This window comes from Sulfurospirillum barnesii SES-3, from assembly GCF_000265295.1.
Lineage (GTDB): Bacteria > Campylobacterota > Campylobacteria > Campylobacterales > Sulfurospirillaceae > Sulfurospirillum > Sulfurospirillum barnesii.
The window spans coordinates 1,037,248-1,094,918 of the sequence record NC_018002.1 but is presented as its reverse complement, the minus strand read 5'-3'; the positions used below and the strand labels follow the sequence as shown (position 1 = coordinate 1,094,918).

Annotated in this window: 60 protein-coding genes and 1 other RNA gene (2 of these 61 only partly in view); 21 read left to right on the top strand and 40 right to left on the bottom strand. The window is 39.3% G+C overall.

What is annotated here, in order from left to right:
• From SULBA_RS05600 to SULBA_RS05525, 16 genes are all read right to left on the bottom strand, one after another.
• A protein-coding gene (locus tag SULBA_RS05600) for an NAD(P)H-dependent glycerol-3-phosphate dehydrogenase (protein ID WP_014769306.1) crosses the window boundary here: on the bottom strand, positions 1–466 show its 5' portion. 464 nt of this gene lie to the left of the window's left edge; the window shows 466 of its 930 coding nt (coding positions 1–466); it begins with the start codon at positions 464–466; its stop codon lies off the left edge, out of view.
• A complete protein-coding gene (gene gatB, locus SULBA_RS05595; protein WP_014769305.1) occupies positions 435–1,865 on the bottom strand; it encodes an Asp-tRNA(Asn)/Glu-tRNA(Gln) amidotransferase subunit GatB in 1,431 nt (476 codons plus the stop codon). The genes SULBA_RS05600 and gatB overlap by 32 nt, the downstream gene beginning before the upstream one ends.
• 15 nt (positions 1,866–1,880) lie before the next feature.
• Entirely contained in the window at positions 1,881–2,438 is a 558-nt protein-coding gene (locus tag SULBA_RS05590) for a thiamine phosphate synthase (RefSeq protein ID WP_014769304.1), read from the bottom strand.
• A complete protein-coding gene (locus SULBA_RS05585) occupies positions 2,413–2,688 on the bottom strand; it encodes a hypothetical protein (RefSeq protein ID WP_014769303.1) in 276 nt (91 codons plus the stop codon). The genes SULBA_RS05590 and SULBA_RS05585 overlap by 26 nt, the downstream gene beginning before the upstream one ends.
• A 23-nt stretch (positions 2,689–2,711) precedes the next feature.
• Positions 2,712–3,389 carry a F0F1 ATP synthase subunit A gene (locus SULBA_RS05580; RefSeq protein WP_014769302.1) on the bottom strand — a complete coding sequence of 226 codons (678 nt, stop codon included), beginning with the start codon at positions 3,387–3,389 and terminating at the stop codon, positions 2,712–2,714.
• 61 nt (positions 3,390–3,450) lie between these two features.
• On the bottom strand, positions 3,451–3,657 hold the full coding sequence (locus SULBA_RS05575) for a tautomerase family protein (protein WP_014769301.1): 207 nt from the start codon (positions 3,655–3,657) through the stop codon (positions 3,451–3,453).
• On the bottom strand, positions 3,638–5,356 hold the full coding sequence (locus SULBA_RS05570; protein WP_014769300.1) for a SulP family inorganic anion transporter: 1,719 nt from the start codon (positions 5,354–5,356) through the stop codon (positions 3,638–3,640). The genes SULBA_RS05575 and SULBA_RS05570 overlap by 20 nt, the downstream gene beginning before the upstream one ends.
• A gap of 9 nt (positions 5,357–5,365) precedes the next feature.
• Positions 5,366–6,121: a TIGR02757 family protein gene (locus SULBA_RS05565; RefSeq protein WP_014769299.1), complete on the bottom strand. Its 756-nt coding sequence runs from the start codon at positions 6,119–6,121 to the stop codon at positions 5,366–5,368.
• Positions 6,111–6,923 carry an ABC transporter permease gene (locus tag SULBA_RS05560; protein WP_014769298.1) on the bottom strand — a complete coding sequence of 271 codons (813 nt, stop codon included), beginning with the start codon at positions 6,921–6,923 and terminating at the stop codon, positions 6,111–6,113. Before SULBA_RS05560 ends, SULBA_RS05565 begins: the two co-directional genes overlap by 11 nt.
• A complete protein-coding gene (flgK, locus tag SULBA_RS05555) occupies positions 6,923–8,767 on the bottom strand; it encodes a flagellar hook-associated protein FlgK (RefSeq protein ID WP_014769297.1) in 1,845 nt (614 codons plus the stop codon). Before flgK ends, SULBA_RS05560 begins: the two co-directional genes overlap by 1 nt.
• Positions 8,768–8,769: 2 nt before the next feature.
• On the bottom strand, positions 8,770–9,198 hold the full coding sequence (locus tag SULBA_RS05550) for a hypothetical protein (protein WP_014769296.1): 429 nt from the start codon (positions 9,196–9,198) through the stop codon (positions 8,770–8,772).
• Positions 9,199–9,223: 25 nt separating this feature from the next.
• Positions 9,224–9,424 (bottom strand): flagellar biosynthesis anti-sigma factor FlgM, encoded by a 201-nt coding sequence (locus tag SULBA_RS05545; RefSeq protein ID WP_014769295.1) that lies wholly within the window; start codon positions 9,422–9,424, stop codon positions 9,224–9,226.
• Between the two features lie 58 nt (positions 9,425–9,482).
• Positions 9,483–9,779, bottom strand: coding sequence for a rod-binding protein (locus tag SULBA_RS05540; protein ID WP_014769294.1), 297 nt, complete (start codon positions 9,777–9,779; stop codon positions 9,483–9,485).
• Positions 9,779–10,831: a flagellar basal body P-ring protein FlgI gene (locus SULBA_RS05535; protein WP_014769293.1), complete on the bottom strand. Its 1,053-nt coding sequence runs from the start codon at positions 10,829–10,831 to the stop codon at positions 9,779–9,781. The genes SULBA_RS05540 and SULBA_RS05535 overlap by 1 nt, the downstream gene beginning before the upstream one ends.
• 58 nt (positions 10,832–10,889) lie before the next feature.
• On the bottom strand, positions 10,890–11,465 hold the full coding sequence (gene rsmD, locus SULBA_RS05530) for a 16S rRNA (guanine(966)-N(2))-methyltransferase RsmD (protein ID WP_014769292.1): 576 nt from the start codon (positions 11,463–11,465) through the stop codon (positions 10,890–10,892).
• Positions 11,455–11,817: a hypothetical protein gene (locus SULBA_RS05525; RefSeq protein WP_014769291.1), complete on the bottom strand. Its 363-nt coding sequence runs from the start codon at positions 11,815–11,817 to the stop codon at positions 11,455–11,457. Before SULBA_RS05525 ends, rsmD begins: the two co-directional genes overlap by 11 nt.
• Positions 11,818–11,976: 159 nt before the next feature.
• Between SULBA_RS05525 and SULBA_RS05520 the strand changes: the two genes are divergently transcribed.
• The 8 genes from SULBA_RS05520 (at position 11,977) to SULBA_RS05485 (ending at position 18,951) form a co-directional block, all read left to right on the top strand.
• On the top strand, positions 11,977–12,333 hold the full coding sequence (locus SULBA_RS05520) for a flagellar protein FlaG (RefSeq protein WP_014769290.1): 357 nt from the start codon (positions 11,977–11,979) through the stop codon (positions 12,331–12,333).
• A 3-nt stretch (positions 12,334–12,336) separates the two neighbouring features.
• Positions 12,337–14,016: a flagellar filament capping protein FliD gene (gene fliD, locus SULBA_RS05515; RefSeq protein WP_014769289.1), complete on the top strand. Its 1,680-nt coding sequence runs from the start codon at positions 12,337–12,339 to the stop codon at positions 14,014–14,016.
• Positions 14,017–14,033: 17 nt separating this feature from the next.
• Positions 14,034–14,411: a flagellar export chaperone FliS gene (gene fliS, locus SULBA_RS05510; RefSeq protein WP_014769288.1), complete on the top strand. Its 378-nt coding sequence runs from the start codon at positions 14,034–14,036 to the stop codon at positions 14,409–14,411.
• A complete protein-coding gene (locus tag SULBA_RS05505) occupies positions 14,395–14,649 on the top strand; it encodes a hypothetical protein (protein WP_014769287.1) in 255 nt (84 codons plus the stop codon). The genes fliS and SULBA_RS05505 overlap by 17 nt, the downstream gene beginning before the upstream one ends.
• A gap of 132 nt (positions 14,650–14,781) precedes the next feature.
• On the top strand, positions 14,782–15,729 hold the full coding sequence (locus tag SULBA_RS05500; RefSeq protein ID WP_014769286.1) for a YbgA family protein: 948 nt from the start codon (positions 14,782–14,784) through the stop codon (positions 15,727–15,729).
• A 2-nt stretch (positions 15,730–15,731) separates the two neighbouring features.
• Complete coding sequence (locus SULBA_RS05495; protein WP_014769285.1) at positions 15,732–17,090, top strand: cryptochrome/photolyase family protein; 1,359 nt, start codon at positions 15,732–15,734, stop codon at positions 17,088–17,090.
• A 62-nt stretch (positions 17,091–17,152) separates the two neighbouring features.
• On the top strand, positions 17,153–17,416 hold the full coding sequence (locus SULBA_RS05490; protein ID WP_014769284.1) for a hypothetical protein: 264 nt from the start codon (positions 17,153–17,155) through the stop codon (positions 17,414–17,416).
• Positions 17,413–18,951 carry an ABC1 kinase family protein gene (locus SULBA_RS05485; protein WP_014769283.1) on the top strand — a complete coding sequence of 513 codons (1,539 nt, stop codon included), beginning with the start codon at positions 17,413–17,415 and terminating at the stop codon, positions 18,949–18,951. The genes SULBA_RS05490 and SULBA_RS05485 overlap by 4 nt, the downstream gene beginning before the upstream one ends.
• A gap of 117 nt (positions 18,952–19,068) precedes the next feature.
• Here the strand turns inward: SULBA_RS05485 and SULBA_RS05480 are convergent, their stop codons facing one another.
• Complete coding sequence (locus tag SULBA_RS05480) at positions 19,069–19,695, bottom strand: NAD(P)H-dependent oxidoreductase (RefSeq protein WP_014769282.1); 627 nt, start codon at positions 19,693–19,695, stop codon at positions 19,069–19,071.
• A gap of 128 nt (positions 19,696–19,823) precedes the next feature.
• On the opposite strand from SULBA_RS05480, the gene SULBA_RS05475 reads away from it, so the two are divergent.
• The 3 genes from SULBA_RS05475 to SULBA_RS05465 all read left to right on the top strand — a co-directional run bounded on the left by SULBA_RS05475 (position 19,824) and on the right by SULBA_RS05465 (position 23,049).
• The gene (locus SULBA_RS05475; protein WP_014769281.1) at positions 19,824–21,056 is read left to right on the top strand and encodes a putative DNA modification/repair radical SAM protein; all 1,233 of its coding nucleotides are present in this window, start codon (positions 19,824–19,826) and stop codon (positions 21,054–21,056) included.
• Entirely contained in the window at positions 21,056–21,787 is a 732-nt protein-coding gene (locus SULBA_RS05470; protein WP_014769280.1) for a TIGR03915 family putative DNA repair protein, read from the top strand. Before SULBA_RS05475 ends, SULBA_RS05470 begins: the two co-directional genes overlap by 1 nt.
• Before the next feature lie 113 nt (positions 21,788–21,900).
• A complete protein-coding gene (locus SULBA_RS05465) occupies positions 21,901–23,049 on the top strand; it encodes an iron-containing alcohol dehydrogenase (protein ID WP_014769279.1) in 1,149 nt (382 codons plus the stop codon).
• A 66-nt stretch (positions 23,050–23,115) separates the two neighbouring features.
• Here SULBA_RS05465 and SULBA_RS05460 read toward each other — a convergent pair whose 3' ends face one another.
• The 5 genes from SULBA_RS05460 to SULBA_RS05440 all read right to left on the bottom strand — a co-directional run bounded on the left by SULBA_RS05460 (position 23,116) and on the right by SULBA_RS05440 (position 30,645).
• Positions 23,116–24,018 (bottom strand): AraC family transcriptional regulator, encoded by a 903-nt coding sequence (locus SULBA_RS05460; protein WP_014769278.1) that lies wholly within the window; start codon positions 24,016–24,018, stop codon positions 23,116–23,118.
• 161 nt (positions 24,019–24,179) lie between these two features.
• Positions 24,180–25,604: an efflux transporter outer membrane subunit gene (locus tag SULBA_RS05455; RefSeq protein WP_014769277.1), complete on the bottom strand. Its 1,425-nt coding sequence runs from the start codon at positions 25,602–25,604 to the stop codon at positions 24,180–24,182.
• The gene (locus tag SULBA_RS05450) at positions 25,594–28,722 is read right to left on the bottom strand and encodes an efflux RND transporter permease subunit (RefSeq protein ID WP_014769276.1); all 3,129 of its coding nucleotides are present in this window, start codon (positions 28,720–28,722) and stop codon (positions 25,594–25,596) included. The genes SULBA_RS05455 and SULBA_RS05450 overlap by 11 nt, the downstream gene beginning before the upstream one ends.
• A 3-nt stretch (positions 28,723–28,725) precedes the next feature.
• On the bottom strand, positions 28,726–29,883 hold the full coding sequence (locus tag SULBA_RS05445; RefSeq protein WP_014769275.1) for an efflux RND transporter periplasmic adaptor subunit: 1,158 nt from the start codon (positions 29,881–29,883) through the stop codon (positions 28,726–28,728).
• A 105-nt stretch (positions 29,884–29,988) separates the two neighbouring features.
• The gene (locus SULBA_RS05440; protein WP_014769274.1) at positions 29,989–30,645 is read right to left on the bottom strand and encodes a TetR/AcrR family transcriptional regulator; all 657 of its coding nucleotides are present in this window, start codon (positions 30,643–30,645) and stop codon (positions 29,989–29,991) included.
• A 176-nt stretch (positions 30,646–30,821) separates the two neighbouring features.
• On the opposite strand from SULBA_RS05440, the gene motA reads away from it, so the two are divergent.
• The 5 genes from motA (at position 30,822) to msrA (ending at position 35,263) form a co-directional block, all read left to right on the top strand.
• Positions 30,822–31,598, top strand: a complete 777-nt coding sequence (gene motA / locus SULBA_RS05435; protein ID WP_014769273.1) for a flagellar motor stator protein MotA — start codon at positions 30,822–30,824, stop codon at positions 31,596–31,598.
• Between the two features lie 9 nt (positions 31,599–31,607).
• Positions 31,608–32,408 carry a flagellar motor protein MotB gene (motB, locus tag SULBA_RS05430; protein ID WP_014769272.1) on the top strand — a complete coding sequence of 267 codons (801 nt, stop codon included), beginning with the start codon at positions 31,608–31,610 and terminating at the stop codon, positions 32,406–32,408.
• A gap of 57 nt (positions 32,409–32,465) precedes the next feature.
• Positions 32,466–34,292: an ABC-F family ATP-binding cassette domain-containing protein gene (locus SULBA_RS05425; protein ID WP_014769271.1), complete on the top strand. Its 1,827-nt coding sequence runs from the start codon at positions 32,466–32,468 to the stop codon at positions 34,290–34,292.
• A 37-nt stretch (positions 34,293–34,329) separates the two neighbouring features.
• Positions 34,330–34,632 (top strand): hypothetical protein, encoded by a 303-nt coding sequence (locus SULBA_RS05420; protein ID WP_014769270.1) that lies wholly within the window; start codon positions 34,330–34,332, stop codon positions 34,630–34,632.
• A gap of 103 nt (positions 34,633–34,735) precedes the next feature.
• Positions 34,736–35,263, top strand: coding sequence for a peptide-methionine (S)-S-oxide reductase MsrA (gene msrA / locus SULBA_RS05415; protein ID WP_014769269.1), 528 nt, complete (start codon positions 34,736–34,738; stop codon positions 35,261–35,263).
• Here msrA and SULBA_RS05410 read toward each other — a convergent pair whose 3' ends face one another.
• The 13 genes from SULBA_RS05410 to SULBA_RS05355 all read right to left on the bottom strand — a co-directional run bounded on the left by SULBA_RS05410 (position 35,264) and on the right by SULBA_RS05355 (position 49,058).
• Positions 35,264–36,004, bottom strand: coding sequence for an MBL fold metallo-hydrolase (locus tag SULBA_RS05410; protein ID WP_014769268.1), 741 nt, complete (start codon positions 36,002–36,004; stop codon positions 35,264–35,266).
• Positions 36,005–36,025: 21 nt separating this feature from the next.
• Positions 36,026–36,868 carry a zinc transporter ZupT gene (gene zupT / locus SULBA_RS05405; protein ID WP_041671937.1) on the bottom strand — a complete coding sequence of 281 codons (843 nt, stop codon included), beginning with the start codon at positions 36,866–36,868 and terminating at the stop codon, positions 36,026–36,028.
• A gap of 6 nt (positions 36,869–36,874) precedes the next feature.
• Positions 36,875–37,678, bottom strand: a complete 804-nt coding sequence (thiM, locus tag SULBA_RS05400; RefSeq protein ID WP_014769266.1) for a hydroxyethylthiazole kinase — start codon at positions 37,676–37,678, stop codon at positions 36,875–36,877.
• Positions 37,679–37,682: 4 nt separating this feature from the next.
• On the bottom strand, positions 37,683–38,486 hold the full coding sequence (thiD, locus tag SULBA_RS05395; protein WP_014769265.1) for a bifunctional hydroxymethylpyrimidine kinase/phosphomethylpyrimidine kinase: 804 nt from the start codon (positions 38,484–38,486) through the stop codon (positions 37,683–37,685).
• 41 nt (positions 38,487–38,527) lie between these two features.
• Entirely contained in the window at positions 38,528–40,528 is a 2,001-nt protein-coding gene (locus SULBA_RS05390; RefSeq protein ID WP_014769264.1) for an EAL domain-containing protein, read from the bottom strand.
• A 12-nt stretch (positions 40,529–40,540) separates the two neighbouring features.
• Complete coding sequence (locus SULBA_RS05385; protein ID WP_014769263.1) at positions 40,541–42,010, bottom strand: sensor histidine kinase; 1,470 nt, start codon at positions 42,008–42,010, stop codon at positions 40,541–40,543.
• Positions 42,000–42,413, bottom strand: coding sequence for a hypothetical protein (locus tag SULBA_RS05380; protein ID WP_014769262.1), 414 nt, complete (start codon positions 42,411–42,413; stop codon positions 42,000–42,002). The genes SULBA_RS05385 and SULBA_RS05380 overlap by 11 nt, the downstream gene beginning before the upstream one ends.
• Positions 42,401–44,287, bottom strand: coding sequence for a porin family protein (locus SULBA_RS05375; protein WP_041671812.1), 1,887 nt, complete (start codon positions 44,285–44,287; stop codon positions 42,401–42,403). Before SULBA_RS05375 ends, SULBA_RS05380 begins: the two co-directional genes overlap by 13 nt.
• A 10-nt stretch (positions 44,288–44,297) precedes the next feature.
• On the bottom strand, positions 44,298–45,479 hold the full coding sequence (locus tag SULBA_RS05370; protein ID WP_014769260.1) for a cation:proton antiporter: 1,182 nt from the start codon (positions 45,477–45,479) through the stop codon (positions 44,298–44,300).
• A gap of 25 nt (positions 45,480–45,504) precedes the next feature.
• Positions 45,505–45,910, bottom strand: an RNA gene (gene rnpB / locus SULBA_RS12840) — RNase P RNA component class A.
• A 279-nt stretch (positions 45,911–46,189) separates the two neighbouring features.
• Positions 46,190–47,098: a sel1 repeat family protein gene (locus SULBA_RS05365; protein ID WP_014769259.1), complete on the bottom strand. Its 909-nt coding sequence runs from the start codon at positions 47,096–47,098 to the stop codon at positions 46,190–46,192.
• Positions 47,099–47,124: 26 nt separating this feature from the next.
• Positions 47,125–48,216: a tRNA pseudouridine(13) synthase TruD gene (gene truD / locus SULBA_RS05360; RefSeq protein WP_014769258.1), complete on the bottom strand. Its 1,092-nt coding sequence runs from the start codon at positions 48,214–48,216 to the stop codon at positions 47,125–47,127.
• A gap of 17 nt (positions 48,217–48,233) precedes the next feature.
• Positions 48,234–49,058, bottom strand: a complete 825-nt coding sequence (locus SULBA_RS05355; RefSeq protein WP_014769257.1) for a thiamine-phosphate kinase — start codon at positions 49,056–49,058, stop codon at positions 48,234–48,236.
• A 177-nt stretch (positions 49,059–49,235) separates the two neighbouring features.
• On the opposite strand from SULBA_RS05355, the gene SULBA_RS05350 reads away from it, so the two are divergent.
• The 3 genes from SULBA_RS05350 (at position 49,236) to SULBA_RS05340 (ending at position 51,289) form a co-directional block, all read left to right on the top strand.
• Positions 49,236–49,913, top strand: coding sequence for a DUF5644 domain-containing protein (locus tag SULBA_RS05350; protein ID WP_014769256.1), 678 nt, complete (start codon positions 49,236–49,238; stop codon positions 49,911–49,913).
• Between the two features lie 11 nt (positions 49,914–49,924).
• Complete coding sequence (locus SULBA_RS05345; RefSeq protein ID WP_014769255.1) at positions 49,925–50,770, top strand: HdrB C-terminal domain-containing protein; 846 nt, start codon at positions 49,925–49,927, stop codon at positions 50,768–50,770.
• Between the two features lie 126 nt (positions 50,771–50,896).
• A complete protein-coding gene (locus tag SULBA_RS05340; RefSeq protein WP_014769254.1) occupies positions 50,897–51,289 on the top strand; it encodes a class II SORL domain-containing protein in 393 nt (130 codons plus the stop codon).
• 11 nt (positions 51,290–51,300) lie between these two features.
• Here the strand turns inward: SULBA_RS05340 and SULBA_RS05335 are convergent, their stop codons facing one another.
• From SULBA_RS05335 to SULBA_RS05315, 5 genes are all read right to left on the bottom strand, one after another.
• Positions 51,301–52,131, bottom strand: a complete 831-nt coding sequence (locus SULBA_RS05335; protein ID WP_014769253.1) for an SIR2 family protein — start codon at positions 52,129–52,131, stop codon at positions 51,301–51,303.
• Positions 52,118–53,515 carry a sigma 54-interacting transcriptional regulator gene (locus SULBA_RS05330; RefSeq protein WP_014769252.1) on the bottom strand — a complete coding sequence of 466 codons (1,398 nt, stop codon included), beginning with the start codon at positions 53,513–53,515 and terminating at the stop codon, positions 52,118–52,120. Before SULBA_RS05330 ends, SULBA_RS05335 begins: the two co-directional genes overlap by 14 nt.
• A gap of 77 nt (positions 53,516–53,592) precedes the next feature.
• A complete protein-coding gene (nifT, locus tag SULBA_RS05325) occupies positions 53,593–53,802 on the bottom strand; it encodes a putative nitrogen fixation protein NifT (protein ID WP_014769251.1) in 210 nt (69 codons plus the stop codon).
• Between the two features lie 9 nt (positions 53,803–53,811).
• Positions 53,812–55,449, bottom strand: coding sequence for an L-aspartate oxidase (locus SULBA_RS05320; RefSeq protein WP_014769250.1), 1,638 nt, complete (start codon positions 55,447–55,449; stop codon positions 53,812–53,814).
• Positions 55,446–56,570: an aldo/keto reductase gene (locus tag SULBA_RS05315; protein ID WP_014769249.1), complete on the bottom strand. Its 1,125-nt coding sequence runs from the start codon at positions 56,568–56,570 to the stop codon at positions 55,446–55,448. The genes SULBA_RS05320 and SULBA_RS05315 overlap by 4 nt, the downstream gene beginning before the upstream one ends.
• A 142-nt stretch (positions 56,571–56,712) precedes the next feature.
• Between SULBA_RS05315 and SULBA_RS05310 the strand changes: the two genes are divergently transcribed.
• Positions 56,713–56,955 carry a helix-turn-helix domain-containing protein gene (locus SULBA_RS05310; RefSeq protein ID WP_014769248.1) on the top strand — a complete coding sequence of 81 codons (243 nt, stop codon included), beginning with the start codon at positions 56,713–56,715 and terminating at the stop codon, positions 56,953–56,955.
• Positions 56,945–57,671, top strand: partial view of a type II toxin-antitoxin system HipA family toxin gene (locus SULBA_RS05305; protein ID WP_014769247.1) — the 5' portion only. Its footprint extends 437 nt past the window's final position; 727 of the gene's 1,164 nt are visible here — the first part of the coding sequence; the start codon lies at positions 56,945–56,947; its stop codon lies off the right edge, out of view. The genes SULBA_RS05310 and SULBA_RS05305 overlap by 11 nt, the downstream gene beginning before the upstream one ends.

Here is a 57,671-nt window from a genome sequence, read left to right as displayed (position 1 = left end):
ACGAAGGGAAAAAAGAAGCAAACTCTTTGGAAAGAATTTCATTGCTTGAGTTAATGACAACAGCTGTTGGCAATCCTTGCATCACTTCACTGGCAAAGGAAGGGCCTGATAAAAAACTCAAATGTTCTTTAGGTACATAGTGCGCAAATATCTCATTCAAAAACGCACCACTGCCCTGTTCTATTCCTTTAGCCGCAACCAAAATCTTTTGCCCATGAAACGTAAAATGCGCTTCCAACCAACCACGCACCACTTGTGCGGGAAGTGCAAAAATAAGATACTCACAGTTTAACGCTTCTTCAACACTCACAAAATGTTCAATAGGTTTAGTGTGGCGTGAAGTAATCTTACATGTAACATTACGAGAAAGTGCAAATTGAAGCGCTTGTCCCCATTTGCCAGCGCCAATAACTGCTATACTCACGTCAGCCAACTTACACATCAAGTCTGGATTTAAGTAATTCATTCACTTTTGTAGGATTGGCAGCCCCTTTACTCTCTTTCATAGTCTGCCCCACAAAGAAACCAAAGAGTTTATCTTTACCACTTCGATATTCTGTAACTTTGTCTGCATTGCTACTGATAATTGCATCAATAATGGCTAAAATAGCACCATCATCACTCACTTGTTTGAGTCCTAATGTTTCAATGGCTTCATCAACACTGATTTCATGTTCCATTAAATAATCCAACACCTCTTTAGCTGCCTTACCACTAATCGTTCCATCTTCAATGCGTTTGACCAATTGCGCAAGTTTTACGGCATCAATGGGTGAAGTGCTAAGTGTTAGTCCATGGTTTAGACGAGCCAGCAATTCAACCGTTAACCACGTCACTGAATTTTTCGCACCTGCACCCTCACGAATCATTGTTTCATAAAAATGCGCCATTTCAACACTAGAGGTAATGACGTTCGCATCGTATTCTTTAATACCATATTCACAAACCAAACGATCTCGTTTTTGATCAGGAAGTTCTGGGATTTGGATACACTCAGCCAACATCGCATCAGGAATCAGCACAGGCAACAAATCAGGATCTGGAAAATAACGGTATTCCGCACTATCCTCTTTGCCTCTCATGCTTCTGGTTTCATTTTTTTCGGTATCGTACAGTCTGGTTTCTTGAACCACTTCTCGCTCATACACACCATCTTCCCACGCCTCACTTTGACGTGCAACTTCATACTCAATGGCTTTTTGAATAAATTTAAAAGAGTTTAGATTTTTAATCTCCGCTCTGGTATACAGTTTTGTATCGCCTTTGGGACGGATAGAAACGTTTGCATCACAGCGAAAACTTCCCTCTTGCATATTGGCATCACTGATGTCAAGATAACGCAAAATGGCATGAAGTTTTTTGAGATATAAAACAGCCTCTTCCGCACTTCGCATATCAGGCTCACTTACAATTTCAAGAAGCGGTGTTCCTGCACGGTTTAAATCGACGTGAGAGACACTGCCGTGGTGAATATTCTTTCCTGCATCTTCTTCAAGGTGCGCACGTGTTACACCAATACGTTTTTTGCTTCCATCTTCAAAATCAATCACAATTTCACCATTTTCAACAATAGGAATTTCAAACTGACTAATCTGATACCCTTTAGGAAGGTCTGGGTAAAAATAGTTTTTACGGTTAAAAATGGATTTTTGATTGATGGTCGCATTGATGGCTGTACCTAAAGCAATCGCTTTTTTAACAACTTCTTTATTTAAAACAGGTAATGCCCCAGGAAGCCCTAAACATACTTCACATACATTGGTATTGGGTTCATCTCCAAAACTGGTTGGACAACTGCAAAAAATTTTTGTTTTTGTATTTAATTGAGCATGAACTTCAAGTCCAATCACAACTTCAAATTGCATAAATAGCCTTTGAGATTAATCTATAAAAAAGCGAATTGAGGCAAAACCATACACACCAACGCTCTCACAAGCCTTCACGTGCTCTTCATTTATAATGCCACCAAGCGCAAAACATTTGACTCCGATTTTATCATTTATTTCTTTCAACTTCTCTAAACCTAGAGGTTTGCCTTTATTGGGTGTCTCAAAAATAGGACTAAACGTAATCGCATCTGCACCTTTTTTTTCTGCTTCATTTATCTCTTCTAAGGTATGAGTACTTACAATCACCTCTAAGCCCAATGCTTTAGCTTTTTCAATCATGTTCAGTGCACTTGAGGGCAAATGCACACCATCACATCCTAGCTCGTACGCAAGCATAAAATCTGTATGCAAATAGAGTTTTGTATGCGTATCTTGTATACCTGCTTCTACGACTGCTTTAGCAAGTGCTGTATACTCGACATTTTGTTTATCCCGTAAGCAAATGTAATGGGGCTGATGTTTATGCTTTACATGTAAGAGTTTTTGGAGAAATACTTGAGTCTTTGAAGTATAAAAAAGAGGATCAGTGATGAGATAGCTTTTGATCATTTAAAGAAAACTTTTCTAGAAGATGGGTTTGTTTTTTGAGTTCATTAACTTTGTCAATTTGCAGGTGCGCCATCTCAAATACAATGAAAAAAAATGAACCTACAAGAAAGAAAAGAAGTCCAACAATAAAAGCAGTCAAAAAGCCAAAAGGAAGAAAAGCTAAAAACATATACATCCCTCCAGCAATTGCAAAGGCTAAAGAAGCACCTTGCAAAAAACTGAGGAATTTTTCAAAACGTACGTTTTGCATAAAGACGTCTATCTCTTTACAAATTAGTGTTCTTCACTGATTAAAACAGCACCTGCAAGATACACATACGTCAAAATCATAAAAATGAACGCTTGTAATAAACCCGCAAAAGTTAATAAAACGTATGCAGGAAGCGGTGCAATCCATGGTGCAAGCATTAAAACAACCGCCAAGAAAAGATCATCACCCTTGATGTTACCAAAAAGACGAAAAGACAAAGAGACCAGACGAGAACAGTGTGAAACAATCTCAATAGGGAACATTAAAGGAGCTAATAATTTTACAGGACCCATAAAATGTGCAAAATAGTGAATCACACCATTGGCTCTAATACCCTCAAAGTGGTAATACACAAATACAATAATAGCAAGCGTTAATGTAACATTTAAATTGCTTGTTGGCGCTTCAAATCCTGGGATAATACCAATCATATTGGAAATACCTACGATAAAACCAAGTGTTGCAACCAATGGCAAATATTTACGAGCTAACTCATCGCCCACAATACCTTTACCCATGTTGTTCACCGCTAGCAAATACGCTTCCATCACATTTTGAACACCGCTTGGCACGAGTTGCATTTTTGATGTTGCCATCTTCGCCAATCCAAGACTTATCAAGGCGACCAACACAACGTGGGAGGCAATAATAAAGTCGTGAGAGTGGTTAATAAGACCTAAAAATGTAAAAATTTCACCCATTACACTTTTCCTTAAGTTAATAATTTTGCAAGATTGTATCTATAAATCATTTAATAGTTTATTAAGACTTCGATTTTTTGCGCAATTCACTCACTTGAACACCGCCAATTCCCCAATTGTCCATATCAACCTCATCAATGGTGACAACCGTAGTCGCTGGGTTTTTACCTAAAACATCAACTAAAAGTTGCGTGACTCCAAAAATAAGCTTTTCCTTTTGTTCTTTACTCGCACCTTCTTTAGTAATTTTAATGTTCACGTAGGGCATTGTATGGCTCCTTTTTTAAAAGTTCATTGGCACGTATAAGGGCATGGTCAATATTGTCAGTGATATTTTCATGACCAATCTTCTCTTCTAACTTCATTCGTTTTAATTTGAGTTTTATATGTTCATTAACCCCTGAAAGAACAAGAATTGTTTGATTGTTTTTACATAAATCCAAAAACTCTTCTAAGGCATGCAAGCCTGTTGCATCAACCATAGGTACATGCCTCATCCGTAAAATAAATACTTTGGGATTTTGAGCAATTTCATTTAAAACATTTTTCAGGCGATCTGCAACACCAAAAAAGAAAGGACCATCAATTTCATAGACTTCAACACCTTGAGGGATATTTTTTTTAGAAATGGCAAAAGCATCCTCTGTTTCATACGGTTCATCTGCACTATCAAAAGGCATACGAATTTGATCTTTCTTGTCAATAATACCTGTAACATCAATCATTCGTTTAATAAACAATAGCCCTGCCAACATAATACCTGTTTGAACACCCGTATTTAAATCAATCAAAACGGTTAAAAGAAACGTGATTAAAAGGACAACCGTATCGTTACGTTCTGATTTTAAAGCAATCGCCTTAAAATGGTGAAATTCACTCATATTCCATGCAACAACGACTAAAATTGCAGCCAACGCAGAAAGAGGAATTAAAACAATCAATTGTGAAAATACAAACATAAATACCAACAACATGATTGCATGAATCATTCCTGAAATAGGGCTATAAGCACCCGACTTAATATTGGTCGCCGTACGAGCAATTGCTCCTGTTGCGGCAATCCCTCCAAAAAAAACAGAAGCAACATTCGCAGCACCTTGTGCCATTAACTCTTTATTGGAATGATGACGATCTCCTGTCATACCATCTGCCACGACACAAGAAAGCAAAGATTCAATAGCACCTAGAAGTGCAATGGTAATCGCATCAGGAAAGACTAAACGTATTTTTTCAAACGAAAAAGAGGGAAGCTGCGGCGATGGCAATGTTGAGGGTAATTCTCCAAATTTAGAACCTATGGTTTCTACAGGTAAATTAAAAACATACACCATAAACGATGATAATACAATTACAATAATAGGCGCTGGAATTTTGGGAAAGGCATGGCGCAATTTTATCAATAAAAAAATACTTACTACACCTATCGTCAATGCGTAATAATTAATGTGAGAAAGTTGCGTAGAGTAAAGCTTCCATTGTTCTATAAATTCTGCAGGCATCGTAGCGACAGGTAATCCAAAAAAATCTTTCATTTGTGAAGAAAAGATAATCAGAGCAATACCTGTGGTAAAACCAACCGTTACAGGATAAGGAATAAATTTAATGATACTGCCTAGCTTAAAGGCTCCCATTAAAAACAACATAAGCCCTGCTAAAAATGTTGCCATGAGCAAACCATCATAACCGTGTTTCAAAATAACCGTATAAAGTACCACAACAAAAGCCCCCGTAGGACCTCCAATCTGATACCTACTTCCCCCTAATAAAGAGATAATAAACCCAGCTACAATAGCTGTAAAAAGACCCTTTTCAGGACCAACACCGCTGGCAATTGCAAAGGCCATAGCTAAAGGTAAAGCGATAATCGCAACTGTGGAACCTGCTACTATATCGGAAGAGAAATGACGAGCAGAATAACCTTCTTGTAGAATTGTAAAGCTCCTTGGGAGCCAATATTTTACATTCATTGTGAAGCCTTAAGGTAGAATTTTTTCTTGACCTAAGCGATACAGAGCAAAATCGTACTTGATCGGATCACTTGGATCAATCTTTTTGAGTGCACGGCTCAACTCCAATACAGCTTGAAAATCATACGATTTTCGCTGAATCAATCCCAATTTTTTCCCTAATGTAAACGTATGTGTATCTAAGGGCATTAAAAGATCTTTCGTATGGACCTCTTTCCATAAACCCAAATCCAAATTATCCTTACGAACCATCCATCGTAAATACATATGCCACCGTTTATAAGGAGATTGCGGGCGTGCAGGAGGAATTGTACCCAATAAAAACTGATACCCCCGTGAACGATAGGGGTTAATTTCATAAAGTTCTTTGATTAATGAACGCAACCCATCCATAACATTTCCATCTTTACGATACGAAGGGAGGAAAAGTGTTTCCAAAGAGATATTTTGTTCTTTAATACGGCGTAAGGTTATAAATAAAGCTGCAACATCCTCAGCATTTTGAAAGCGATAATAATGATGTTGTAAATAGGTGGAAATCTCTTTTTCTGTGGCATCCAATAATGAAAAATCTAAGCTTTGTAAAAAACGAACAATCGCTTTTGCATTCCCATAAGCAAATAAAGCACACACAAGTGCACTAAATTCATTAGGATACGCAGAAGCTATCATTAAAGGATCAGGATGTTCTGCATTAAGTTCTAAAGAAGTATTACGTTTTACGGACTCTTCGTTTAAAAGTTTTGAAATCTTTTCAAACGTCATTCACGCTGTCTTTTTCATTACTTTTTGCTTGAAGGTAATCAGAGAGATTAATAAGAGAAAATGTAACGAGAAAAATGAAAAAACCAGGAAAAAAACTTAGCCACCATGCAATGTCAATCACCTCTTTTCCCTCACTTAAAATAACCCCCCAACTCATTTGTGGTGGCGTAATTCCAATGCCTAAAAAGCTAAGACCACTCTCTGCTAAAATAGCACCGCTGACACCAAAAGTAAAACTAATAAAAAAAATAGGGGCTAATAAAGGAGCAAAGTATTTAAAAATAATCTTAAAAGAAGCTACATGGGAGAGTCTGAGAATTTTTATAAAAGGAGCTTGTGAAATGGCAAAACTTTCACTACGAATCAGCCGTGCCATCCCCATCCATCCTGTAATAGAAATAACAAAAACAAGCACCCAAAGGGATGCACTCATATAACTAATCAATGCTAAAAGAAGAAAAAAAGTAGGAAAAGTTAAGAAGAGATCAATCATAATAATAATAAATTTATCCACACCTTTTTGAAAAAAACCTGCACTAATACCAACCATCAATCCCAATAAACTAGCACTCATAGCACTTAAAAGCCCAATGATAAGAGAAGTTTGTCCTCCTAACATTAATCGTGCACAAAGGTCTCGACCTAAACGATCCGTTCCTAAAAGATACTCACTGTTGGGCGCTAATAAAATGGCAGAAGGATTTAAATCATACGCAGATACGGTATAAAAAAGAGGTCCACCAAAGCAAAAGAGAAAAATGAGCACCAAGACAGTGGTGCTCGCAAGAGGAAACCGTTTCACTATGATTTAATGCCTAAGAGGGTTTCAAGCATTTGATCAATTGTCGTAATAATCTTTGCAGCTGCACTATAAGAACTTTGATACTTAATCAAATTGGCAAGCTCTTCATCTTTATTGACACCACTTACCGATTGATGTTGCTCATAAATACTGTTATAAAGTGCACTATTGGTACTATAGCTACTTCCAGCAGCAGAAGCATCTGATCCAATTTTTGTTGTAAGTGCACTGTAGTAGCCTGAGAGTGTTTCTTTAACACTGCTACCATTTTGAGAATAAAAACTAAGCGTGGAGTATTGCAGTTGTACCATTGCATTAGCTACTTTATTATTCCCATCAATAGGTGCGCTGTACCCTTGCATTGAAGAAGGGTCTTTTTTATACTGCGTTGCTACGCTAATATCAGAAGCATTCGTTCCTGTAAAAAACTGGCTTACACCAATAGCGCCAGGGAAATTACTACCATTATCTTCAAGGGCAATTGTATAACCTGTGTTATTGCCAATGGGAGATAATGCAAATGTCCCATCATCTAAAAATGTTGCTTGAAAATAATCATCCACATCATTCAAACCATTATTATCGTTATTGTCATCGGTACTGGTATTGATTTGGGTTAATATGCTGGTCGAAAATGTATCATCTCCCATGGTTGTTGAACTATTCACAGTGATGGTTTTACGAGCCACTGCTTCCCCTGCGCTGTTATAAACAATTACATCAAACGTACCATTTTGAATGTTATTGTAAGCATTTTGTAAAGACGTGTTGGATTTAAGATCAAGTAGAGGACTTTGCATACGCTCTTGCGCACTTTGTGCGTAGATATTATTGGTTTCTGTTATCAATGTTTGGGCAAGAGTATCGAGGCTATCAATATACTTTTGAATCGTACCATCTTGAGGATAACCACCATTTTCGGAAGAAGAGATGACCCTTCCTCTTAAATCAAGAATAGCACCTACTTTCCCACCACTTAAAATTTCAGTTAAGTCATACCGTTTTCCATCTTCTAATTCGGTGTAAATAGAATAGAAACTACTCTTATTGTTACTGTTATCAATCACAATCGGATTAAAGCTTGTGCCATCCACAAAAGAAGCCCCAGCAATATTAATATTATACGTTGTTCCCGAATCTGTCATATTCGCATCAATCATTGTATTACTGCTAATGTTGCTTTTGGAAACAGAAACGCCAATAAGATTGGCTAATGTTAATTCAAGCTGATCTCTTTTGTCACGTAAATCATTAGCATAATTTCCCTCTTCGGCTTCAACCATATTAATTTGTTTATTGAGGTCTGCCATTTGTTGACCAATACTATTAATCTCATCGACTGAAGTTTTTAATTGGTCATTCAACGTACTTTGTAGAGAACGCAACGAATCCTTACTGGATTGTATATTAGAAGTCAAGGTTGAGGCTAATTGCACCAATGCAATTTTCTGGGACCCCTCTGTAGCATTGGTTGCAAGGTCATTCCAGGCAGAAAAATAGTTTGCAATATTTTGAGACAGACCTGATTCATCTAAATCAGGAAATTTTTTAGCAACCTCTTCTAATATCTGTTTTGAATAGCTATCGTATGCAAGGGTTGTTGAAGAATCTCGTAGCTTTGAAAAAACGAACTCATCATGTATCCGTACAATAGAGGTTACGTTCACACCTGTACCAATGCTAACACCTCTGGTATTAATCGCATTACTGGCTGTTAAGGTAACACGTTGGCGAGTATAATAGGCATTATCAACATTGGCAATATTTTGACTGGTGGTTGAAACAGCAACTTGGGCAGCATTAAGTGCCGAAGTGCCTGTGTTGAGTGTGCTAAAGATACTCATAGCTAAGCCTCTATTTGAAGTAAGGATGCTGGCTTGTGATTGGCAATTTTATACCCCTCTAAGTCTCTAGGGAAAATGCTATCTAACAAAACATTGTAAAACTGACTAATTGTCACAACATACTTGGCATACTCTTTATTGCATAGCTTGAGTTCAGAGAGTTTTTGTTTCATCTGAACTAATAACATTTGTTGCTCAGCGCTTAATAACTCTTCTAATGACTTGGTTTGACTCTCTTTAAGCATTTTCATCAATTCATTATCTAAAAGCGATTTTTTCGTTTCAAAAGAGTGAATGAGTTCTTCTTTAATTTTGGCTCGCTCAAAGACTTCACCGTGTTTGGCAACTTTAATATCGGCAATATCTTTGTGTGTTTGCTCTATCAGGTGGTCTATATCTTGAATTGCATTGCTTAAATAGTGTGTCAACATCGTTTATCCTTTTACATGTAAGGATTTAGAGTAACGCTTCTGCCACGGCTCCAGATGTTTTTACAAGATCAACTTTATAACTTCCATCTTCAATCTGTGCTTTAATGGCAGAGAGTTTATCTACTCCCTCACTCTTGTCTGTTTTTGAAATACCCTTAGTGCTATCCTCTTTAGGAGCACTCTGTTTTATATACGCCACGTTGGACGCTTGAACTTTTGAAATCATTTTAAACCCTTTTTTGGTTGTGAATCTTTACAACCATATCGTCCAAAATGATAAAACTTTAACGCCCCTCTTTTAAATAATTAAAGAGCATCTCACTTAAACCCAGACCACCACTTAATGCGCTACTCATCGTATCGTTATACATGGATTTATAAATTTTATCCCCTGCATCTTTTTCAAAAAGCCCATTCTCCTCTTCACTGTTCATGGCAATATCAAGTACTTGCTTAAGAAAAAAAGCTTCAAATTTATCGGTTTGCTCTTTGAGTAAGGTGTCACTGCTTTGTGAGTGTGCCCCTGCAAAAGGAGTTTGATAATTTGTATTTAGTAGCGCTATACTGTTATCAACCTGCATTAGATAACCTCCAACGGTGCGGTAATAGCGCCTGAGCGTTTAATGTTTTGCAAAATAGAGATAATATCTTTAGGACGTGCACCTAATTTACTCAAAGCTCGTGCAATATTTGCCACTGTCATGCTTTCTCTTTGCATTTTAATGCGGCTTTCACCCCCAACAATCTGAACATTATCGCCAATGTCCACACTTTTGTCATCTGCTATGATTTCGCTGGGCTCAATCTTAATCGTAATATCGCCGTGCGTAATCACTACAGGGGCTACTTTTATATTAATACCTGAGACAATGGTGCCTGTACGCTCATCAATGACAATTTTTTCTTCCCGCTCATAATCAACATTGATATCTAAAGTTTGTGCTAAAAATTCTACGGTAGAAAGATGAGAAGGTTTCATCATACGAATGGTGCGTGAATCTGTAGCAACTGCCACTTTTTTACCAAAGGCTTTGTTGAGCTCATTTTGAACCGAAACGGCCGTATTGAAATTGGCTTCTTTCAAAGAGAGATTCACAAACTCTTGCTCATGCAAATCGTATTCAAGTTCACGCTCAACCACTGCTCCACTAAAAATATTAGCCGCTGCTGGATGGTTCAGTTGTCCTTTTTCTTTACCATTCATGCCACCGATAGTTAGAGAGCCTTGTGCTAAAGAGTAAATTTTTCCATCAACACCTTTTAGGGGGGTAAGAAGCAATGTTCCACCTTGAAGCGACTTTGCATCGCCAATGGAAGAGACCGTAACATCAAGCTTATCACCTTGCCTTGCAAATGCGGGTAATTTTCCTGTGACCACAACGGCTGCAATGTTTTTTGATTTAATATCATCAGGATCAATTTTAACATTCACGGTTTGCAATAAATTTGAAAGTGAACGCAGGGTAAATTCAGACGAAGAGCCATCGCCCGTACCATTGAGTCCCACAACCAAACCATACCCAATGAGTTGATTGTCTCTGACGCCAATGACATTTGCAATATCACCTAAACGCTGTGCGTAAAGGCTTGTCATCGCAACAATGCAGATGAATAAACATTTCATCGGTTTCATTAAATCCCTTTATAGTTAGCGTTATTCCCAACATAAAAGCAATTAATGTTCCAATTTTTTACATGTAATACGAAAGTGAGCTTTTGCCAAATTTTTTTGTTTTTTGACGGGTAAAAAGACCTATATTTTGTGGTAATTCAAGCTCACTCATATGCTCAATCGCAATAAAATGGGCTTTTTCTTGAGGTATTGCGGCAATGAGTTTTAAGACATTCTCATAGACATTTTCCATACCATCACGAATGGAAAAAGGTGGATCAAAATAAAAATAGGCTTTACATGTAAAGGTTGAAATCAGTGAGGGAAATACAATAAAACTGTCGCCATGCAAAGCGGTAGTATGCATCGTGTCAATCGCTTCACAGTTACGTTTTAAAATACCAAAAGCAGCTTTGTCTTTTTCTATAAAATAGGCATGTTTGGCACCACGGCTTAACGCCTCTAGTCCCATCGAACCACTGCCACCAAAGACTTCAACAAAAACTTCATCGACAATGTCATACTGAAGCGTATCGAACAAGGAGCCTTTTAAAATCGCTTTGGTGCTGCGTGTACTTTCTAGCGAGGGAAGCATGAGTTTCTTACCCTTGTATTTTCCTGCGACAATGGTGCTAAAAAGCGGTTTAGTTTCCATAAAATCCCCGAATCGTTTGAATCAATTCGGCTCTAAACTTTTCCGTTAAAGCTGTAATTTTTTCTTCTAAAAGTTCCGTATTAGGAGAGAAAGAGACAAGACCATCCATACTGCTTTGGTGCATTAAAAGATCTTGAAAAAATTTATCAAGCGCAAGATAAAGTGTTGATTTTGAAAAAGGGATGAGTACATTTCCCTCATCATGCCCAATATAAAAAACAGGCTTATCCAGTTCAATTTTTTTGTCACTGATGACAAAGTCACACTGTTTATAAGGTACGACCATATCGCCTAAAAAGCTTTTGACGGCACGACTTAACAGCAAAGACTGACACACCAATGCCACTTTCATACTCACCCTTATGTTGTAATATAGAGTTGGAAATATAACACAGAGCGACTTAAATTATGAAGCATCCATGTAAGATACGGATTAGGTCTGTATTAAACAAAACAAAAGAAGTGCCGATGTAGTGCTTAGGAAATGACACAATCTCAATGGAGGTCAGTGATGGATGTTTTTAGTGCAACGAGCAAACAGGTTGGAACAACCGTTGCTCCAAAGGTTTCAGAAACAGCTTCAGTACGAGAAGTGGACAAAGTAGACGAGGTAAGTAAAACTGCTCCTGAAGAAGAAAAAGAGAGCAAAAATACTTTAACAAAAACCGTGAGTGATCTTAATCAACAAATGGATAGGCTGGAAACAAACATTGCGTTTGGCTTTAACGATGAACTTAGCATGTTGTATGTGAGTGTTATGGAAAAAAGTACAGGAAAAACCATTCGCAAAATTCCAACCGAAGAGGCAATGGCACTTTCGGCTAAAATGAAAGAAATCGTAGGCATTATTTTTGATAAAAAAGGATAGACCATGGCAACGACTGGTAGCTTAAGCTCATTAGGGCTTGGTAGTGATGGTGTACTTAATTATGATCTTATTGATAAATTAAGAGCTGTTGATGAGGCAGCACAACTTGACCCTATTGATACCAAATTAACCACTAATTCAACCAAACAAACAGACCTTTCAACCATTACAACACTTGCATCAACGCTTAAAGCATCTACCAGTGCCCTTGCGGATGAAACGTCGTATCTACAACGTACCACAACCGTTTCAAACGATGCCGTCAGTATTAGTGCAACAGGTGGAACAAATGTACAAGATTTTACGATTAGAGTGGAAGAACTTGCAAAGCAAGATGTTTACCAAAGCACTTCTTATTTATCTAAAACAAGTACTTTTGCTTCAGGAGAAGATACCATCACGCTTGAATTTGATGGTAAATCTTATGATTTTAGTGTCTCTTCTGCCACAACACTTTCTGATCTTGCTGATATGATTAATGATAAAATGGATGGTAAGGTAACGGCTTCCATTTTGAACACAGGTGGAACAAACCCTTATCGCCTTATCTTAAAATCAGACAACACAGGTGCAGAAAATGCCATTACTGTTCAATCAGGTACAGCAGCAGATGCCCTAGGCTTAACCAACAGCGACAACCATCTTCAAACAGCAAGTGATGCGACTTTTACCTTTAATGGTGTCAGCATAACCCGTTCATCCAATAGTATTGATGATTTAATTGTAGGTGTAACGATTACACTGAACAAAGAACAAGAAAGTACAGAATCGACTAAAGTTTCTATTACTCAAGATTGGAGTGATATTAAAGAGCAACTCAACAGTCTTGTCAGCTCTTACAACAACCTTATGTCTAACCTAAAAACGGCTACTTCTTATAACAGCGAAACAAAAACGGCAGGTGTCTTTCAAGGTGTTAGTGAACTAACTTCACTTAGCACCACACTGCGCAAACAACTCTTTAGTCTGGATCAACAAGGTCGCAGTTTAGAAGATTATGGCATATCGCTAAACTCTTCAGGGTTACTTGAATTTGATGAAACAAAATTCAATAAAAAAATAACAAGTGACCCAGAAGATATTAAAGAGTATTTCTCAGGCTCAACCACCTACGAAACCACTACGTTTACAGGAACCAGTGTCAGCAGTGGTGAACTCAATATCACGTATGGTGATTTAACCATTAACGATATAGGTGTTCGTTTTAGCACAACCGCTGGAGCAACCGCAGAAGAGAACGCTCTTGCCTTGCAAAAAGCTATTAATGCGGCGGGTATTTCAGGTGTTACAGCAACTGTTGGTGAAAATAATGCTGTTGTTTTGAAAAGTACTGTTGGAGAAGATATAGCAATTACAGGCAAAAGCGCTGCACTCTCTTCCTTAGGGCTTAAAGCAACAACGATATACGGTTCGAGTACAAGTACGGTCGGTGTGTTCTCTTCGGTCAATGAGACTTTGAAAAGCTATACCGATAGCAACAAAGGTGTTTTATCCATTTACTCTGAATCTTTAACAACAGAAAAGACATCGCTTACCAAACAAAGAGCAAAGCTAGTAGAAAGTCTTGATGCCAAATACGAAGCAATGGCTAAAAAATTTGCCTCATACGATACGCTCATTAGTAAGTTAACCAATTCATTTCAATCACTATCGTATCTTATTAACGCAGATAGCGACGATTAATCATAAAAGGAAAAACCATGTATACCAATTTAGCTTATTCAACGTACTCACAAAACAACATCTCAATTGAGTCTTCTGAGAAGCTCATTAAAATGCTTTATGAGGGTGTTTTGCGTTTTACCTCTCAAGCTAAAAAAGCCATAGAAGATGGCAACATTGAAAAAAGAACCTATTGGATTAATCGCACGTCTGCAATTTTTGCAGAATTGATTCACTCACTCAACTACGAAGGCGGTACTGTTGCGTACTACTTACGTGGTCTGTACACACAGCAACTCAGACTTCTCACAGAAGCCAATTTACACAACGATGCCGCACGACTCGATGAAGTACTCAATGTCGCTAAAGAGTTGCTACAAGCATGGAAAGAAGAGACCGATGAAGTCGTGGATTGATGCGTTTACCGTTGCAGTTGTAGAAGCCAATGCCTCTGCAATAGGAACACTTATCTCGACCATGCCTGAATTTGAAACCAAAGAAGAGAGAATTCACGCTCGTGCACTCATTGAAGAAGCGTTGCATTTAATGGAAAATGAAAAATCTAAAACATGGGAGACCATGCAAAAAATTAAACAAACCCGCACTTTTCTTACAGGCTCACTCAACCAAAACAACTGCGAATACAGAGGGTAAAGCCACCCTCTTCTTCATCTATTTTTAACTTTTTTATGTATTATCTTCACCGTTTTATTATCAGAATATTTCTACTAAATTTTTTCTCAAAAGAAGAGCTATAATAGTCATAGTTTTTTCAAAGGAGAAGTCATGCTCAAAGTCGCTATTTCCGCCTGTTTACTGGGTGAGCCGATTCGTTATGATAAGACGGGACAACGGGATAGATTTCTTACCAACAAGCTGGGTAAGTATGCTTCATTTATCCCCTTTTGTCCTGAACATTTAGCCTTTGGTACACCTCGTGAGACGATACGTATTGTGCTGGAAAATGAGCGCAAAAAGGTCATCACCGTTTTTTCAAAAGCCGATGTCACCGAAGCAATGCATGAGGCGATGGCACAGGAACTACGTAAGATTCAAAATGAACCCATTTGTGGCATCATCTTAAAGTCAAAGTCTCCTAGCTGTGGGCTTGGCAGTACGAAGTATTATACAGGTGCGATGAGTGAGGGCAAAAAAGATGGGCTGTTTGCGCTTACATGTAAAAAGGCTTTTGTAGGTTTTCCTATCGAGGAAGAAGCACGTCTCCTCGACCCGTGGCTTCGGGAAAACTTCATTATGCAACTCTTTGCCTACCACGATGCCATGCACTTAGAAAAACACGCACAAAACATGAATGAATTGGTTGCGTTTCATACAGCGTATAAGTTTTTACTGCAAAGCAAACACGAAGGGAACTACCGCCTTTTAGGCAAAATCGTTGCGAACCATGAGAAAAAAAGCTTAAACGAGGTTTTACAAGAGTACCTAAGCCTTTTTAAGAAAACCATTGCGCATAAAAGCACCATCGCTAAAACGGTTAATGTCCTTCAACACATGGTGGGCTTTTTCAAAAAAGAGCTTACAAGCGTTGAAAAACAAGCGCTTCATCTACAAATTGAAGAGTTTCGAGATGAGATAGTCCCACTGATAGCTGTGATGAGTACCATTGAATTTTTAGCCAAAAAGTATGATATTCATTACTTACTCAAGCAAAAATTTCTAAATCCCTATCCTAAAGATTTGGCACTGCGCTCCAGCATTCAAGAGGGAAAATAGGCATGAAAAAGATGCTCTGGTTTAGGCGAGATTTGAGAGTCGATGACTCCATGCTTTTAAGCGTTGAGGGTGAGGTTTTGCCCATTTTTATCTTCGATATAAACATTTTAAATGCGCTTGAAAAGAATGATAAAAGGGTCTCATTTATTTTCGAACAGGTTGTGCGTCTTAAAGCCAAACTGAGGGCTTTAGGGCTTGAGTTAGCGCTTTTTTATGGCACACCTTTGGAGGTATTTTCGTATCTAAAAAGCCTAGGATTTAGCGAGGTTTACGCCAGTGTGGATTACGATGCGTACGCTAAAGAGCGAGATGAAAAGGTAGGAGAATTCATGCACTTTCACGCACTGAATGACTGCTACCTTTTTGAACCCAATGAAGTGCTCAAAAAAGATGGCACGCCTTACCTTGTCTTTACCCCTTTTTACAAAGCGTGTCAGCAACTTTACACACAATTTCATGTATTAAATTACACAAAAGCAATACAAACGCTGTGTGCGTTTGATTTTACGGCTTTGTGGCACATTGAAAAAGGAAGCCAAAGAGCTTTACATGTAAAGATTGAAAGTATCGGATTTACCCCTTTACATGTAAAGATGAGCGAGCCTCAAAAAGCCCTAGAAATCTTTACATGTAAAGTCAATGCGTATGCTAACGATAGAGACTTTTTAGCGCTTGATGCCACCTCGCTCTTAAGTGTGCATCTGCGCTTTGGAACGATTGGCATTCGTGAAGTGGTGCGCTATTTGGTGGGTCTCAAAAATCAAGGACATAAGACAGAACCTTTTTTTAGACAGCTCATTTTTCGTGAGTTTTACGCCTATTTGCTCTACCATTTTCCCCAACTTGCCTGGAAAAATTACAAGTACAATCCGCCCTATGAAGAAAATCAAGAGAGTTATGAGCGCTTTATCACGGCGCAAACAGGCTATCCTTTGGTGGATGCAGCGGTCAATGAACTGCTTGAAACAGGGCTTATGCACAATCGTGCCCGTATGGTGGTTGGCTCATTCTTTACGAAACACTTACTGCTTCCATGGCAAAAAGGAGAAGCCTTTTTTGCACAGCACCTTTTGGACTATGACGCTTCAGCCAATGTGCTTTCATGGCAATGGTGCGCAGGTACGGGCATCGACCCACAGCCCTACTTTCGCATCTTTAACCCCTACGCCCAATCACTCAAATTTGACAAAGAAACCCTTTACATTAAACGCTTTTTGCCACAGCTCAGAGAGATTCCATCCGCCTTGCTTCACAAAGAGAGCTACCTTTTACGCCATACCATTCCCAACTATCCTAGACCTATTATCGAGCATGAAAGTGCTCGAAAACGCTTTTTAAGTACCTTTTCACACACACCCTAATTTCGTTTACTCCGTGTTGCTCAAATCGTGTTAAAATAGTGACAAAACAAAAGGAGCATCGTATGTTAAAAGAGTTTTTACATGTAGGCTTAGGCGGAATGGTTGTGCTCAAAGAAAAAATCGAAGAAGAGCTTAAAGTGCTTGAAGAAAAAGGCAAAATAAGCACCAGCGATGCAAAGAGTTTTATAGACTCTATCAGCCAAAGGGGCAAAGATGAAGATGAGCGTGTCAAAGCCAAAATCAAAGAGATGATCAAAGAGGTGGTAGGTGAATTAGGGCTTGCGACCAAAAGTGACATTGAGGAGCTTAAATCAAAACTTTCTTGATTTACTGGCATCTTTTCAACCCCAAAAGGGTTTATGACGTTTTCTCCTTTTTGCTCAGTGTCTATTTATTGCTGAAAAAAAAGGAGCGTCTTTTTTTTCTCAAACCCCTCTCCCCTCGTGCGTTTAACCATACGATTGTAAGCCTTGGGGCGAGTTTTATTAAACTAGCACAAGTGCTAGCCACTCGGGCGGATTTCTTTAGTGCTGAATATTTGGATGCGTTAAAATCCCTGCACGACCAACTACCTCCCATGTCAGCCTCTGAGCTAAAGAGCGTACTTTCTCGTGCTTTTCCTACCATGCCTTTTGAAGATTTTACGCTTGAACCCATTGCCTCAGCGTCCATTGGGCAAGTGCATGAAGCACGCTTAGGTGTGCAAAAAATAGCGATTAAACTCAGGCGTTTGGACATTGAAAAGCAAGTGCGTGCGGACATTGTGATTATCTCTTTTTTTAATGCCCTCTTTCGTCCACTCTTTTCACACTACACAAAAAATTCTATTGAAGCAGTCATTGTTGAGTTTTCAAAGATGATACTTCAAGAGGTCAACATGACCACAGAGCTTCACAACCTCCAAAAGTTCTCCTCTACCTACGCCCGTTCAGGCATTCGTTTTCCAACGCCTTTGGAGGCGTATTGCAGTGAAGATGCTTTGGTCATGAGTTTTGAGGAGGGGTTTCGTTTTGATGATAAAGAGCGATTGCAAAAAGAGAAAATTGATTTTAGAGTGATTATTGGCAAGCTTATCTCTTTTTACACCGAACAGATGCTTCTTCGTGGCTACTTTCACGCCGATCCTCATCCTGGAAATTTGCTTATTACTCCCAAAGGAGAGCTAATCCTGCTTGATTTTGGTATGGTAAAAACTATTCCCAACCAAACAAGAATTGCCATTATTGAACTCTTAAAAGCCGCCAATGAAAAAGATTATGAGCTTTACATTAGTGCGAGTAAGCGCCTTGGAACCATTGCGTATGAAGCGCCCGTGGGAGAGTTGGCCCTTTTAAGTGAGCGTATGTTTGACATCTTTGGCAATGAAAATTTAAGCTCAGAGAACATGCAAAAACTCGCCTTTGATGTTTTAAATTCTACCCGTGATTTACCCTTTAAACTCCCACAAGAAGCGATTTATATTTTGCGTGTGAGTGCGATTATTGAGGGCTTAGGCACAACGTATATTGAAAATTTTAATGGTATTAAAGATATTTTGCCCATTTTACAAGAGAATATTCCTAAAGCCTTAGGTGCAGATGAGGGTATTTTGGAGAGTTTAATCAAAGAGTTCAAATCACTTCCCTTAACCATTCACCACGTCAAATCTTCACTCCAACAAATCAGCGATGGCGAGCTTAAAGTCGAACTCTCACTCTCCCAACTAGAATGGCTCAAAAAAGAGTTAAAAAGCTATCTCAAACCTTTTATGTTTGGTATAGTACTCCTCTTAAGCGCGCTTTTTACACTCATGTACGACCCCTCACAAAAAGAGGTCGCATTGGTTTTATTTACGCTTGGGCTAGCACGTATTATTTTTTAAGCTTATGTTACGCAGTTAGCGTAACGGTATCTTAAGCAATGTGTAAAACCCATTGCTGAAGCTCAAGGATAAATCCCCGACACCCCCTAAAGCTTCATAAAACAGGTTTTATGAGAATTATTTTTTAAACGCTACGACTTCTTCAAAGCTTAAGCGGTGTTTACCCCTTTGTTCTCCTGCTCGATACCCAAAAGGAATCACTAACGCACTTTGATACACCGACGTATCAATCTCTAAAAGTGCATCAACTTTTTCAAACTCAAACCCCTCAATCGGACACGAATCAATCCCAATAAACGCCGCTGCACTCATCATGTTTCCAGCTGCAATATAACACTGTTTTTCACTCCACATCTCGATGGTATGGTCATCTCTGCCATCAACCCATCCTTGATAGACGCCCAAAAATCCCTGATACGCCTCAGGCGCTAAACCCCAACGGCTCAGTTGTTTTTGGGTATATGTATCGCTACTTCTAACATCTTTTCTGGCTAAAATAACCAGCAAATCACTGCATGTTGAAATCTGTTTTTGATTCCATGCAACCTTTTCAATCGCCTCTTTTAAGCCTTGATTTTGCACCACCACAAATTTCCATTGCTCAACGCCAAATGAACTAGGGCTTAGGCGACCTGCTTCTAAAATAAAGTTCAAATCATCTTCTGAAATCTTTTTTGTTGTATCAAATAATTTACACGCATGGCGATAATTCATCGCATCTAAAAATAATTTTTTCTTATCCATAATGGCTCCTTAAACTGTTTTCAAAATTATAACCCAATTTTTCTCCTATTTGGTTAAATTTTAAGATTAACACATTTCATTTTGAAATATTTTAGCCTTTACATGTAAAAACAAAGTATGCTTTTTGCATGAAAATGACCGTGACCGACAAACTCACCCTTTTAGCCGACAGCGCCAAATACGATGTCTCCTGCTCCTCAAGTGGCAGTGAGAACAACCATAAAACAGGTGAGTTAGGTTCAACCCATAACAGCGGGATTTGCCACAGTTTTACCAGCGATGGCAGGTGTATATCGCTCTTAAAAGTCTTACTCTCAAACATCTGCATTTACGACTGTGCCTACTGCATCAACCGTGTGAGCAACGACACACCTCGCACCGCTTTTAGTCCACGAGAATTGGCGGAACTTACCATCTCTTTTTACAAACGCAACTACATTGAGGGGCTTTTTTTAAGCTCTGGCATTATTAAAAACGAAGACCACACCATGAGTCTGCTGTTACAAACCTTGCGTATTTTGCGCCATGAGTACCGCTTTAACGGCTATATTCATGTCAAACTCATCCCTGGAAGCTCCAAAGAGCTGATTCACGAAGCTACTCTTTTAGCCAATCGTGTGAGCTCCAACATCGAACTTCCCAGTGCTAAAAGTCTCGCTCTTTTAGCCCCCGATAAAAGCAAAGAGAAGCTTCTCTCACCTCTCAAACATGCGCGTGACATCAGCCTAGAGCGTCATAATAAGCCTATTTCGATGAGCACACAGATGATTGTGGGAGCAAGCAGTGAGAGCGATTTTGACATCTTAAAACTCTCTTCCTCCTTGTACCAAAAAGCGCTGTTAAAGCGGGTCTATTACTCGGCGTACATTGCGGTCAATCACCATAAAAACCTTCCCGTTCCAGAGCTTACAAAACCGCCCCTGCTTCGAGAACACAGGCTCTATCAAGCCGATTGGTTACTTCGCTTTTATGGCTTTTCGTACGATGAAATTTTAAACGAAAATGAAAACTTAGACATGCAGTTTGACCCCAAAACCTTCTGGGCACTGCGCCATTTAGACTTTTTTCCCATCGACATCAACACCGCACCCAAAGAGGTGATGATTCGCATTCCAGGGCTTGGCATTCGAAGTATCCTAAAAATTTTACAAGCCAGACGGTTTAAAAAACTTAGCTTTGAAGACCTTACACAGCTTAAAATTTCGCTCAAAAAATCACGCTATTTCATCGTTGCAGGGAGTGATTATTACAGAGCTTCACACCTCTATGAAGAACGACTCAAACTTGCCCTTATTCATCAAGGAGGCGATATTATTCAACCCACATTGTTTGATACGTCTATTTACACGGGAGAGCTGTGATGGTAGTGTTCTACGATGGGAGTTTTGAGGGGTTTTTAACGCTGGTGTATGAAGTGTACTATGCAAAGTTACATGTAAGCGCTATTATCAAGAAAATGCCTGAGAGGTTGGTGTTTGAGAGCGTTCATGAAGTCTTTAGTGATGACGTAAAAGCTAGCAAAGTCTTAAATGCTCTAAAAAAGCACTTCAGTAAAGAAAACCAACGCACCATTTTTAACATCTTTTTATGCGACACTAAAGCACATGAACGTTCCCTTTTAGAGTACATTCGCACTGGATTTAAAAACACTAGACTTCTTGGAAATATCACCAATCCACATCTTTTTTACATTCAAAACCTAGAAAAAGAACTGCTCTCTTTGGTACATAAAATGTACGGCTTCACCCGTTTTGAAGAGCTAGAAGATGGCACACTCTACGCAAAAATCGAGACAAAATTTAACATTTTGCCTTTTTTAGGAGAGCATTTTTTCAAACGCTTAGGCAAAATTCCTTTTATTATTCACGATGTGAGACGCTCTTTGGCTTTGATGAAAGATGAAAGTTCTATGCAGATTCACTCCATTGCCTCTTTTGATGCACCTATCTACTCCCAAAACGAAGCCCATGTCAAAGAGCTGTGGAAACGCTTTTTTAAAGCCACGGCTATTCAAAGTAGACACAATCCCAAACTGCAAAAGAACTTAGTGCCTCTTTTGTACCGTACGTATATGAGTGAATTTCAAGCGTAAACTCTTTACATGTAACATCGTTTTGGAGAATTAGGCAAATTTTTCAGATAATTGGTCTAGGGGTTTATGCCCTTTTCATTCTATAATACCCCAAATACATTCAAGGAAAAAACATGGAAAATTTCACTTTTTGGAACCCAACACGCATTGAGTTTGGGATAGATAAAGAAAAAGAAATAGGCAAGCACTTAGAAGCAAATGGCATTAAAAAAGTGTTACTTGCCTATGGAAGTGAGCGTATTAAAAAAGATGGACTGTTTGACACGGTCGCAGCGAGTCTTAAGGCACACAACATTGCTTTTGTTGAATTAGGCGGTATCGTGAGCAATCCTCTGCTCTCTAAAGTCTATGAGGGTATCAGCGTTGCCAAAGCGCACAACGTCGATGCCATTTTGGCAGTTGGTGGTGGTTCGGTGTTGGATAGTTCCAAAGCCATTGCCGCAGGTGCGCTCACAGAGAATGATGTGTGGGATTTTTTCTTAGGCAAAGCAACGGTTGAAAAAGCATTGCCCATTTTTGATATTATCACGCTTGCCGCCACAGGCAGTGAGATGAACCATGGAGCGGTCATTACTAACGATGCAACGCATCAAAAGTATTTTATTCAAGCACCCGCACTCTTCCCAAAAGTCTCTATCATCAACCCTCAACTTCAAAGCAGTGTGAGCAAAGAGTATTTGGTCTATTCGGCTTCTGATGTGATTGCACACTGTATTGAGGGCTATTTTACGGCAACGACGCATCCTCTCTTTATCAGTAAGCAGATTGAAGTGATTATTACAACCGTGATGGAGACCACAGAGAAGCTTCTAGAAAATCCAAACGATGATGAGGCAAGGGGCGAATTTGCATGGGCGGCTACGTGTGCTTTAAACGGCTTAACGCATGTGGGTGTTGCGGGCATTGGTTTTCCAAATCACATGATAGAACATGCCATCTCCGCTATGTGCAATATTCCTCATGGTGCGGGGCTTTCGATTGTGATGCCTGCGTGGATGAAGTGGTATCGCCAATACAATGAAACGCAATTTACTCGTTTTGCCACAACCATTTTTGGACAAAAAAGTGCTGAAGAAGGCATAGAGGCGCTGGAGGCATGGTTTAGAAAAATTGGTACACCAACGAAATTTTCAGAGTATGGAATTGAAGAAAAATCACTTCCTGTAATTATCGAAAATGCTGTCGATAACGCCCACTATTTTGGAATGGAAAAAGTTTATACTAAAGAGGTCATTGCTGAAATTCTCAAAAATGCTTTATAATCTTTAAGACGATGGCATTTACAATGCCATCGTTATGCAGATGCCTATTCCTCCAAAAAATAGATTTTAGGCGTGTAACTGTTTGAGATGCTCTTTAGGAGGCATGCCAAACATACGAGCGTACTCTCTGCTAAATTGTGATGGACTCTCATAACCGACTAAAAATGCCACCTCAGAGATGTCAATTTTACGAACACTTAGCATCTTTTTGGCTTCTTCAAGGCGCAGTTTTTTTTGAAATTGCAGTGGAGAGAGGGAAGTGATGGTTTTAAAATTTTGATACAAATGCGACTCGCTCATATCGATATGCTTGGCAAGTTCTACCATGTTGAGCTTTTCATTAAAGTTGTTTTTGATTTCTGAAATGGCTTTGACGATTTTATTGGAAGTCGTACCCTCCATCGCAAATTTATTGAGAAAATAGCCACTTTTATCGTTGATGAGCGTAAACAAAATCTCTTTCATAATCAGTGGTGAGAGAAAATCAATCTCCTCTTGTGGGCGTTCTAAAAGCTTCACAAGCCTTGCAATGGGTTCATAAAGCTTTACATGTAAGGTATCAAAAAAGAGTCCTTTTTCGGATTTATGTTCACATTTTAGTTTAATAGGATGGACACGTTTAAGCACCTCATAAATCGCCTCTAAACTAAAGGTTAGTGTTAGCCCTCGATACGGCTTTTGTGTAGAGGCTTCAATAATCTTAACATCCGCTGGGATATGCGTTGAGGCTAAAAGATACTCGTTTTCTCGATAATGATACATCTCATGTCCAAACCCTACCGCTTTAGAGCCTTGTAAAATCAAACAAAGGGAAGGTTCATACACAATGCTTTTAAATTCACTCGGAGAGGATGCTAGATAAAAACTAAGAGGCGCTATCTTGCTTTGAACACTCTCATTGCAGTGAGGATAGAGCCTATCAATGACATCAATCACCTCTAAACGACACTTTTCAATCGCTTCATCCATCGTATTACTCCTTTTTACAAGTAAGCTTTTATTATAGAGATAAATGCGCATTAACGCTAGATATATTCTCCAAAATGGTTGCCTAATTCTACACTGTTATGATAAAACATGAGGGAGTAAAGCCTCTGACACCTTCGTGCAAGAAGCTTTACATGTAACGGTTAAAGAGCGGATGTTTCTTTGCTAAAACGCTCTGTATCAAAGCCACCACCGAGGGCTTTGTATAAAGAAACACTTGAGCTAAGCAGAGCTTGTTTCACTTGAATCAAGGCTAATTGAGCAGATAAATAGTTGCGTTTAGCATCTAAAAGCGCTAAATAATCCCCATACCCTGCCTCATACTGTCGTTTGGTAAGCACAAAGACTTGTGCCATGCTATCAAGGTAAGCTTTTTGGTGTTCAAGTTTAGTGCTTAAAATATGACGAGAATTGAGTGCATCATAACTCTCTTGAAACGCTTTTTGCACCGTTTGCGCATAGCTAATTTCTGCTAACTCTTTATTGGCTTTAGCACTCTCAACACTGGAGCTCGTTCTTCCCATGTTAAACAAAGGAGACGCCACGCTTCCACCAAAGTTATGCATGGCGGAACGAGAACTGACCAAATTAGAGAGTTGCGTGCTCTCATAGCCTAAAACACCTGAGAGACTAATACTTGGAAAATAAGCAGAACGTGCCACACCAATATTGGCATTAGCGGCTTTAAGATTTTCCTCAGCTTGTTTTATATCAGGACGATTTTGTAAAAGTTCTGAGGGTAAATTTGATGGCACAGTAATGTCATTTGGAAGCACTCTAGGCAGACTTGTTTTAGCAAACTCAGCAATCTCTTTAGGCGATTTACCCACGAGCACAGCTAGTGCGCTTTGTTGTGTCACAATGGACTGTTCTAGGCTATCTTTGCTAATTTGCGCACTTCTAAGCTCGGCTTCTTCTTGCAAAAGGGTCGCTTTAGTAATAGAGCCTGCTTGGTACTGAACAGCATAACGCTTTAAACCCTCTTCACGTGATTGAATGGTCTCTTTCACGCTGTCTAGCTGTTCATACAGACTAATGAGTGTAAAGTAACTCTCTGCCACACTGGCTGCTAGCGAGATTTTAACGGTCTCTTTGGCAGCATAACTTGCAATGAGTGAAGCTCTTGAAGAGGTTTCTGCTTCTTTGTATTTACCCCATAAGTCAAGCTCATAACTGAGCACCGCACTTATTCCAAAGCTGTTATACGTGTTATGCTCATTGGAACTAAAGGTATCCGCACTGCTTCGATACTTCCTGCCACTTCCCTCCACATCAAGGCTAGGATAGCGGTTGGAAGTACTGCTTGAAAGCGTTGCACGTGCTAGCGAGATATTGACCATGGCAGATTGGAGGTCATAGTTATTGGCAAATGCCTCTTGGATTAAACCATTGAGTTTCTCATCACCATAATGACTCCACCATGCCGTATTAAGCGCAGTGGTTTCACTTTTCATATCGGCACGATAGCTCTCAGGAAACGGTGTTGTAGGAAGGCTAAGCTCAGGAGAGAGTGAACATCCCCCAAACACTAAAACGGATAATGAGAGGGCATAAAAATTACGCATCATGAGGCTCTCCTTTTGTCGTAAATTTTGCATTGAGTTTGGCTAATAAATTGTAAAAAAGAGGAATAAAGAAAATCGCAATGGTCGTTGCGGCAATCATCCCTCCAATAACACCCGTACCAATCGCATGACGACTTCCAGCACCTGCACCTGAGCTAAGGGCGAGTGGTAAAACACCAATGGTAAATGCAAGCGATGTCATAACAATCGGGCGGAAGCGAAGGCGTGCTGCTTCAAGCGTTGCATCAAAAATAGACTTGCCTCTCTCTTGGGCTTGCATCGCAAACTCAACAATTAAAATGGCATTTTTAGCTGAGAGACCAATTAAGACCAACAGACCAATTTGGAAGTAGATATCATTGCTGAGTCCTCGTAAATACACCGCCATAATCGCACCAAAAACCGCAAAGGGTACAGATGTAACAACAGCAAGTGGCATCAACCATCTTTCATACTGTGCTGCGAGGATTAAGAAAATAAAGATAATACCAAAGATAAACGCTTGTGAACCACTGCCACTCATCTCTTTTTCTTGGAAAGATGTTCCTGCCCATGCAACACCATATCCCTCAGGTGCAACTTCTTTGACCACTTCTTCAATAGCTCTTAGTGCATCCCCAGAGCTATACCCTGGTTTTGGCTCCCCTTCAATTTTAGCAGCGGCAAAGACGTTAAAGCGTTCAATAAGATCCGCACCAACCGTGCGTTCATACTGTACTAAGGCACTAAGAGGTATGAGGCTGCCATTGGCTGATTTCACAAAAACATTTTTTAAATCTTCTGGTTTCTCCCTAAAATCAGCTTCAGATTGGACATTCACTTGATAGGTACGTCCAAAAAGGTTAAAGTCATTGACATAGTAAGCTCCAAAGGTTGCTTGCATGGTTTTAAACGCATCATTAATCGAAACACCTAGGGCTTTGGCTTTTTCTCTGTCCAAACTTACTTTGTACTGAGGAATTTTCATATTTAAAGAGTTTCTTACCATCATAAGCTCAGGTCGCTGATTGGCTTTGGCGACAATGGCATCGGCCAATTCACCGAGTACTTCCAGTGAACCTCCTGTTCTATCTTGTAAATACATCTCAAAACCACCTGAGATACTAAGACCCATAATAGGAGGAGGATTGAGTGCAAAAATCGTTGCGTCTGCCACACCAAAGAGTGCCCCATTTAAGGCTCCACTAATCGCTTGTGAATGCTGATTAGGCGCTTGTCGCTCACTCCAATCTTGTAGCGGTAAAAAGGTAGTAGCGGTATTGGTTTTTGCGGCACCACTTAAAAGATCAAACCCTGAAATAGCAAGGTTATACTCAATGTCTGGCATCTTTTTTGTAATTTCATTGACTTGCGCACTCACCCCTTGGGTACGGTACAAAGAGGCGGCAGGAGGCAGTGCTGTAATGGCAATTAAATACCCTTTATCTTCCATAGGAACAAGGCTTGAGGGTACTTTTTGGAAAAGACCATACGTCATTCCCATCAATGCAGCAAAGACAATAAGACTGATGATACTATGGCGTACCACTAAACTTACACCACTTGTGAACCAGTTGGTTGAAGCATCAAAAAATTCATTAAATTTTCGTACAAACCAAAAAGGTTTTAGCTCTTTTTTGGTTAAGAAAATAGCACACAATGCAGGTGTCAATGTCAATGCCACCATTCCTGAAATAATCACGGAAATAACAATCGTAATGGCAAATTGTTGGTACATTTGTCCCGTAAAACCACCCATAAACGAAACAGGAATAAACACGGCGCACAACACCAACACAATTGCAACCACAGGACCTGTCACTTCTTGCATCGCTTGGATGGTCGCATCTTTAACGGAAATATCTTTTTGAGAATGTAAAATACGCTCCACATTTTCAATAACAATAATCGCATCATCCACAACAATACCAATGGCAAGCACCAAACCAAAGAGGGTCAAAAGGTTAATGGAAAAGCCAAAAGCGTACATTCCTGCAAACGTACCAATAATAGAAACGGGAATGGCAAGAACAGGGATAATCGTTGCACGCATATTTTGCAAGAAAAGATACACAATAGCTATAACGAGCAACAGTGCTTCAATAAAGGTTTTAATAACCTCATGAACCGAAATTTGAATGAACTTTGTCGTATCGTACGGTATACGATACTCCATATTTTCAGGAAATGATTTAGAGAGTTTTTCCATAGCTTCATCGACTCTTTGAGCGGTATCAAGTGCGTTAGCACCAGATTGCAAATAGATACCAATAGGCACCATGGTTTGCCCATTAAGCGTAGAAGTAACATCGTATGATTCTGCGCCCAATTCGACCCTTGCAACATCTTTTAAACGAAGGGTTGAACCATCACTGTTGGATTTTAAAATAATATTTTCAAACTCTTCCACCTTATCAAACCGCCCTTGGGTGGTCACAGTAAAGGTGTAGGCTTGTGACGTTTTAGAGGGAGATTGATTGAAGCGTCCAGTGGCAAACTGTGCGTTTTGCTCAGAGATAGCATTAATCACATCTGTGGGTGTAAAACCGTATTTTGATAATTGATCAGGTTTCATCCACACACGCATAGAATAGTTTTTATTGCCAAAAAGACCTGCATCCCCCACACCTTGAATCCGTTTTAACTCATCAATAACATTAATCAAAGCATAGTTTGCCATGTAAATTTCATCGTAGCTGTTATTGGGCGAAATAATGGAAATTACTTTTAAGATGGTAGAAGACTGTTTAGTAACCGTTACCCCTTGTGCTTGTACCTCACTGGGTAATTTATTGAGTGCGGCTTGAACACGGTTGTTGACGTTAATCGTCGCTTGATCAGGATCGGTACCAATTTTAAAATAAATATTAATGGTTAAAGAACCTGTTGAAGAAGCCGTAGAAGACATATAAATCATATCTTCAACACCGTTAATTTGTTGCTCCAACGGCGCTGCTACAGTTTTTGAAATGGTCTCCGCACTCGCACCCACATAGCTTGCATCAACGCTGACTTGCGGTGGAGTCACTTCTGGATACTCTTCAATCGGAAGGGCATGAATACTCATCAGCCCCGCAATAATCACAACAATAGAGAGTACAGTTGCAAAAATGGGTCTGTTGATAAAGAATTTTGAAAACATCGTTTATTCCTTTGCTTCTGCAAGCGTAATGGCAGAGCCTGGACGAATTTTTGTAAGGTAATTGGTAATCACGACATCGTTTACATGTAAACCATCTTCAATAACATACCTCGCATTATGCACCGTTCCTATTTTAACAGGTACTTTATGCGCTTTACCCTCTTTGGCAAGATAGACGAATGAACCTGTGGCGTCTTGTAAAACCGCTTCTTGAGGCACACTAATGGCATCTTTATAGACCAATCCGCCCACATTAACACGCACAAAAAGACCAGGAATGAGCAGATGCTTTGGATTAGCAAACGTTGCTCTGGCTTTTATGGTGGAGGTTTGCTCATCCACACGGTTATCTAAAAAGTCTAACGTCCCTTGATGCTCATACGTTGAACCATCAGGTGTGCTAAGAGTCACAGGCAATTTTGCCTTTTCAATACTGTTCCAATTCGCCGTTGGTAACACATAGCGTTTTTTTAACATCTCAATATCAGAGAGTGAAAACTCAACATACATAGGGTCCATTTGCGTAATTGTCGTTAATGTCATCGTATCACTGCTAGAACCCACATAACTGCCAATGTCTTGAGTATTAAGGCTAGTAAGTCCTGAAATAGGTGCTTTTACCTTTGTATAATTAAAATCAATGGTCGCTTTTTTCAGGGTCGCTTGGGATGCTTTTAAGGAAGCACTAGCCGACTCAAACGCTGAGAGGGCATTATCACGCTCTTTTTGCGAAACAGCGTCTTGTTCAAATAACACTTTAACCCTCTCCCAATTACGGGTAGCTTCTTTTAAGGTCGCTTCTTTCACCCCCACATCAGCAGCGGCTTCTTGCATAAGGGCTTCATAGCGCTCAAAGTCGATTTGGTAGAGCATATCGCCTGCTTTAACAAAACTTCCTTCCATAAAATATTTCTGCTCTAAAATACCATTCACACGGGCAACCACATTGACATGCTGAATGCTTTTAACTTTCGCAGGGTACTCTAAAGCAACAGGAATATCCGAAGTAGCAACTTTATAGCTCATAACACTTAAGGGGGGCATTGCATGAGAAGCTTGGGCACTTTTTGACTCTTGTGTGCACCCACTAAAACTCAACGCACCTAAACTCATAACAACCATATAACTTATGTAACGTAAATACGTTTTTCTTTCTAGCATGTTAAACTCCATTTAATTGTGTAATACATATTACATTTCGGCGAAATTATAGTCACAAAATATTAACAAGTCAAGATTATATCTTTCATACTGCTATGATACGCTTCAATGTGCAGGTCTAAGACCCGAACAAAAAATCTTAACAATTTGATGAATTGCTTGCTTGCACCTCTGTTCTGAAATATCTGTTGAAACACCTAAAATGCGTGGAAACATAAATGGCTCTTCCAAAGAACTTAAAAATTGATGTGCGCACAACATGGTATCTTCAACCTCTACCCTTCCTCGCTCTTTTTCTTTTTCCAAGTACTCAGCTACCATATACACAGGACGCATCATAACCTCTAAAATAGTTTGATTGAGTGATTTTGTCTCTTCTAAATACCCTAAAGAGGCAACCAAACGATTAAATAAAATGGCATCTTCCTTGATTAACAAATCCAAATACGATGTAGCAATCATCTGTAAAAAAGCTTCTAAACGCCCCTCATAATGAGAGCTTTGACGACCCCACTCACCAAACAGCTCTTCTGATTTTTGTTCTAACACATAAATCAACAATTGCGATTTATTCCCAAAATGCTTATACAATGTCGCCAAAGAGCCACCTGAGACTTTTACAATATCTTGCATACTGACATTTTCATACCCTTTGTCTAAAAAAAGTCTGTGTGCAACATCCACAATTTTGGTACACCGTGATGCTGCCTTATCACTGCGTCGTTTGCACAAATGTGTCATGATGCAGGTCTGTTTTTCCATAAAGCAAGCCTCCTCATTTGATTTGTTGTCATTATACAACAATGTATTTTGATGCTTTTTTGAAAAAACTATTTTTACTAAGGAATTTTGTTATATGATTGCTTTACATGTAAAGTTTTTCGTGTATTAACCGATAATGCTTGAAATTGTTTAAATATTATTTTGGAGCTACCTTTATGGACTTAACTGTCATCTTAGGCATGGTCATCTCAATTACCTCCATTGCCATTGGCGATATTATGGAGGGAGGAAATCCCCTACACGTTCTACACATTACTTCCATTATTATTGTTGTACCTACCGCCATGGCTTCAGCGATGACAGGAACACACCCTGAGTATGTTCGAGCCGCCTTTAAAGAGTTTAAAATGATTTTCAAAAAATCACCTGTCAATATGCATGCACGGATCAAGCAGATTATTGATTTAGCGATTATTGCTCGTCGTGATGGCATTTTAGCCCTTGAATCACATGCCAATGCGATGGACGATGAGTTCTTTAAAAAAGGACTTAGTATGGCAGTGGATGGTACAGAAGCACATGAAATTGAAGAGACCTTAGAAATTCTCATTGAAGAGACAGAAGAGTATTATCATGGAGCGTCACACTACTGGCTACTTGCGGGTGAATCGTGCCCTGTTATTGGTTTGATTGGTGCCGTTTTAGGTCTGATTTTGGCCCTTCAGAAACTCGATAATCCAGCGGAGATGGCAGCAGGTATTGCGGGTGCATTTACCGCTACGGTTACAGGTATTGCGGGAGCGTATATTTTTATGGGACCGTGGGGAAATAAACTCAAAGCAAAGTCTCATGACTTAATTAAAGAGAAAAAAGTCATATTAGCAGGAATTTTAGGTATCTCTCACGGTGACAATCCACGTATGCTTGAGGGAAAGCTTCTAAACTACCTCTCTCCACTTGAAGATAAAAAAAGCCAATTTGATAAAGCATAAGGAAAACGTGTGGGTAAAAAAAAGTGTAAACCAACAGAATGCCCAGCAGGCGAGAAGTGGGCAGTACCTTATGCTGACTTTCTAAGCCTGCTGCTCGCACTTTTTATTGCGCTTTACGCACTTGCATCGGTCAATACAGAGAAAATGAAAGCCCTCAAAGAAGAGTTTGTCAAAATCTATGACTACAGTGCAAAACCTGAAGAAGCAACGCCTGTACTTAATCTCAATTCCCGCTCAGGTGATGCAGGTAAAGAAAAAGATAAAGACAAAGGCAATGTGGGTGGAATGACCGCTCAACTTGAAGAGATTGCCAGAATGGCACAAATGATAGAAAAGATGAATATGGGAGAGGGTTCACTTGATCAAAAAATTGACGGCTCTATCTTTAAACTCCCCACAAAAATGCTTTTTGCTGCAGGTTCTGCGGAGATTACCAACAGCGATTCTATGCTTTTTCTCAAACGTATCTCAGATATCATTACCATGCTACCTCCTAATGTGGATGTCATTGTCAAAGGCTTTACCGATAACACACCTCTCCCTCGTGGTTCAAAATATCAAGACAATTTAGAACTCTCAAGTGCCCGTGCAAATGCGGTGATTCGTGTCTTAATTCGCAATGGCATCGCCAAAGATCGTTTAAGTTCAGCAGGGTATGGTGAAACAAAAGCCATTGCCAGTAACGATAGCGATGAGGGACGTGAAAAAAACAGCCGTGTTGAATTTACTATGCGTATTTCAGGGCCTAGCGCCACTGCTAAAAAATCTATCTTAGATACACTCAACACCTTAAAAAAACAGGGTGAATGAGTCTATTTTAGGCTTCAAAGAAGCCTAAATCACTTTTACATGTAAAGAGCTTTTTCTATGATTCAAGTTACCAACCTCTCTAAACATTTTGGAGAACAAACCCTTTTTGAAAACATCAGTTTTACGCTTAATAGAGGCAATAAAATAGGCCTTGTTGGACGTAATGGTTCAGGGAAATCCACCCTGTTTAAAATTCTTTTAGGTGAAGAAGAAGCCGACAGTGGTGAAGTTTTTATTCCTAAAAACTATACCATTGGCACCCTACGTCAGCACCTTCATTTTACCCATAAAACCGTCCGTGAAGAGTGTGCTTCAGCCCTGCATGGTGATGAAGCATTTAATGTTTATATCATTGAAAAAATGCTTTTTGGACTGGGTTTTAGCCACGAAGATTTAGACAAAGATCCTCTGAGCTTTTCAGGTGGGTATCAAATCAGACTCAACCTTGTAAAACTCCTAGCAACAAACCCTTCGATGCTTCTTTTGGATGAGCCGACCAACTATTTGGACATTGTCTCCATGCGTTGGTTAAAACAGTTTCTTAAAGAGTTTAAGGGTGAGCTTATTCTTATCACCCACGATAGAGATTTTATGGATGCGGTCACGACGCACACGATGGGTCTTAGACGCAAAAGCCTACTCCTCATTGAGGGGAACAGTAGCAAGTACTACGCCAAACTTGAAGAAGACGATGAGCGCTATCTTAAAACCAAAGCCAATTTGGATAAAAAGCGTGCTGAGCTAGAAGATTTTATTACCCGTCAAAAAGCCAAAGCTTCCAAAGCGGTGATGGCACAAAGTAAAGCTAAACAGCTTGAAAAAATGGGCGAAATGGATGATTTGGAGGAAGAAAGTAGCCTCTCTTTTGCCTTTAACTACAAAAAAACACCTGCTAAAATTATTTTAGATGCGCAAAACATTGGCTTTGGATACGATGCAAAAAAGCCGCTCTTTCAAAATCTCTCATTCAAGCTTGAAAAAGGTAAATGCCTTGCGATTATTGGAAAAAATGGTAAGGGAAAGTCAACCCTGTTAAATGTTTTAGCAGGCGAATTGCCTCTACAACAAGGCAATATTGCCTTTCATCCTGAAACAGCTATTGCTCATTTTGGACAAACCAACATTCAAAGACTCAACCTGAAACATACCATCATTGATGAAATTTATGAGGTTGATCCACTCTTAGGCATTACCAAAGTGCGCTCCATTTGTGGAGGAATGATGTTTTCAGGCAAAAGTGCGGAAAAAGAGATTTCTGTTCTCTCAGGAGGTGAGAGAAGCCGTGTCATGCTTGGTAAAATCATTGCCACACCTGCCAATCTTCTCTTTTTGGATGAACCAACCAACCACCTTGATATGTACTCCATTGATGCGCTTACACAGGCGATTCAAAGTTTTGAGGGCTCTACCATTTTAGTGACGCACTCAGAGATGATGCTTAAAAACTTAGCCGATGCGCTTATTATTTTTCACCACGATAAAGCAGAATTCTTTGATGGAGGCTACGAAGCATTTTTAGAAAAAATTGGCTGGGAGGAAGAGAGTGATGCCCCGTCTAAAAAAGTGGCACAAAGTGACTACAACGAAAGTAAAAAACTACGCACGAAACTGATTCAAGAACGCAGTGCCAAACTCTCTCCACTTAAAAAAGAGATAGAAAAATGTGAAGCAAAGATTATGCAGCTTGAAGAGACAATCAAAACCAAAAATGAAACCCTAATACAGATTGCTTCGGGCAATGATCTTGGAGAATTGCAAAGACTCTCTAAAGAACTAAAAAGCGATGAAGAGACTTTAAATGGGCTTTATGAACAATTTGAATCTTTACATGTAAAGCACGATGAGCTTTTTGAAAGCTATGAAATGCAATTGAAAAACATCTAAAATTAGTGTAAAATTCGAAAAAAAACAAAGGTAGGTTATGGCTGATTTAAAAGAACTTCTTTTAGAAAGCGGGTGTTCAAGTGAATTTATTTTGGATGCAATGCGCTATGAAAAACTCTTTAACGGCGATATTGATGCGTTTATGGACAAAGTTGAAGAGATTTTAATGAATGAAGATGATTACGAAGAAGAACTCGATGATGAGGATGAATTTGATGATGACGAGGAAGATGATCCGATTTATCAAAGTGATTATAACTACGATGGAAACGAAGAGCACATCTATTTTGAAGATGAAGATGGTGAAGAAGCGTACGAAGAAGATGAGGATGAAGAATAACTTCACCCCTCACCTCTTCTTCTCTCATACATGGCACGTTCTTCTTTTAGTTTTTTTCTCTTTTACTCTGTTTCATGTTTCACTACACGCAAAGGATAACGCTATGAAGAAAGAGATGGCAACGCTTGGTGGCGGATGTTTTTGGTGCTTGGAAGCGGTCTTTGAAGAGACACGAGGTGTCCTTGATGTGGTGAGTGGTTATACGGGAGGGCAGAGCTCTCATCCTACCTACGAAGCGGTAAGTCGTGGCAACACAGGACATGCAGAAGTAGTACAAATCACCTATGATGCTTCCATTATTTCCTATGAAGAGATTTTAAAAATTTTCTGGCTCATTCACGACCCAACCAGTCTTAATGCACAAGGAAACGATGTAGGAACACAGTACCGTTCTGCCATCTTTTACCACGATGAGATGCAAAAAGAAAAAGCACAAACCTCGCTTAAAATCTTTAGTGCAAAATTCACTAAACCCATTGTCACTGAAATAAAGCCTTTGGAACACTTTTACAAAGCAGAAGCCTACCATCAAGACTACTTTAAAAATAACCCCAATCAAGGCTATTGCATGTTTGTCGTCTCTCCAAAAGTGGAACATTTTAAGCGTGAGTTGAAGGATTTTGTTAAGTAGTTAAACCTCTATGCTAAATCCTTGCTCGATGTAAGGATACGTTAAATTCACACCTTTTTTTAAAACACCTAAAAGGGTGTGGCAACTGGCATGAATTAAGTAGCCCTCTTTAGGTGCGATACGCTCAATCAAAGTGTGTGCACTCTCCCAATTCAGATGTTTATCAGAATCAAACGAAGGCGTATACGCAGCGTCTAAAAAGAGATAATCCAGTTTTTGTGCTTTCAAAAAGAGAAGGCTCTCTTCGCTCATCCCTCCACAATCGGTCAAATACGCCACCCGTTTGTTACATGTAAAGAGTACAAAACCGTGTGTCGCTTTGGAATGAAGCAAAGGTGTCGCCACAATCTCAACACCCCCAACACACACTTTTTCAAAGGGAGCTAAAATGCGGTACTCGATGTTATTCTTATGCACTAATAAATCCCCAAAGCCCTCTGTATCATTGGGTGTGTAGCAAATCACTTTTTGTGCGGATTTGCGTAAACGAATCAATCCCAAAGCATGGTCGGCATGAAAATGGGTCAAAAAAACCGCTCGAATGGGTGTTGTATTAAAGCGATCCATTAAGGTATCACACCCTGCATCAAATAAAATGACACTGCCATCTTCTAACTCCAAAAAGGCACTGGTAGAGCGATTGGTTGTTTTTTCTAAACGTGCCTTTTCGCACACCGCACACGAACACAAATGCAGAGGAATTCCACCTGTATCGGCTGTTCCTAAAAATTCAAATTTCACAGACGCTCTTTTCCTTACCAATTAGACTAATTTAAACGCAACCAAACTTATTGCCATCACCAACATCCCCAAAACAATCCCTAAAATAGTCGTATGCGCATTGCCATACATGCGTGCAGAGGGCAAAAGCTCATCAAAAGAGATGTATACCATGATGCCTGCAACCATTCCGAAGGTAATGCCAAGGGTCAGCTCACCCATAATAGGTAAAAGTAAGAAAAAGCCAACAACGGCTCCCACAGGCTCAGCCAGCCCTGAGATAAAGGCATACCAAAAAGCACTTTTTCGATTGCCCGTTGCATGATAGATAGGCAAAGAAACTGCCATACCTTCAGGAATATTGTGAATCGCAATAGCGAGTGCAATACTAAAGCCCAAGCTTAAATCATCTAAGGCTGAAATAAAGGTTGCAAAACCCTCTGGAAAGTTATGAATGCCAATGGCAAGTGCTGTAAAAATTCCTGTTCGTTTTAGGGCTGAATTTTTAAGCACAGAGTGTTTATTGCCCTCTTTAAGTACACTGAGTTCCTTATCGCTTTTGAGTTCGTGAGGGTTGACATCTTCAGGAATAAATTTATCAATTAAAGCACTCAAACCAATACCGCCAAAAAAACATACCAACGCTAAAGATTCCCCTAAAACGTCACTGCCATAAATCGTAATAAACGATATTTTAGACTTATCTAAAATCTCAACAAAAGAGACATACACCATCACACCTGCTGAAAACCCCATACCAATGGATAAAAAAGTGTGATCTTTGGCTTTGGAAAAAAATGCCAACAAGGCACCAAAGCCTGTACTAAGACCTGCAAAAAGAGTCAATAAAAAAGCAGGTGCAAATTGTGCCCATGTCACATCCATCATTGCTTAGCCTTTTAAATATATACGTGCTTTTTCAAGCACCAATGAAGCATTCATTTTGCTTATCCTATCAAATAATGAAATACGAAAAGTACCCATACCTTTACTTTTATCTGCCAATTCGCCAGCAAGAGACATAGTAGAAATTCCTAAAATAGCACTGAGCAAAGGATTGTTTGTTGCTCCTAAAAAACTGCCAATCAATGAGCTACTCATGCATCCTGTGCCTGTCACACTTCTTAGTGCTTCATCACCATTGCAAAGTGTATACGCGTGTGTGCCATCACACACAACATCTTCTTTGCCTGTAATGGCTATCACACAGTTTAATTTTTTAGCTAATCCCTGAGCAATACTAAGCGCATCACTTTCATCTTCAAGTGAATCCACCCCCGAACTTTTGGTTTCCAATCCTGCTAAGGTTTTCATCTCCGCCATATTGCCACGAATCACACTAAAGCGAATCTGCTCTAGCAACCGTGCCACGCTTTGGCGACGAAAGGTTGTTGCACCAACACCTACAGGGTCTAAAACCACAGGAATACCCTGAGCATTCGCCGCACGTCCAGCTTCGAGCATTGCCTCAATACTCTGGGTATTGGCGGTACCAATATTTAAGACCAATGCCTGAGCAAATCCTACCATTTGAGCTACTTCACTGATTTCACTTGCCATAATAGGTGAAGCACCAATGGCTAACACCACATTGGCACACTCATTAACCGTCACATAATTGGTAATATGATGAATCAGGGGTGTGGTGTTTTCTAGGGCAGCAAAAGCCTCGTGTATGTGTGTTTTTATATCCATAACCCTACTCCTTTATGCCCGCTTTTTTATACAAAGCGTAAAAATGGTGAACAGGTCCAACCCCTTTTCCAAGGGCAAATCCATGTGTTATGGCTTCAGTGATGTATGCTTTTGCCTCTTCTACGGCTTCTTTTACACGCATACCTTTTGCTAAATTTGCAGCAATGGCGGAGGAAAGTGTACACCCTGTGCCATGCGTATTTTTGGTCTCTAAACGCTTTACATGTAAACAATAAAACGATTCTCCATCAAATAAAACATCCGTGGCATCTTCTTCTAAATGCCCCCCTTTCACCAAAACATACGTGCATCCTAGTGTGTGCAAATCCTCTGCAGCTCGTTTCATAAGCGCTAGCGTGTTAATCTTATAACCAACCATCACTTCGGCTTCAGGAATATTGGGAGTCAGCAGGGTTGCCATCGGCACTAAAAACTCAATCAGCGCTTTTTGAGCTTGGGGGGCTAAAAGGTTGTATCCACTTTTTGAAACCATAACAGGGTCTATGACAAGGGGTGGGAGTGAGTATTTTTTGAGTGTTTTTGCAATGATTTCAATCGTTTCAAGGCGTGAGACCATACCAATCTTAATGGCATCAACACGAATGTCATCAAAAATAGCTTCGATTTGATGGGCTATCATGGAAGAGCTCACATCTTGTACATCAAAGACACCTTGCGTATTTTGTGCAGTAATAGCCGTAATCACACTCATTCCAAAAACACCATTGGCACTAAATGCTTTTAAATCAGCTTGAATTCCAGCCCCTCCGCTACTATCTGAACCTGCAATTGTTAAACAATGTTTCATTTTTTCCTCATCCAAATATTTTACATGTAAAGCGTGTAAGGCTAAAAGCCTTCTGTATCTTTATACGCCTGAATCAACTGGGGTTTTCCAAAATAGTACCCTTGTGAATAATCGACCCCTATGGCGCACAAAATGGTAAAAATAGTCTCATCTTCAACAAATTCTGCCACGGTTTTAATCTGATGCTCTTTGGCAAATCCAACAATGGTTTTCACAATAGAGAGGGAATAAGAATCCGTAGCTAAATTTCGGACAAGACTTCCGTCTATTTTAATCATATCAGGCTCATAATCCAGTAAGCGTCCAAAATTAGAATAACCACTTCCAAAATCATCAATGGCAATGTTCACACCACGCTCTTTGACCTCTTGAATAAATCGTTTAATCACATCAAATTCTTTCACATTGGCATCTTCTAGCAACTCAAAAGTCACACGATGAACCTCATTTTTATGGACTTCTAAAAGCGATATAATCTTTTCACGTGTGGCTTTTTCTTCAATATCAACGGCTGATAAATTAATGCTAATACCAGCAGTGGTATCATAAAGGGCTTCAAAGGAGTTTTCTAAAACACGCTGTGTAATTTGCGTATAATAGCGCCCTTTTTTAGAGACGTCAAGAAAATCAGAAGGATGCCAAAGCGTACCATTTTGGTTGATTAATCGCACCAAAGATTCAAACTTAATAATTTTTTGTGTTTTATTATCAACAATGGGTTGAAAATGTGACACAATATTAGAAGATTTTAATGCCTCTTTAACTGCAATCATAATGCCCATATTCACTTCAGCTTGTGTTTGCATCTCTACAATCAAATTCGTTGCTAAAATAAAATTGGTTCTTTTTTTCTCAAGTTTTTTAATGCCATAATGCGCACTCTGATAAGGCTCTTTACCACCGTATGCCAAACTTGCCAATAAAGAGACATTGTATTCAATTTCATTAAGATGAATTGTGGAAGACTCAATGAGTTGTAAAAATTCTTTAATTTTTTGGCAAAAATGCTCTACATCCAAAGGGCATTGACTTTTTTCAATGGCAATAGCATACTCACCTGAGCCTAGTAAATATATTTTTTTAAACGGACAAATAGAAGAGACGCCTACAAAGAGTTTTTCAGACAATCGCTTTTCCAAAAGCTCCATTAATTCATTGCCATAAAACTCTTCAATGGTCGCAAAATTTTCTATTTTAAATAACACTACAATAGACTCTTTGCTAACACTTAAATAATCAAAAAGTTGTTTTTTTGGATTCATAATTTCGGTAATATCATTGTTTAAAGCAATATACTCAACAATCTCACCTTGTATATCTAAAATAGGTTTTATGGCACTTTTCACATAATAACTGCTGCCTGATTTACTACGATTTTTAATCACTCCTTGCCATAAATTTCCACTTTTAATACTCTTCCACAGTGCCTCAAAAAAATCATCTGGCATATCAGGATGATGGATAATGTTGTGCTTTTGACCTATGATTTCATGACGATTAAAACCAGAAATCGAACAAAAAGCATCATTGACATAGGTAATCACCCCTTCTTTATTGGTCTTAGAAACAATGGCACTTTTATTGGTGACATCAAGGTATTGGCTTAGGAGCATCTGTATTTTTTGATTTTCATTTTGTAAATGAATTTTCGCAATCACACGGCTTAACACTTCCATAAACTGCCCAATTTCAACAGGTTTCAAAAGATAGCCCTCGACACCTAAACGAATACTTTCAACAAAATAAGGGGTATCGTTGTATGCAGATAGAATTAAAATAGGTGTATTGGGACTCATTTTTCGCATACGCTCAGCCATCTCAAGACCACTCATCTTAGGCATATTTATATCGGTAATAACCAAATCAACAGGGTATTTTTTAAATTTTTCAAGCCCATCTTCAGCATCAACAGCCTCAATAACAGAACCAAAAAACTCTTCAAAAATAAGCATAGAACCCGCTCGCACACCCACATTATCCTCAACATACAAGAGTGTTAGACTTTTAGCATTTTCAATACATTGTTTAAACCCAGACTCCATCTTTTTTCCTTTTTATTCACTCAGTGAAAATAATAACGTAAAAATGGCGCCTTTATCACCATTTGTGACGTTCAACTTTCCACCACAATGCTCTTCAACAATTTTTTGACTCATGTACAAACCAATCCCTGTTCCATCTTTTTGGGTTTTGGTACTAAAATAAGGTTCAAAAATATGTGCCATAATCTCAGGAGGTATGCCTCCACCATTATCACTGACTTCTAGGATTAATTCTGTTTGTGTTTTATAGGTTGCTATCTTAATCCATGGTTGCTCAACACTGTTTTCCAACAATACATCTTCTGCATTCTTGATTAAATTCACGAGAACTTGCATCATTTCATTGGGATAGGTCATAAAGTCTGTGTGCGCATGAAACTCTAAAATAATTTCAATTTGTTTATGATTTAAGGCATCATGAACAATGCTTAAAACCTTCTCAACAATACTCTCCAACGTAACACTTTTTTTAGCTTTGCTTCCTTTAAAAAAATGCCTAAAATCATCAATCGTTTGGCTTAAATAGTAAACGTATCTATTAATGTCACACAATTTTTCTTCAAACAGTTTTTCATCAAACTTATTGAGTGTCATTTTTAAACGCAAGCCCTCTACCGAGGAAGCAATGGCACTAAGAGGCTGGCGCCACTGATGCGCAATCATATTAATCATTTCTCCCATTGATGCCAAACGGGATTGCTGAATAAGGTGTTGGTCTTTTTGTCTGTTTTTTTCAACCTCTTCTTGAACCCGTTCTTCCAATGTTAGATTAAGTTTTTCAAGCGCTTTTTGAACTTCATTTTTTTGTTCTTCACGTCGCTTGTCCATACGTATTACAAAAATCATAATGGCAAAAATAAGCAATAAAAAAAGAACCATCGTTTGAAGAAAATGTTCCAACCCAACCAGAGATGAGACGACCTTTTCATAATGCTCTTTTGAAAAATCCAACGCCAAAATAGCGACACTGCCATCTTTTTGCACCAGTGGATATAACAAGGTTGCCCAAAGAGAATCAACACTCTCTTTTTGATAAATCACTTGAGGTGTACGTGTATAAAGTACCTTAAGCCATAAACTATTTTCAGGTTCAAAACGCTCTTCAAAATGAAATTTATCGCTTTTTTCTTCTCCACCATCTAGTAAAACACGAAACAAAATAGAGTGCACATCAGGTTGGTCAACCAAAAAAATATTTTTTATTTTTTGTGTTTGAAACGTTGCAAGAAAACGCTCTAATGCTTCTCTTTGTTCTGGAGAGTGCCGCAAAGTTTGGTATAAATCTCCCTTGTCTTGCATACTTAATATATACGTCGAAATATTATGCGATACCTCACGCACTTCTTCTAATCGTGTGAATTCAAAATGGCTTACAATCTCATTTTTCGTATAAGAGAAAAAAAGATAAAACAGAAGTGTTATCGCCAAAAGCATCATCGTAACAAAGGTTAAAAAGCGTGAAAAGCTGATTTTATTCAACATAACGTACCAACTCTTGCGGTAAAAGAATATGAAAGGCTTCACAGCGTTCTTTATTAAAACGCAGCTGTGGACGTCCTTTGCGCCAATAAAAAGCACCAATTACCTGTGTATCATTTTTAAAAACATCGTAATTGGTACTAAAACGGGGCAAAGCTTTACATGTAAACGAGAGTACTTCAAAATTTTCCCCATAAATGAGGCTGGCTTGCTCACACGTACTCACAAGGGCATCAAATGAGCTTCCCTGAAGAGAGATTGCAGGTTGGTTTTCATACACACGCAACGTGCTATTTTCCACTACAAGAAGTTTTAAAACCTTGGCAATAAGTTCTTGTTCAGGTGTTTGGGCATAGCTGAGTACCCCAAAGAAAACTCCAATCCATAAGGCTCTTAAAAAAGCCATTCAAAACCCAATACAATTTGTCGTTCTTGAACAGGAATGCCCAAAGATTTTAGGGGAGTCATGGTTGAAAAATCAAACCGTGAAAAATACTGTTTTTCACCTTTTCCTAAAAGATTTTGTCCTTTAAGGCTTAGAATAAAATTATCATTTACATTGTAACGAAGTCCTAAGGTAAGGTCGTATCCTGTGTAATCATAATATTTGCTGTGTGTGATAAACATCTCTTCAAAAAAATCAAATTTACCGTATCGGTTTTGGTTGCGTAATACAATTTGATGATTTTCATACACAACATCGTACCCCGAATGATCGATACGTTTATATCGGTATGAGAGGAGCACTTTATTGATCGTGTTATAGTGATACGTGTACTGTAGTGAGGCATTTAGATGCTGAGTAATGCCATCTGCACTATTAACTCTTAGGGTTTCATCGACATAAGGAGTATTATCAATCCATCCATAACTGATAAAAAACTCATACAAAGAAGCGCCCTCTTCATACTTAAACTCTTGTGCAAAAGAATCCAAAATCATTTTTTTAGGATACGCTGTTTTCATAAAAAAAGAATCTATTAAATACGGTTCAATATACCCCTCCGTATGAAAGAAAAAACTTTTTGATGTCCATGCATCATTGGTATAAGTGATTCCTGCACGAAGCATCTGTATGTTTTCACTTTTATACCCTTCATTATTATCAACATGGCTTGTTTGGATTCCAAGTGTTGCAACAAGATTATCGGCTATCAGGTAACTGTCTTCGAGAAAGAATGAACCAACCGCTTGCCTGGTATGCTCATTTTGCGGAATACTTACCCCATTCATTTTAACCGTTCCAAACTCCACCCATTTTTGACGGTACTTTACCCCCGTAATGAGGTGGTGATTGCCAAGGGTTGTGTTGTATTTTAACTCTGTGGTAAGGGCTGAACTTTGAGCTTTACTCTCTAATTTATTTACAGGAGTCCCCTTGTAATAAAACAAGGGAGAATCTTCATACAATACTTCATCTTTTAAGCCATCGTATGCAAGCGAAAACTTCCAATTCTCAACGGTTTTCGTATAACCTATGTGGGCATCTTCTGATGAGATTTTAGCATTGTCCAAACTCGCATCAGCACTCGGTCCTATCCAAGCACCTTTGTTGGCTTTAGACGCATTAATAAGGACACTTTGGGTTTCATCGTGAATGCTTGTTAAGAGATTGTAACGCTTCACATCACGGTTTAGATCTTCCTTGCTTGTCTCATACTCTTTTCGCTTATCGTAAGATGAAGAGATACGGCTCATGTAGTCTATACCATTTTCCCGCCCAATATACTGAACATTTTGTGTTGAACCCCCACGGCTTGTCACAAGCGTTTGTATACTTCCACCACCATCTGCATCTGCTTTTTTTGAAAAGATACGAACTAAAAGGGATGTTGGCTCACTGGAGTACTCAAAAGAAGAAGAGAGATTGTAAAGTTCAATATGATCTGCAAAACCCAAATCCAAATCACCCACAATCATCATTCCACTACCATACATTGCAGTCGTCACTTCTTGATCATCAATAAAAATGCGCACCATACTTGAAGCAAAAGGAATGGGACCAAAACTTAAGGGGTCGGGTAAACTATAACGGCTGATGCGATACCCATCAATGGTATATTTTAAAATATCACTCAGGTATCTTACCTGCATCATATCAAGGTCATTGCGAGAGTAGATGGTTGAAAAACCATTGTTTTCTAATTTTGTTTTTTTTGAAAAATCATTCGTTTTTTCAATCGTATGCAAAAGTTCTTCAATCGAATTTTCAGCCAAAACACCCGTACCAAGGCAAACGAGGGAGAGAAACATAAAAAACTTTTTTGCTCGTTCGCTCATTTGAATGTTCTTAATGTTGGGTACCTTCATTTTTTTGTTCATACCGTTTAAAAAGATGCATTAAGACTTGAATCAAAATCATAATTAAAACGCCTTCCATCAAGGCTGCTACGATAAAAGAAGCGTATTCATTTTCACCAATGGCACCATTTTTAACCGCGATGGTAGCAATCGCAACCAAAAAGGTTAAGGGCATTGAATCACCTAGTGAGAAAAGAATGGTGCCTTTTAGTCCCAAATAACTGTAGTACGCAGCAAAAGAGCTGAACATTCTTGCTCCAACCATAGCAAGAACAATCCAAAGTGCGTGAATTAAGATGTGAGGGGTTAATACCAAATTTAAATCAAGTGTTGTTCCAACAAAGATAAAGAACAGTGGAACCAAAAAGCCAAATCCAAACATTGAAAGCTGATGTGGGAGCTCTTTTTTATGCGCAAAAAAGTTAGAGATAAAAATTCCAGCAAGAAAGGCTCCTAGTACCATATCAATTTCTAACCATTGCATGGTGGCTATTAACACAAAGAAGAGTGCCATACTAAAGCGCAAACTCTGTTGCATGGTGTCATTATTTGGCATAATCATACGTTTTAAATTGGGATACCACCAAAAAATAATTTTTAAAAATTGAAACAAAAAGTACGTTGCAAAAAAGACAGCGATTAAAATTAAAATACTTTTTGCAAAGTGCCATCCAAGCCCATGAGTAATCGCACCATCAAAAATAACAAGCGCTCCAATACTAATCAACTCACCAATCACACCAATAATCAATGAGAGTTCTAACCAACGATGCTCTCGTCCATGCTGATTAATCAGCGCCATAATCATTCCTAAAGAGACAATCGGAATCGCAACAATATAAACAGGAGAAAGGTTAAAAAAGAGGTATAAAATGAAAGAAATCGCATATAAACAGAAAAAATATAAAAGTGCTTTTTTTAAAAAACGATCACGGTAATGCAAAAAACGCTGAATGTCAATCTCTAATCCTGCTAAAAACATAAGATAAAAAAAGCCGATTTTGGCTAGATCTCGGAAGACTTCATTGCCTACATGTAACAATCCTATCCATACAGCTAAAGAGCCAAGTAAAATTTCAACCACAGGGGTAGGAATACGAAAAAATCGAGAGAGAATAGGAGAGAGAACCATTAGGAGCATAACATGCGCTAAAAAGATAAGATTTTCCAAATGTATCCTTATTTTAGGCTTGTGTCAAAAAGGTACAGCGATAAGCCGGGTTCTGTCGTGGGTGATTATTTATCTACGACTTACCTTACGGTAAGCCTCTAGCGAAGGGTTTATCGTGTGTGAGACCAAAACCATCCCTTCTTGCTGCAGGTTGGGTTTACCTAGCTGCTCTAATTACTTAGAACACTGGTGGGCTCTTACCCCACCGTTTCACCTTTTCCATTAAACTGTCTTCTTGGAGACAAGCAAGGCTCATCACCAATTCCTCTCACAAAAGCTATGCTTTCGCAAGAGAGGCATAATGGTAGTTTACTCTCTGTTGCACTGTCCCTTAGGTTACCCTAGCCGTCCGTTAGGCGGAACCATGTCTCACATGCAGCCCGGACTTTCCTCTTAAACGTGAGTGTTCAAGCAATCACCTACTGTACCTTTTTGAAGCATGGATTATAGCGAAACTTTTATGAGTTCTTCTATAAAGACCCATAAAATGGCTTTATCAAGTGAAAATTCTAAAATAGTGCCTACCATTTATTTTGAATCACACCTGATACTTTTTATGATATTTTTGAATTTTGAAGTAACTTATCCAAAATATTTCCGTTGAAGAAAAAACAATTTCAACAAATTTACCATAAATGAAAATTTTTGATAGGCTATTTGTCTTCCAAAAGTATAAATTCAATAATAGATGAATAATTGTCTAAAGCTTATTATTCATTAAATTTAATTACAAAATTCACTGGTACGATCATTGTTTTGATACCATACACACTAGGGATTGGATGATATATTTTTTCTTTACTTTGCTTTATAAACTCTTGATTAATGATCTCATCTTCTGATTGTTTTGTCAAAATAACTTCTTCAATAGTACCATTTTCATTTAACGTTATTCTTTCTTCAATATGTACGTTATCACTCTGATTTTCGAATCTTGAAAATATTAACGTCTTAAGCAATTCCATATTTGGTAATTTCAAAGCATCTTTTGGAAGATATTTATAATAATATTCTTTAGATAGCTTATAATCAACTTCTTGTCCTTCACCCTTCAATGCCATTTGACTTAATATGTAATAAATGTTGGCATCATATAATTTAGCTTTTTGAATCGTGGCCAAATAGTATTCTAAAGCTTGTTCAAAATCCTCTTGACTGTAGTAATAATCTGCTGCCCTTTTAAGTTGCATGGCTGCCAAAGGTTGATAAAATGTAGATATATTTTCTTTCTTTTTAAAAATTCTTGCTTGTCCAAGGCAACAATATCCATCTGTTTTATATTCTAATTTTTTTTTCAAAAAACCACCATCATAAAAATGAAAACACCCTAAGTTATAATAATAAAAAGCTTTGTCTAGCATTGCACTATTAGTTTTAACTTGCTTTTCATAGTATAAGCCTGCCATATAACATGCATCGAGTTCATGGAGTTCTTTACACTTTTGTTCCAGAACATTAATATGCGTATCATCGTCTCCTGAAAATTCAATACTAGTTTTTTTTATTCTCATACTTGTGTTATATGCAATTTGTTCTGGATCGATTGTTGGACCTTTCCCACAACCAATGAATAACAATACGAAGCTTATAACAAAAAAAATACATGTTATCTGCTTCATTTTCATCCTTTTTCCATGTTATGTTATTATAAATCTTTAAACTGCTTTGTCAATTCTTCTATAATTACGGTCGCATAAGAGCCTTTGGGAAGTGAAAAGTGCATCTCAAACCATGCCTCTTCCTCTTTATAAACGCCCTCAACCTCTTCTGCAAAACTCCATGCAAAACGTCTGCTTCCATTGAGTTTGTCTAAAAAAGGCTCACACTCTTTAAACATCTCTTGCTCAATCACACCCGCTTCATGCTCTGCACGAATGTTTTTACCACCGAGTAACCAGCCTGCAATGCTAATGCCTCGCTCTAAAAAGCGGGGGAGTTCTTCGTCCACATTTTCACACACAAAGGCTTTTCCTGCTGGGTAGTGGTGCAAGACATCACCATGCATCATTTTAAAGAATTGGGGTTGTTTTTTAAGATTTTCGACCATTTCTTTAGGTAAATTGGTAGAGCGTACGCCATCACTCACATTAAACTCTTCAATCAAGCGACTGATTTCAATGCGCTTAGAGAGCCAATTGTTAAACAAATAGCTTTGATACGCATTAATAAAAAACTCTTTCATCTTAGGGTTTCGCTCTTTTCTGCTTCCCTCTAAAATAGCTTTGCCTTTAAGGTAATTATCGCCATCAATGCCAAAACGCTGGTAGCCAAAAAAGTTTGGAAAGCCCTCTTTGGCAATTTTTTTAAGCCCATCTTGAAGTTTTTTCGCATCAATGTGGCTGACTTTTTTAAGGCGTACAAAAAAGCGGTTGCCTTTAAGATGTCCTGTGCGTATTTTATTGTTATGGTACGTCGTATCTAAAATCTTAATTTTTTCATGCGAAAAATTGGCAAGTTTTGGCTCAAAACTCTTATGAAGAGAGACATACTGTGTGGTCATACCCTCTTTGTCTTTAAGCCCAGCATACCCAAAATCACGTACTTTACACCCTGTGACTTCACTTAAGTATTGCAACATATCCCATGTAGTCATATCTTTTTTTCTTACATGTAAAACCAAATGCTCGCCCTCACCACTAAAGGGATAAAGGGGAATTTCACTCACCACAAAGTCACTGCTGTTTTTGGTGAATGTAGCATTTATGGGTGAATGGGTGAGAAAGAATTGTCGTATCATTGTGTTCCTTAAAATGGTTAAAAATGGTGTTCTTTGCACACACATCGGTAGCGTTTTCGTGCTACGTGTCCGATGATGTTAATTTTCGTTCGTGTCTGCTGTGCAATGCGTAATATGCCCTGTTTATGACGGGGATTAAAACTAAAAAGCATTTCATACTCTTCTCCGCTGCACAAAAGCCGTTTGGGAAGTTTTTTCTTTACATGTAACCCCACATTACCACTCTCTTTTAAAAGGCGTGAGAGGTCTTTGGAGAGTCCATCGGAGATGTCCATGCCTGAACTTAAGTATTTTGCGCTTTTGTAAACAAAATTTGCTTTCAATGTTGGTCTTATAAACCGTGTTTTTTTTGAAAGAGAACCGCCTCGAAGCAGGCGAGTGAGCCCCTTATACGAATGCCCCAGTTTTCCCGTGTATGCTACTAAATCACCCACTTTGGCATTTTTTCGTTCTAAAGCTTTACCTTGAAGCGTGGAGACAATTGTAATGGAAATCATCATTTTTTCGCCTGCGGTGGTATCGCCTCCAATAATTTCAACACCGTAACGCTTTGCCATAGCTTCAAAACCACGTGCAAGCTCTGTAAGTTGTGCATGGCTAAACTGTTTGGGAAGCACCACACCAATAAGTGCGTAGCACGGTTTTGCATTCATGGCAATGGCATCGGAGAGGTTCACTAACATACTTTTTTGCGCAATTTGCTCTAAACTCATCCATGCGCGTTTAAAATGAATATCCTCACAAAACAAGTCTTTTGAGTAGACATAATTTCCCACAACAGCTCCATCATCGCCAATGTGTTTGCTTCCAAAATGGGAGATAAAAAACGCCTCTTTTGACATTTGTCCTCTTTGATACAATGCGTATAGAATGAGCGTTGATTGTATAATGTCATGCATTAAGAAGCCATTAGACTTATTTTAAGGGAAAAATCATTCTCAAATTAGCTTTCATGTAACAGATTCTTACAAGTAATCTTGCGCTAATATAGATAAACACATCTAAAAGGAGTCCTAAAAATGGAGTGCAAGCTCGAACTTAGCGTTTTTCGTTTTGACGCTAAAACGGATTTTTTACCCTACTACACAAAACATTTTATCACGATAGATAAAAACCAAAGTGTGCGTGATCTTTTGGCATTCATTCAAGCCCAAGAAGGTGGTTTTGACTACCCAAAAGATGAATTTTCTGCTTTAAAAATCAATGGTAAAGCACTTTTTAGTGATGCCTCGCTTGATGGCATAGTAGAGCGTTTTGGCAAAAGTTTAATCTTAGAACCACTCAGCACCAAACGTGTTGTAAAAGATTTAATCATTAATACCGATGATTTTTACCAAAAATTTGACCTCCTTGATGCCTTTGTGGATGCAAAAGATAAACCGCTTTTTCAAAGCTATATCATCTATCACTATGCTTCAGCTGTGCTTGATTTTGTAGAAGATTTTCAAGGGGATGCCTTGTTTGCTTTTGCTTACGATATGATTCAAAAACATCCTAAACAAAAACATGCCATTCTCGAAGTCGTGGCAAATGAACACACAGGTGTTTTTTTACATGTAAAGCTGTGCAATAAAATTTACCCCTGTGGCGCAGAAGTTGAGCAAAAAATCATTGAGCTTCAAAATGAAATCATGCAGCATCACCCATTAACCTCTCCTCTGGTTAAAAAACTTTCGCACGCTATTACTCTTTTGTAAGGAATATGTCTATGAAACCCTATTTTCTTTTTGAATCCCTTATTGAACGTGAAAAAACAGCTCCTATGCTTTTGGCTGCTCGTAAACTTGTCGAATATTTAAACCTAGATGCCATCCCGTTTACACATGCAAAAGCCGATGTTGGTAGTGAATTTATAGGGCTTGATAAGCTCAAATTTTTAGAACATTATGCGTACAATCTCTCCCATGCTAGCCATGAAAAGCGAGATATTCTCTGTATTGAGCAGAGCTCTTTTATTGCCCATGCGTACACAAAAGAGCTCCTCTTAAACGATGAAACCCTTTACGCAGTGATTGAGAAGCAATTGCACACAAAAAATATTTCACTCAATCTTGAGAGTAATGTGGTGTGCCTAGAACAAGTTTTAGTTGAAGACGTAGGCATTGAAACACTTAAACAGCACATAAAACATCCTCTAAATAACTTCCAAGCGGCTCTGTTTTTAGGAACACACGCGTGTCGTGCACGAAAATACCGCAAAGAAACGCTCCTAACCCAATTACTTACGACACTGAAACTCAAATCCATCTCCCATGCAAGCATGTATGAGAGCGATGGGTATGAGGTATTAAAGGCATCATCGCTTCTTTCTAAGCAACTCGCTTCACGAGCCATACTTGATATGTTCGATAATGCCGCAGATTTTGTACTTATAAGCGATGCGAGAAGTTTTGTTATGTTGGATTTTTATCAGCAAGAACTTGAAAACGTCGCAGGTCGTGAGATTAATCTTCCTATTTTAAGCTTACCACAACTCCTTTTGCTGGCTTTTGGTATGCACGATAAAAAAAGCATTGGACTAGCCCAACACAAAGTCCCCATTACCCTTATCTAAGCCTTATAAAGAAGCAGAAACACTCTGCTTCTTAAAATTTTATAAATCAGAGTGATTTCATCTTATTTTTTATCTCCTTTTGCGTGACTTTTTTGTATCATTCTCAAAATTTAAAAAGGAGTTAAAATGCCAAAAATCAATCGTTATGTTGATATTGACACCGTTGAGAGAGAAGCGAAAAAAGACTATATCGATAGACACTCTCCGTTCATCGCCTGTGAGCCCACAGCAAAGCAAAATGAGCCATTTAAAGTAACTATCAAAGTAGGCAATGTTTATTCACACCCTGATGATTTTGACCATTACATCGCCAATGTACAACTTTACAATGGTGAAACCTTGCTCGCTAGAGCTGATTTTGTCTCAGGAACGCTTGGCGGTCAAGATAAAAAAGGGCAAGCTGAAGTGACATTTACCATCATCCCAACAGGGAAAAAACTCAACCTTGTAGCACACAGTTACTGCACCAAACACGGTGTTTGGGAAAGTGAGCCAGTTGAGGTAAGCGTAGCAGAGTAAAAAGCATGCCCTCAATGGGCACCTTTTAAAAAATGCTCCAAATTTGTTTCTAAATGCGTGATATGGTGTGAGAGTAAGAATTTCTCCTCTTTTTTGGTGAGTTCATTTTTATCGCCCACACTGTATCCACCACTAAGCCCCATTGTAATTTCATTCGCAACCATTCGAAACGTATCACGGTCAAAATCAAGCCCTAAAAAAAGATAGGCTTTGTTTTCACGATAGGTCTTTAAAAAAGCAGGGATAGCATACCCGCCCATCGCTTCGGTGAGCCAATCCACAAAATCCGCATCGGAGATAATAAAATTTTTCTCAGGCACCACGCACCCTAAAGGTTTAAAAAGAATGGGTAACATGGAGTTTAAAAGCTCTTTTTCAATGCGCTCGTAACGCTTCTCCTGAGCGTGGTACATGTAAACCATAAAACGCTCATACCCACCCATAATCCGACTCACCCCTGTCACTAAAAAGTGGTCGGTATCGGCGTAGAGTTTCAACAAAGAATCATCCAAATTGACATCCACAACATAGCGAGGCATAAGGCTTTTAAGCCACACATACACTTCTGGCACGGCATAAGGTTTGGAGGTAAAAATATGGTTTGTCATCCCTTCAATGTACGCCCTTCCCTTGCGTTGCTCCAAACTCATCGCCGCACGAGAATACTCATACATCAGCCGTGGCGACATCGCACGTCCGCCATTGAGTGCCAAAATCATTGAATCGCTATCGTACGGGATTTGCATGCCCTCTTCATTTTGAGTCTCTTTAAAGACTCCCATCCCAATAAAAGGAACCAGCACGCCCTCTCGTATGTGTTGCTCTAATTCAGCTCTCTTCACTGTATATCCTTCTTTGACACATCAATTTTTGATTAAATGCTGGTAAAAGCAGTAACATTTCATCCGCACTAATGCCATCTTCACTTCCCATCAGCACAATGCGCTCTACGGTGTTTTCAAGCTCACGCACGTTTCCAGGCCATGTGTATTGGCATAAAATCTCCATCGCTTCATCGGTGATAAGCACCTTTTTTTTATGGTTACTCATAGATTTTTGCAAAAAGAAATTGACCAATAGCGCTATGTCATCGCCTCGTTCACGAAGTGGCGGCAAGTCAATAGGAATGACATTTAAACGGTAGTACAAATCCTCTCGAAAGGTGCCATTTTTAACCATCTCTTCAAGGTTGCGATTCGTTGCCGCCACCAAACGGACATTGACTTTAATGGTCTTGCTTCCACCCACCCGTTCAAACTCTCGCTCTTGTAAAACACGCAAGAGTTTGACTTGCGCTGAAGCGGAGATGTCACCAATTTCATCTAAAAAAAGTGTGCCACCATCTGCTAATTCAAAGCGCCCTTTGCGTGCCTCTTTGGCATCGGTAAAGGCTCCTTTTTCATGCCCAAAAAGCTCACTCTCAATCAGACTATCGGTAATAGCGGCACAATTGAGTTTTACAAACGGCTCATCTTTGCGTTTGGAGCGTTTATGAATGGCCGCCGCCACCAGCTCCTTACCCGTTCCTGTCTCGCCTCGTACCAAAACGCTCACATTACTGCCTGCAATGCGCTCTACCACGTTATACACCTGCTTCATTTTAGGACTCTCTCCAATGATGTCACCAAAATTGTGCACCTTAGAGTCCCACTCCATTTTATAGTAGAGTTTGAGCTCTTTTAAACGCTCTTTTTCTTTAAGATTAATATCGTGAGAGCGGATGGATTGCGCAAAAATAGAGCTTAAGATGGTTAACACACGCACCGTACTTTCAAAACCAATAGCGGTGGTTTTACTCATACTTGCGCCCAAAACCCCAATGACCTCTTGATCCACCAGCATGGGAACGGCAATGTACGAGAGTGCGTTTTTATCACGATTGCCTGATTTGTTTAAAAACAGCATGTCACTGTGCAAATTCTCAACAATCACAGGCTCTTTGCTTTGTGCCGCAAAGCCTGTAACACCTTCGCCTAGTGTGTATGTAGCAAGCTCTTTTTGATGTTTACTAAAGTCAATACAGGCGTATACTGTTAAAAGAGTGTCATCCTGCAACGTGTGAATGACACATTTTTCCAACTGAAGCCTATTTTTTAAAATATGTAAGGCTTTTTCAAGCGATGCAACCAAATCTAACGAGTTTGAGACAACCGTTGCTGTTTCATAAAGTGTCATCAGTTCTTTTGTTGTGAGGCAATCCCCACATTTGCCCTCATACGGAACCATTTTGCACTCCTTCATCGCTTTATGCTAAAATTATAGTTAAAATTGAATAATTAATATACAAATTTTATGTTCACATTTTAATCATTTAATTTTTTGCACACCTCTTCTTTGGGCAAATTCTTTTTGCCTGGCTGAATCCACCATGTCTCACCATTGCTCAAGGTTACTTCACCACCCCATTGCTCATCGCTCTCAAACTCCAAATGCGTAATCGTCTCTTCCATATCTTTTTTGGCGATATAAAAATAAATTTCTCCATTATCTTCTCGTAACATCACTTTTGCCATTGTTTATCCTTATGTTAAAATTTTTTTGAGCCATCGTAAAAAAGGGCTCTCTTCGTACTGCACTTTAAAAAATCCTTTTTGCAATTCACGGATTAAGACATGGCGATTTCCCTCTTTACATGTAAACACATAATCCTCCCTAAAATGCGCCCCTCGGCTCTCTTTTCGATACATTGCACTCAAGATAATCGCCTCACTCAGCTCCAAAGCATTGCGTAACTCTAAAATGGAGATGAGCTCAACATTATTGTTTTTACTTTTATCGACGCAGTGCAAGGTATTGGACTCAAGACGCAGGTATTTCATATAGTCAAAGGCTTCTTGCAGACGCGTTTCATTGCGATAAATGCCCACTTTATCAAACATAATTTTGCCCACGGAAATACGCATGGCATTAAAGTTTTTACTACAATCCCCCTCAAAAATGCGCTCCACCAGTCCCATATTTTTAATCACGACACGGTAATCAATGGGTAAAAACTCTCTATTGTAAACATACTCTCTAGCCTTTTTACCTGCTAAAACGCCAAAAACTCCCCCTTCTAACAAAGAGTTCCCACCCAAACGGTTCGCTCCATGCACCCCTAAGGCTGCACACTCGCCACAGGCAAAAAGCCCTTTAATAGCCGTTTCACACATCGTTGATTCAATGCCACCCATGCTGTAATGCGCCACAGGTTTTATCTCCAAAAGCTCACAGCAAAGGTCAATACCCGCTTGATTGTAGGCACTTTTATAGAGTGAGGGCACACGGCTTAGAAGCGTCTCTTTGGGGATGTGTCGCATGTCAATAAACACTTTTTGCCCCGCTCGCATCTGCTCAAAAATAGCCCGTGCGAGCACATCTCTGGTGCCTAATTCATTGACAAAACGCTCCCCTTTGGAATTAATCAGATACCCACCCTCGCCTCTGGCAGCCTCAGAGACCAAATAGCCCGTTTTGGCAAATCCCGTGGGATGAAACTGAACAAACTCCATATCTTTAAGACTAAGACCTGCTCGAAGGGCGATGCTCAGCATATCGCCTGTACAATCTTGTGCGTTGGTACTAAATCCTCGATAAATCCCCGCATACCCTCCGCCTGCAAAAACGACGGATTTGGCAGGATAAACACTCACCGAAGAATCCACCTTCTTAAGTGCCACCACACCGCTAATGTACTCCTCAATGGTGGTAATATCCATCACAAAATGGTTCACCAAAAAATCAATGCCTACCTCTTTGGCATGTTTAATTAAAACCTGAATAATAGCAGCCCCAGTGCTATCGCCTACAAAACAGGTGCGTTTATCGCTTCCTCCACCAAAACTTCGCTGTAAAATGTTCCCCGCCTCATCCCTGTCAAAGAGAACACCATAGCTTTGTAATTTTTTAATCACATGAGGTGCTTGTTCGCATAAATACGCAATGGCTTTTTTATTGCCGACATCTTTAGCACTTTTGTACGTATCGCTGATGTGCTCCATAATCAGCGCTTTATCGTTTTCATCTAAGACCGCATTGATGCCTCCACTGGCTAGTGCACTGTTGGATTTGAAGATGTTCCCTTTGCACATGAGTGCTACGCTGTTTCCCTCACCCTTTGCCTCAATAGCCGCCATCAATCCAGCAATGCCTGAGCCTATTACTATGACATCGTAACTCATCTGCCATCCACCTTATACAAAAGATTATACTTCACCATGCTCACCGCATTTATCTGCGCAATTTCCACATTCTCTTTTACATGTAAAGGAGAGTGCGAGCTAAAAAGTGCGCTTAAAAGCCCTCTTGTGGAACGGGCAAATTGAAGGGCAAGTTGCACATCGCTGTGAAGTTGCATGTTAGAATCAAGCAAATAGCCAATCTCAGGCTTAAAGGGTTTTTTAAACAGGTGCATCTGCAACAACGAAGCACTGCCTATCACCCCAAGTCCTAGTTTATGCGCTACCTGCACAGGAGTGTACAAACCGCCATCGCTCATCTTTTGCGTTGCGAAGGTATTGGCATGGGTTTTGGCAATGTTAAACGGGAGTTGGATGTAGCGAAAATGGTGTCCATCACCACCTATTTTTTTTGCAATTTCATAAAGCTTCTCAAGACTGATGTGTTCGCTATGCCCTTCATCGTAAAAAAAGGCATTCCACACAGCAACCCCATACGAAGCCATTTTCCCCTCAGCCACCCACACCTCAAATGCCTCAAAAATTGCCTCTATTTGGGTGTAAAATGCCTCTTTTCCTAAGCGTAGCAGTTGGGTTTCAGGGTTGTGCAAAAAGTAGATGTCCAAAGCCTTTACATGTAAATTTTCCAAAGAGCGATGGAGTGAATCTTTGAGAAACGCAACACTCATACAGTGCTGATCAAGCTCTATCTCCTCTTTGCTTGCTAAAGCTTTTTGAAAAATATTCTCCTCTATCCATGTGTAGGGATTTTTAGGGAAGGGAAAACACAGGGGGATGAAACCGCCTTTGGAGCAGAGTATCAGCTCTTCACGGTTCACTTCACCGCTTGCAAATAATGCTTCAAGGACTTCACCTATCTCTTTTTCACTTTGTTGGTAGCGGTAATTAATGGCGGTGTCAATGAGGTTAATGCCACTTTTTATCGCCTCTTTGAGCGCACTTTTATAATCAAAGGTGTAATTTTCCTCTTTATAAGGCTCTTTTTTAAAGGTTCCAAAGCCCAATTTGGAGAACAAAAGCCCATCGTGCGCCATGTAAAAATCTTTATACTGCGCAAAACGCTTGGCAAAACGGTGCGTGGCTTCAGGAGTGGCATAAGACATCGTTCACCTCGTTTTTTACGAGATGATTTGCAAGAAGTATTCCTTACATGTAAAGAATCGTAAAAACATAAAATTGAACAATATATTTGACATTTATAGATGAAAGTTATAAAATGTCTAAAATATTAGTCAAGGAAGCATTATGGACTTAAGAGAGTTTGGCACACACATGGCTCAACTTCGTAAAGCCAAAAAAGTGTCACAAGAGCAACTCTCTCGTGACCTTAGCATCTCTCGTGCTACCATCAGCGCCCTTGAGAATGGCACAAGCTCAGATGTGGGCATCAAAAAAATACTCCAAATCCTTGACTACTTAGGGTATGAGCTTACATGTAAAGAAAAATCACCCTTCCCTACGTTTGAGGAGCTAAAAGATGAACGATAGTTTACATGTAAAGGTTTCTAACGAAAAAGCGGGAAGCATCCTGCTTGAAAATAATGAATACATTTTTGACTACACGACGGGGAATCCAGACGCTTTTGTCTCTTTAAGTATGCCCGTGCGAGCCAAAAGTTATGCTAACCCCAAACTCCACCCCATCTTTGAGATGCACTTGCCAGAGGGGTATCTACTTTCCATCATCAAAAAGCATTTCTCAAAGATAACCAAAACCGATGACTTCGGACTGCTTCAACTCATGGCACAGAGCATCAAAGGTAGGCTTACCTATGATGCAGATACTACGCCCAAAGACGAAATTCTTAGCTTAGATACGCTTCTTCATCCCAAAAGTGAAACACTCTTTGATGAACTCGTAACCCGTTTCGCTCTAAACTCGCCACTCAGTGGTGTTCAACCCAAAGTCTTAGCCAAAGTGCGTGACAAAGTCACCTTACCACTGCAAGAATACATCGTCAAGGCATGGGGTGAAGAGTACCCACACTTAGCACTCAATGAATTTTACTGCATGAGCATCGTTAAACGTGCAGGCATAGAAGTACCTGAGTTTTATCTATCTGATGACAACAAGCTTTTCATCATGAAGCGTTTTGACATCAAAGAGGATGGAAGTTACCTAGGTTTTGAAGATATGTGTGTGCTTCAAGCCCGTCAAGCCGATGAAAAATACGAAGGCTCTTATGAGCACATCGCCAAAAGTA

Excerpts from the sequence above, each read along its gene's own strand:
- SULBA_RS05470 (WP_014769280.1), top strand. The coding sequence starts at position 21,056 with ATGGTAGTGTTCTACGATGGGAGTTTTGAGGGGTTTTTAACGCTGGTG.
- SULBA_RS05455 (WP_014769277.1), bottom strand. The coding sequence starts at position 25,604 with ATGATGCGTAATTTTTATGCCCTCTCATTATCCGTTTTAGTGTTTGGG.
- SULBA_RS05580 (WP_014769302.1), bottom strand. The coding sequence starts at position 3,389 with ATGGGTGAAATTTTTACATTTTTAGGTCTTATTAACCACTCTCACGAC.
- SULBA_RS05320 (WP_014769250.1), bottom strand. The coding sequence starts at position 55,449 with ATGAGTTACGATGTCATAGTAATAGGCTCAGGCATTGCTGGATTGATG.
- SULBA_RS05340 (WP_014769254.1), top strand. The coding sequence starts at position 50,897 with ATGCCAAAAATCAATCGTTATGTTGATATTGACACCGTTGAGAGAGAA.
- SULBA_RS05590 (WP_014769304.1), bottom strand. The coding sequence starts at position 2,438 with ATGATCAAAAGCTATCTCATCACTGATCCTCTTTTTTATACTTCAAAG.
- SULBA_RS05500 (WP_014769286.1), top strand. The coding sequence starts at position 14,782 with ATGCTCAAAGTCGCTATTTCCGCCTGTTTACTGGGTGAGCCGATTCGT.
- SULBA_RS05465 (WP_014769279.1), top strand. The coding sequence starts at position 21,901 with ATGGAAAATTTCACTTTTTGGAACCCAACACGCATTGAGTTTGGGATA.
- rsmD (WP_014769292.1), bottom strand. The coding sequence starts at position 11,465 with ATGGAAACTAAACCGCTTTTTAGCACCATTGTCGCAGGAAAATACAAG.
- SULBA_RS05385 (WP_014769263.1), bottom strand. The coding sequence starts at position 42,010 with ATGTTGAATAAAATCAGCTTTTCACGCTTTTTAACCTTTGTTACGATG.
- SULBA_RS05565 (WP_014769299.1), bottom strand. The coding sequence starts at position 6,121 with ATGACGTTTGAAAAGATTTCAAAACTTTTAAACGAAGAGTCCGTAAAA.
- SULBA_RS05480 (WP_014769282.1), bottom strand. The coding sequence starts at position 19,695 with ATGGATAAGAAAAAATTATTTTTAGATGCGATGAATTATCGCCATGCG.
- SULBA_RS05450 (WP_014769276.1), bottom strand. The coding sequence starts at position 28,722 with ATGTTTTCAAAATTCTTTATCAACAGACCCATTTTTGCAACTGTACTC.
- truD (WP_014769258.1), bottom strand. The coding sequence starts at position 48,216 with ATGATACGACAATTCTTTCTCACCCATTCACCCATAAATGCTACATTC.
- SULBA_RS05345 (WP_014769255.1), top strand. The coding sequence starts at position 49,925 with ATGAAACCCTATTTTCTTTTTGAATCCCTTATTGAACGTGAAAAAACA.
- SULBA_RS05445 (WP_014769275.1), bottom strand. The coding sequence starts at position 29,883 with ATGCTAGAAAGAAAAACGTATTTACGTTACATAAGTTATATGGTTGTT.
- SULBA_RS05355 (WP_014769257.1), bottom strand. The coding sequence starts at position 49,058 with ATGTCAAAAGAGGCGTTTTTTATCTCCCATTTTGGAAGCAAACACATT.
- SULBA_RS05440 (WP_014769274.1), bottom strand. The coding sequence starts at position 30,645 with ATGGAAAAACAGACCTGCATCATGACACATTTGTGCAAACGACGCAGT.
- SULBA_RS05505 (WP_014769287.1), top strand. The coding sequence starts at position 14,395 with ATGAAGTCGTGGATTGATGCGTTTACCGTTGCAGTTGTAGAAGCCAAT.
- SULBA_RS05460 (WP_014769278.1), bottom strand. The coding sequence starts at position 24,018 with ATGGATGAAGCGATTGAAAAGTGTCGTTTAGAGGTGATTGATGTCATT.
- SULBA_RS05420 (WP_014769270.1), top strand. The coding sequence starts at position 34,330 with ATGGCTGATTTAAAAGAACTTCTTTTAGAAAGCGGGTGTTCAAGTGAA.
- SULBA_RS05330 (WP_014769252.1), bottom strand. The coding sequence starts at position 53,515 with ATGGTTCCGTATGAGGGCAAATGTGGGGATTGCCTCACAACAAAAGAA.
- SULBA_RS05425 (WP_014769271.1), top strand. The coding sequence starts at position 32,466 with ATGATTCAAGTTACCAACCTCTCTAAACATTTTGGAGAACAAACCCTT.
- SULBA_RS05575 (WP_014769301.1), bottom strand. The coding sequence starts at position 3,657 with ATGCCCTACGTGAACATTAAAATTACTAAAGAAGGTGCGAGTAAAGAA.
- SULBA_RS05350 (WP_014769256.1), top strand. The coding sequence starts at position 49,236 with ATGGAGTGCAAGCTCGAACTTAGCGTTTTTCGTTTTGACGCTAAAACG.
- SULBA_RS05310 (WP_014769248.1), top strand. The coding sequence starts at position 56,713 with ATGGACTTAAGAGAGTTTGGCACACACATGGCTCAACTTCGTAAAGCC.
- gatB (WP_014769305.1), bottom strand. The coding sequence starts at position 1,865 with ATGCAATTTGAAGTTGTGATTGGACTTGAAGTTCATGCTCAATTAAAT.
- fliS (WP_014769288.1), top strand. The coding sequence starts at position 14,034 with ATGTATACCAATTTAGCTTATTCAACGTACTCACAAAACAACATCTCA.
- SULBA_RS05585 (WP_014769303.1), bottom strand. The coding sequence starts at position 2,688 with ATGCAAAACGTACGTTTTGAAAAATTCCTCAGTTTTTTGCAAGGTGCT.
- nifT (WP_014769251.1), bottom strand. The coding sequence starts at position 53,802 with ATGGCAAAAGTGATGTTACGAGAAGATAATGGAGAAATTTATTTTTAT.
- fliD (WP_014769289.1), top strand. The coding sequence starts at position 12,337 with ATGGCAACGACTGGTAGCTTAAGCTCATTAGGGCTTGGTAGTGATGGT.
- SULBA_RS05520 (WP_014769290.1), top strand. The coding sequence starts at position 11,977 with ATGGATGTTTTTAGTGCAACGAGCAAACAGGTTGGAACAACCGTTGCT.
- SULBA_RS05550 (WP_014769296.1), bottom strand. The coding sequence starts at position 9,198 with ATGTTGACACACTATTTAAGCAATGCAATTCAAGATATAGACCACCTG.
- SULBA_RS05390 (WP_014769264.1), bottom strand. The coding sequence starts at position 40,528 with ATGGAGTCTGGGTTTAAACAATGTATTGAAAATGCTAAAAGTCTAACA.
- SULBA_RS05490 (WP_014769284.1), top strand. The coding sequence starts at position 17,153 with ATGTTAAAAGAGTTTTTACATGTAGGCTTAGGCGGAATGGTTGTGCTC.
- SULBA_RS05365 (WP_014769259.1), bottom strand. The coding sequence starts at position 47,098 with ATGAAGCAGATAACATGTATTTTTTTTGTTATAAGCTTCGTATTGTTA.
- SULBA_RS05375 (WP_041671812.1), bottom strand. The coding sequence starts at position 44,287 with ATGAGCGAACGAGCAAAAAAGTTTTTTATGTTTCTCTCCCTCGTTTGC.
- zupT (WP_041671937.1), bottom strand. The coding sequence starts at position 36,868 with ATGGATGTGACATGGGCACAATTTGCACCTGCTTTTTTATTGACTCTT.
- SULBA_RS05495 (WP_014769285.1), top strand. The coding sequence starts at position 15,732 with ATGAAAAAGATGCTCTGGTTTAGGCGAGATTTGAGAGTCGATGACTCC.
- SULBA_RS05540 (WP_014769294.1), bottom strand. The coding sequence starts at position 9,779 with ATGCAGGTTGATAACAGTATAGCGCTACTAAATACAAATTATCAAACT.
- motA (WP_014769273.1), top strand. The coding sequence starts at position 30,822 with ATGGACTTAACTGTCATCTTAGGCATGGTCATCTCAATTACCTCCATT.
- SULBA_RS05525 (WP_014769291.1), bottom strand. The coding sequence starts at position 11,817 with ATGAAAGTGGCATTGGTGTGTCAGTCTTTGCTGTTAAGTCGTGCCGTC.
- msrA (WP_014769269.1), top strand. The coding sequence starts at position 34,736 with ATGAAGAAAGAGATGGCAACGCTTGGTGGCGGATGTTTTTGGTGCTTG.
- thiM (WP_014769266.1), bottom strand. The coding sequence starts at position 37,678 with ATGGATATAAAAACACACATACACGAGGCTTTTGCTGCCCTAGAAAAC.
- SULBA_RS05535 (WP_014769293.1), bottom strand. The coding sequence starts at position 10,831 with ATGAAACCGATGAAATGTTTATTCATCTGCATTGTTGCGATGACAAGC.
- SULBA_RS05315 (WP_014769249.1), bottom strand. The coding sequence starts at position 56,570 with ATGTCTTATGCCACTCCTGAAGCCACGCACCGTTTTGCCAAGCGTTTT.
- flgK (WP_014769297.1), bottom strand. The coding sequence starts at position 8,767 with ATGAGTATCTTTAGCACACTCAACACAGGCACTTCGGCACTTAATGCT.
- SULBA_RS05475 (WP_014769281.1), top strand. The coding sequence starts at position 19,824 with ATGAAAATGACCGTGACCGACAAACTCACCCTTTTAGCCGACAGCGCC.
- thiD (WP_014769265.1), bottom strand. The coding sequence starts at position 38,486 with ATGAAACATTGTTTAACAATTGCAGGTTCAGATAGTAGCGGAGGGGCT.
- SULBA_RS05545 (WP_014769295.1), bottom strand. The coding sequence starts at position 9,424 with ATGATTTCAAAAGTTCAAGCGTCCAACGTGGCGTATATAAAACAGAGT.
- SULBA_RS05380 (WP_014769262.1), bottom strand. The coding sequence starts at position 42,413 with ATGGCTTTTTTAAGAGCCTTATGGATTGGAGTTTTCTTTGGGGTACTC.
- SULBA_RS05570 (WP_014769300.1), bottom strand. The coding sequence starts at position 5,356 with ATGAATGTAAAATATTGGCTCCCAAGGAGCTTTACAATTCTACAAGAA.